Source organism: Novosphingobium sp. PC22D, assembly GCF_002556635.1.
Lineage (GTDB): Bacteria > Pseudomonadota > Alphaproteobacteria > Sphingomonadales > Sphingomonadaceae > Novosphingobium.
The window spans coordinates 227,587-284,699 of sequence record NZ_MWMO01000004.1 but is presented as its reverse complement, the minus strand read 5'-3'; the positions used below and the strand labels follow the sequence as shown (position 1 = coordinate 284,699).

Here is a 57,113-nt window from a genome sequence, read left to right as displayed (position 1 = left end):
GGAGCCGCATGTTCAGCAGGCTCGTGACCTTGTAGAGCTTGTAGGGAATGTAGTCGTCGATCCAGTGATTGCCGGTCTCCAGGTCGTCCTCCGAACCTTCCGGGTCGGACCTCGTGTCGCTCTTGCTTGGCACGCTTTTCCCCTCCTTTGAGACCCCGACCCTTTAGACCCCGCTTGCAACATTCGCAAGTATATGCAAATGCATATGTCGCTGAAGGAGTTTCCATGACCGACGCCACCGCATCGCAAGCCCCGCCCAGCGCCGAATCGGGTGAAGTCTGGACGTCCCGGCTGGGTTTCGTCCTGGCGACCGCCGCCGCGGCGATCGGACTGGGGAGCCTTTGGCGCTTTCCCTACGTCGCGGGAATGAACGGTGGCGGCGCCTTCGTGCTCATCTACACAGCCTTCGTCGTCGCCTTGTGCATTCCGCTGATGATCGCCGAGATGGTAATGGGCAAGCGCGGGCACGGCAGCGTGGTGGCGACACTGCGGCGGCTCGTGACCGAGGAGGGCGCTTCGCCTGCGTGGCGCGTGATCGGCTGGCTGAGCGTCGCCGTGCCGTTCTTCGGTCTGAGCTACTACAGCGTCGTTGCCGGCTGGTGCGTCGACTATGCGCGCGAGGCCGTGTTCTCGGGCTTTGCCGGCACCGACGCGGACAGCTCCACGGCGCTGTTCGAGACCCTGATCGCGGGCGCGGGGCGGCAGGCGCTGATCCAGTTCGGCTTTATCTTCTTCGTGGCGATCGTCGTGGCGATCGGCGTCCAGCGCGGCATCGAGGCGATCTCGCGCATCAAGATGATCGCGCTCGCGGTCGTCCTTGTCGGACTGGTGATCTACAATGCGATCACGTTCGACATCGGCGAAACGTTCGTCTTCCTGCTGCGCCCCAACTTCGGCGCGGTGACGGGCGCGAGCGTGCTCACCGCGTTCGGTCAGGCGCTGTTCTCCACCGCGATCGGGGCGGGCGTGCTGATGACGTACAGCGCCTATCTCCCGCGCGGCGTCTCGATCGCCCAATCGGCCGGCATCGTGTCGCTCTCGGTCATCGTCGTCGCCATGTTCGCGGGGCTCGCGATCTTCCCCATCGCACTGTCGAGCGGGCTGGGGCTCGCGGAAGGGCCGAACCTGATCTTCGTGACCCTGCCCGTCGCTTTCGGCGACATGCCGGGCGGTCGCCTCGTCGCCATCGTGTTCTTCGCGCTCATCTCGCTCGGCGCCTTCACCACCGCGGTCGGCATGCTCGAGCCGGTCGTCGCCTGGTTGCGCGAACTGACCGGCTGGAGGCGCGCGCCCGTGGCGTTCGCCACCGCGCTCGCCACCTGGGTGATCGGCCTGCCCTCGCTGCTCTCGTTCGGCCCGCTGGCGGACGTCTATCCCCTGGCGATAATACCGGGTTTCGAGACCAAGACGTTCTTCGACACGCTCGATTTCGGGATCGCCGAAATGCTGCTGCCGATCAATGCCCTGCTGATCGCGCTCTTTGCCGGCTGGGCCATGAAGTCGCTCTCGCGCCCGAGCGAGGACTTCTCTGCTGCGGGGCTGGCGATCTGGCGCGCGGCCATACGCTTTCTCGTCCCCGCGGCGATCATCATCCTGCTTCTCAACTCCCTTATCAGCTGAGCCGGCCCCGGCCGTCGCAGCATTCATCATCCACCGGAGCCATGCGTGCCAACACCTTTTGACGTCGAAGCCTTTCGCGCGAATTTCCCGTCGATCCCCAAGCTCGCCTATCTCAACAGCGGGTCCTACGGCCTGCTATCCCATGGCGTCAGGGACGCTTTCGAACGCTACATGCAGGCACGCATCGCGGTCGGGGCGGACTGGGGCGGCTGGATCGGCGAGCTCGAGGCGCTGCGCACGAAGATGGCGACGCTGCTCTCGTGCGACAGCGACGAGATCGCGATCACCGGCTCGGCCTCTTCGGGCCTGAATTCGCTCGCCGGTGCGCTCGATTTCCGGGGCGCGCGCAACAAGGTCGTGGTCTCGAACTTCGAATTTCCGACGAGCGCGCAGATATGGCATGCGCAGGAAAGGGTCGGCGCGCGCGTCGTCCATGTGCGGGAGGGTCGCGAAGCGGTCATCCCGCTCGCGCACTTCGAGGAAGCCATCGACGACGAGACCGCGATCGTCGCGATATCGCAGGTCTGCTATCGCCACGGCGGACGGATTCCCGACGACGAGATCCGCGCGATCGCGGCCATGGCGCATCGTCACGGCGCCTTGCTCGTGCTCGATACCTACCAGATCGTCGGCTCGGCGCCGATCAGCCCCCGCGAGCTCGACGTCGACGTGTGCATCGGCGGAATGCTGAAGTATCTGCTCGGAACCGCGGGCATCGGCTTCATGTACGTGCGCAAGGACCTGATCGAGACGCTGGTGCCGCGCGCGACGGGCTGGTTCGCCCAGACCGATGTCGATGCCATGGACATCTTCAAGAGCGATCCGAGCCCGACGGCCCGGCGCTTCGAAGCGGGGACGCCGCCGGTCGCGCCGTGCATCGCGTCGTCCGCCGGGCTCTCGCTGCTGCTCGACGCGGGCATCGAGGCTATTTCCGGCCAGGTCGCGACGATGACGCGCCACGCCATGGAGGCCTTGAAGGAGGCCGGAATCCCGTTCTGCAATCCCGACGCGGACGAGCGTCGCGGCCCGCTGGTTTCGATCCCCTCGCTCGACGACAATGCGCTGGTGAACCGGCTGGCCGAACGCGACATCATCACCTCGTGCCGGGACGGCAAGTTGCGCGCGGGCTTCCACGCCTACAACGATGAAGGCGACGTGGCGCGGTTCATCGAGGCGCTGCAGGCGCATCGCGACCTGCTCGACCTCGTGCCGGACAAGAAGGACCCGCAGTTCTGACGGGCGGCAGAGTCCGGACCGGACGTGCTCCGGCCCGGGCTCGGGTCAGTAATTGATGCCGGGGTTGGTTCCGGGATGGATGAACCCGACGACGTCCATCCCTTCCGCGCAGGTGCATTCGAGCGAATGCAGCACCTTGCGGGGAAAGAAGATCACGTCGCCCGCGCCGACCCGCGCGCGGCGCGTCTGGTTCCAGATCGTACCTTCGCCCGAGACGATGATGAGCGCTTCTTCGTACAAGTGGCGATGCATCTCGGCCTTCGAGCGCGGGATATGGCCGATGAACTGCGCCGAGTTCGCCAGGCCCTGCGCGTCGTCCATGAGGACCTGGAAGTAGCGCGGCCCCATCGCGACGCGCGCGGCCTCGTCGATCAGGCCGAGCCGTTCGCCGCCCGCGTCGGCCGCTTGCGTCGGGCCGTCCGTGACGATCCGCAACTGGCCGACCGCCGGGCACACCGAAATGTAGGCGACGATGTTCCGGCCGGTGAAGGCGAAGGTCTCGCCCGCGAGGATATGGAGGCCGCCCGCTTGCGGCAGGTCGATCGACGCGCCGTCCACCGTTGCCGTGCCCGGGCCCGACGCGATCCACACGACGACGTCGCCGTCGGCCTGGAGCGCGGGCGAGGTTCCCTCGTCCAGCTCGATCAGGAACTGCGACTGGTGGGTCGCGCCGAGCCCGGTGGTGACGAGGTCGCGGATGCGGAACCGGTCCGTCGCGTGGCTGGGCGGCACGAGCCGAGGCGAGACGACGTAGCACTCGCCGTCGAGGTGCGCGAAGCCTTGCGCATCGGGCTGGACGAACGCGGGCGGCTCGCCGACCGTGTGCTCCACCGCATCGGTGTAGCCGCCCTTCAGGTTGCTGTGGGTGCCATCGCAGAACGGCGGCGTCGCGGTCTGTTTGCATTCGCAGAACAGCACTTCCTCGTCCGTCCGCGCGCGATAGCGGATCGGTCTGATCCCCGTGGGTACGTGCGAATTTCCGTCGCAGAACGGCGGCGTCGCGGATCGACCGCAAGCGCACCACAGGCATGTCTGACCGGCCTTCAACTCGCAATAGGCGGGCTTCAGATTTGCGATTTCAGGCTGCTGTTCGGACATGCTTCTACACTCCGGAAGATCGGATTACATGTATTTGCATATATGTTTGAATGCAAGCGCTCGAGCGAGCCTCAGGACCCCGTCGCGCGATCGAGGGCCGGGGCGCGGGCCTCCACCACTTCGGGCAGCGATGCGTCCTCGCCCGAAAGCGCCAGTTCACGCAGTTGTCGGATATCGGCGGGCGAGAGCGGCGCCTGGCGATGCAGGGCGACGATGCGATTGAAGTTCCCCAGCCCGCGCTCGAAGGTATCGCCGTATCCCTTGATGAGCCGTTGGCAGAGCACCAATTCCAGCGCGAGCGCCCGGTCGCCGCTCGAAGCGGCATCGCGGACCAGTTCGAGCCAGCTTTCGATCCGCGCCTGCTCCTCGATGTATCGCAGCGACCGTCGGCGCAATGCGCGCATCGCCGCGACGGCGCGCAGCATCAGGAACCAGCGCAAGCTCGTGGTTTCGACATGGCGGCCCTTCGCGAAGGCCTTGCCGAGCAGGCGCGACAACGTCTCGCTGCCCAGTATCCCGCGGCCCAGCGAGGCCGGCAACATCTCGCAGATCTCCTGGAGGCGGGGATGCATGAACTCGGTGACGGTCAGGATCTGGTCGTCCTGCATCTTCACTTCGCCGCGCACGCGCGCCAGACGGCTGCCCCGGGTCTTGAGATCGGCGACGCGAACCGTGTCCTCGTAGCTCATCCACAAGGCGAGATGGCGCGCCGCTTCGCTGGTCAGCGAGTACGGCGCTCCATCAAGCGCGGCAAGCGCCTCCAGCCTGTCGAGATAGAGCCGGGCATAATCGGCATCCTGCCAGTCCATGAGCCGGGCGACGCCGTGCAGCGCATGGGCCCGCGCCGCTTCGGGCAGGATCGCCGCAATCCGCGCCGCCAGCGCGCGGCCCTGCTCGCTCGTCGGCTGCGGCACGGGCGCCGGCTCCTCCTCGGGAAGCGCCACCGGCCTGCGCGCCTGCGCGAAGCCTTCGTCGAAGCCGCGGAAGTTGCTCGCCACCGCGATCCCGCTTTCCTCGATCGCGGCACGGAAGGCTTCGGTCGGCAGCGGCAGCGCGTCGCTCCCGGCGAGCGCGCCGAACAGGATCGCGCTGATGACCGAGCCCGATCGCTCGGTCGCCGCTTCCATGTCGAAGCCTATGAACTTGCGCGAGCGCTGGTGCGCGGCCTCGATGATGCGATCGCCGTTGCCGCGCCCGTCGCCCATCGAAGCCTTCTCGCCGATCGCGTAGATGCGGTGAGTGGACCCGATCAGCGTGGTTCGCCCGGCGGTGGAAAAGCCGCGCAGCAGCGCGCGCCCCGTCTCCATCAGTTCGGACGCCATGACGACGTCGACGTCGCCGGGGATCGGCATTTGCGCCATGACCGGCAATTGCCCGGCAACGCCGGGGCGGGTCAGCTCGACGTAGTAGACCGTCGAGCCGGTGCGCTGCGCGACGCCCGCCACCGAGGTGCCTTGCGCCAGCCAGCCTTCACGCCGCGCCGAGACCTGAATCCAGTCGGCCAGCACGCCGCCGCCCTGGCCGCCGAGCGCCAGGATCGCGATGGTGTAGCGGTCCTTCGGGCTGTTCATCGTGCGTCTCCAGGCTCGCCGATCAGAACGCGCGCGCGAGGCGGCGGCGCTGCGCGCGGCTCTGCAGGAAGCCGATCAGCGACTGCCTGATCTTCTCGCCCAGCCGCTCCAGCCAGGTGGGGTGGGCGACGATCCGCGCGCGATAGAAGCTGGGGCACAGCACCGCCGCGTGGCTCACTTCGCCGCACAGGCCGCAGCCGACGCACGAATTCTCGACATGCGCGACGGGGTCCCGCCGCAAGGGATCGGGATTGGGCTTGATCGTCAGCGACGGGCAGCCCGAAAGCCGGATGCAGCTATGATCGCCGGTGCAGGTATCGGAATCGACCCCGAACCGCTCGCGCACGACGCGTTCGCCCGCCTTGAGCGCGGCCGCCTTCTGCTTCTTCTCGCGGCGCTGGCGATTGAGCATGCATTCGGACTGCGCGACGATGATCTTCGGACCCTTCTCGGGGCTCGTCAGCGCCTCGCGCAGCGTGTCGCGCATACGGGCGACGTCGTAGGTGCGGGTCAGCTCGCGCACCCAGGTCGCGCCGACGCCCCGCACCGCGCGCGCGATCGGATTCTTGGTGACGCGCTGCTTGTTCTCCGCGCGCGAGGAGGGGATATCCTGCCCGCCGGTCGCCGCCGAATAGCCGTTGTCGATGATGATGGTGACGGTGTCGTCCTTGTTGAACACCGCGTTGCCGACGCCCGAGGTCAGGCCGTTGTGCCAGAACCCGCCGTCGCCCATGATCGCGATCGCGCGCTTGTCCTTGGGCTTGAAGGCGGAGGCGCCCGCGCTGCCCAGGCCATAGCCCATCGTCGTGTTGCCGATGTTGAAGGGCGGCAGGATCGAGAACAGATGGCAGCCGATATCGGCGGACACGTGGCTCGGGCCCAGTTCGCGCTCCACCAGCTTCATCGCGGTGAAGATCGGCCGCTCGGGGCAGCCGGTGCAGAAACCGGCCGGCCGTGCCGGAATCTGCGACGCGGCAGGTTCCGGCAACGGCGCGACCGTCACAGCCTCGGGTGCGACCCTCGGGGCTTCGTTGTGAAGGAATTCGGCCAGGCCTTCGCGGATGACCTGACCCGAATATTCGCCCGCTCGGGGCAACACGCCCTTGCCGACGATGCGCGTGTCGAGGCCCGCGCGGCGAACCAGCGTGTTCAACTCGTGCTCGATGAATTCGGGCTGGCCTTCCTCGAGAACGAGCACCGCGTGCTTGCCCCGGCAGAACCCGGCCACTTCCTCGGGCACGAGCGGATAGGTCACGTTGAGGCAGTAGATCGGCAGCTTGCTGTCGCCGAAGGCATCGGCGAGGCTGAGCAGTTCCATCGCGCGCGACAGGTTGTTGTAGAGCCCGCCCTGCACGATGATGCCCAAGCCCTCGGCCTGCTCGGGGCCGAACCACTCGTTGAGCCGGTTCTCGCGGATATAGGCCTGCGCCGCGGGCCAGCGCTTCTCGATCTTCTCGACTTCGTGGAGGAAGTTGGCGGGCGGCAGCACGATCCGGGCGGTGTCGCGCACGGGCGCGGCGGCGGCCTCGGCCACGGTCATGGCGGGGCGCTTGTTGTCCCTGGCGACGAACGAGCCGGTCATGTGGCACGAGCGCACGCGCATCTCGAGCATGACAGGCGTGTTCGAAGCCTCGGAAAGACGGAACGCCTGTTCGACCGAATCGACGATCGAGGGCAGGTTGGGGCGCGGATCGTAGAGCCACATCTGCGATTTCATCGCGAAGGCGTGGGTGCGCTCCTGCATGATCGACGAGCCTTCGCCGTAGTCCTCGCCGACGATGATCAGCGCGCCGCCGGTGACGCCGCCCGAGGCGACGTTGGACAAGGCGTCGGACGCGACATTGGTGCCGACCACGGACTTCCACGTCACGGCGCCGCGCAGCGGATAGTTGACCGATGCCGCCAGCATCGCCGCCGCGCTCGCTTCGGAGGCGCTGGTCTCGAAGTGGACGCCCAGGCTTTCGAGCAGGTCGCTGGCATCGGCGAAGACGTCCATCAAGTGGCTGATCGGCGAGCCCTGATAACCGCCGACGTAGGCGACGCCTGACTGGAGCAGCGCCTTGGTCACGGCAAGGATGCCCTCGCCGGTGAAGACGTCGCCCTCGCCGGCGGTGAGCTTCCTGACCTCGGACTTGAAGGAGCGTTCCGCCATCTTGCGCTCAGGCTCCGACGAAGGCCAGCACGCGCATCGGGCTGCCCGAGCCGTCGCGGATCTTGAGCGGGGCGGCGACCACGATCGCGCCCGTCGGCGGCAGCTTGTCGAGGTTTTCGAGGCACTGGAGGCCATACTTGCCCGCGCCGTGGAGCAGGGTGTGCGCCGGGTAGGCCGGTTCGAGCAGGTGCGCCTGTCCCGGGTCGGTGCCGATCGTCTCGACGCCGAAGCCGAGCACGTCGCGCTCCTTGATCATGAACTCGATCGCGCTGGTGTTCGGACCCGGCGTGTGCGCGCCGTCCTCGCGGCGGTTGGTATAGGCGTCGCCCTCGCGCTTCGACCAGTCGCTGCGCATCAGCAGCCAGGACCCGGCGGGAATCTCGCCGTGCTCGGCTTCCCATTCGCGGATATGGCTTTCCTCCAACAGGAAGTCGGCATCCTCGGCGCACTGCGCGGACACGTCGATCACGCAGGCGGGCGCGACCAGCTTCGCGGGCGGCACCTTGTCGACGGTGTTGTCGGGAACGTCCTTGCCCGACACCCAGTGGATCGGCGCATCGAAATGCGTGCCGGTGTGCTCGCCGACGGTGAAGTTGTGCCAGTGCCAGGCGACGCCGCGCTCGTCGTAGCGCGATATCTCCTCGCGCGAAAACGGGGCGGTCTGGCCGAACTGTTCGGGCAGAACCAGCAGCGGCGTGTCTTCGGAGAGTTCCTGCGTCAGATCAACGACAGTGATGCCGCCGCTCGCGAGACCTTGCGCGAAGTCTTGGAGAATCTGGGTGGTGGACATGCGATCTCCTCTGGACCAAGAGGGCAAAGTGTACCCAAAGAAGTTGCATATGCAACAAAAAATGGAGTTCGAGGGGATAGCATGGCGAGCAGTGAGGATTTGCGGCCCTACGGCAACCCGGGATCGGACGCGTTTCGGCTCGAAGCCTATCCGTTCTATCTGCTGAATCGGGTCGCCAACCGCTACAATCTGGCGATCGAGGCGGAACTGCGTAAGATCGGGATCGACATCCCGACCTGGCGCGTGCTGATGATCCTCGGCGAGCGCCAGCCGCTCGCCATCGGCCAGATCGCGAAGTCGGCGGTGATCAACCTCTCGACGACGATGCGCATCATCGAACGCATGAGCGACGCGGGCCTCGTGACGACCGCGCCGAGCGCGCAGGACGGCCGCGTCACCGAGGTGAGCCTGACCGCGAAGGGCGAGGACACGCTGGCGGAGGCACGGCAGGTAACCGCTCCGCTCTACGAAAAGATCATTCGCGGGTTTTCGGCACGCGATTTCGCGCGTACGCTCGAACTCCTCAATCGCCTTTACGACAACCTGGTCTGACGACGCGGACGCGCGCGCGTCCGCGAAGCCCCCGTCCGGCGTGCGACGGAGGGCCAAACCACTTGCATATGCAATCAATATAATTTAGGTCTAAACTAAATTAGGAGATTGCAGATGCGGATCGCATGTCTCGGCGGCGGCCCCGCCGGCCTCTATTTCGGCATATCGATGAAGCTGCGCGATCCGTTGCACGACGTGCATGTGTTCGAGCGCAATCGCGCGGGCGACACGTTCGGCTGGGGCGTGGTCTTCTCTGACCAGACGCTGGGCAATCTCGTCGCCAACGATTCCGTCAGCGCCGCGACCATTCGGGAAAGCTTCGCCTACTGGGACGACATCGATGTCGCGGTCGGCGGCGAGACGATCAACTCGTCCGGGCACGGCTTTATCGGCATCGGCCGCAGGCGCCTGCTGCAGATCCTCCAGGCGCGCGCCGCCGAGCTGGGCGTGGTCATGCATTTCGAGCGCGAGTTCGACGCCGATCTCGCCGCCTTCGCCGATTTCGACCTGATCGTCGCCGCCGACGGCATCAACAGCAAGGTGCGCACCGCCCATGCCGACAAGTTCGACGTCGATATCGAGGTGCGGCGCAACAAGTTCTGCTGGCTCGGCACCACCCGCCTGTTCGACGCCTTCGCCTTCCTGTTCGACAAGACCGAGGCGGGCTGGATCTGGGCCCACGCCTATCGCTTCGACGAGACGCACTCGACCTTCATCGTCGAATGCTCGCCCGAAACCTGGGAAGGCCTGGGGTTCGACACGATGGATCAGGCCGAATCGATCGCCTTGTGCGAGAAGATCTTCGCGCGCCATCTCGACGGGCATCCGCTCATCACCAACGCCACCCACTTGCGCGGATCGGCGGCGTGGATCAACTTTCGCCGCGTGATCTGTCACCAGTGGTCGTTCGACAACGTCGTGCTGCTGGGCGACGCGGCGCACACCGCGCACTTCTCGATCGGATCGGGCACCAAGCTCGCGCTCGAAGATGCGATCAAGCTCGCCGAAGTGCTCGACCGGCCCGGGCTCGACGACCAGTCCGCGTTGCGCGACGTGCTGGCCGAATACCAGCGCGAACGCCACGTCGAGGTGCTCAAGATCCAGAACAGCGCGCGCAATTCGACCGAATGGTTCGAGACGCTCGACCGCTACATGGGCTTCGACCTGCCGCAGTTCGCCTATTCGCTGATGACGCGGTCGCAGCGGGTGAGCCACGAAAACCTGCGCCTGCGCGACCGTGCCTGGCTCGAGGGGCTCGAGCGCTGGTTCTGGAAGGGCAATGCGCAGCGCAACGTGCCGGTGCAGCCCGTCTTCACGCCCTTTGAACTGCGCGGCCTCACGCTGGCGAACCGCGTGGTCATGCCCGCCATGCTGACCTACTCGGCCGACGGGCAGGGGCGTATCGGCGAATTCCATCGTGTGCACTACGGCGCGCGGGCGCTCGGCGGCGCGGGGCTCATCATCAGCGAGATGCTCGCGGTGGCGCCCGAGGGGCGCGCGACGGCCGCCTGTCCGGGGCTGTGGAACGACGAACAGGCGCAAGGGTGGCGCGAGATCAACCGCTTCGTTCACGCCCATTCGGCGACGAAGACCTGCGCCCAGATCGGCCATGCTGGCGCCAAGGCATCGTGCGTGGTGCCCGATGGTCCGGAGAGCTTCGACGTTCCCGCCGACGATCCCTGGCCGATCGTTTCGGCGAGCGCCAGGCCCTGGCGCGAGGGCGGGCTGGTGCCGCGGGCATTGGCGGTGGATGCCATGCCCGACGTCGTCTCCGCCTTCGTCGCCGCGGCGCGCAGGGCCGATGCCGCGGGTTTCGACATGCTCGAGATCCAGGCGGGCCACGGCACGCTCTTGTCGAGTTTCATCACGCCGGTGATGAACGCGCGCGACGACGAATTCGGCGGCGATCTCGAAGGCCGCATGCGCTTCCCGCTCATGGTCGTCGACGCGGTTCGCGCCGCCTGGCCGCAGGACAAGCCGCTGGCCGTGCGGATATCGGCCAACGACTGGGTCGGCGAGGCCGGCGTCACGCCGGGCGAAGCGGTCGAGATCGCCCGCATCCTCAAGGCCCACGCGGTCGATCTGATCGACGTTTCGGCGGGCGAGACGAGCCCGGACGCAAGGCCCGTTTACGGCCGCATGTTCCAGACCCCGTTCGCCGACCGGATCCGCAACGAGGCCGGCGTGCCGACGCTGGCGGTGGGCAACATCGTCGATGCCGACCAGATCAACTCGATCCTGACGGCCGGACGGGCCGATCTCGTCGCCATGGGACGGCCTCACCTGTTCGATCCGCACTGGACGTTGCGGGCGGCGGCGGCGGCCGGATATGATGAGCAGTTCGTGCCCGGACCCTATGTCGCGGGGCAGGTGCAGGCGTCGCGCGCGGCCAGGACCGGCATGGAGAATGCCCGGGCCTGACCGGCCCTGCGGGATGTCGCCTCGACTTCCGGCGATCTGACGCTATGCGGTTGCCCAGCGGAGGCCGCGCAGGGCCGTGATCGCAAGGAATGTCGGATTGAGGAACGTGACATGATGGCGGAGGCGGAAACGGCCGAGACCCGCAACGGACCTCTCGATCTTCGGGCGTGGATACGCTTGCTCGAATGCGCCAAGATCATCGAGAAGCGCCTGCGTCGCAATTTCGAGGAACAGTTCGACACGACCTTGCCGCGTTTCGACGTGCTGGCGACCCTCGGTCGGTCGCACGAGGGAATGCGCATGGGCGAGCTTTCGCGCGCGCTGCTTGTTTCCAACGGCAACGTGACGGCAGTGGTCCGCCAGCTCCAGGAAGAAGGGCTGGTCGCGTCAGCCCCGGCGCCCGACGACCGGCGGTCGGCGATCGTCTCGCTGACGGCGGCGGGCCGGCACCGCTTCGAGGAACTGGCCCGCGCGCATCACGGCTGGGTGCGCGAAGCGCTCGCCGAGTTTCCGCCCGACAAGCAGAAAGCGCTTCTGCGACTTCTCACAGAACTCAAGACCTCCCTCGTCTGACCGGAGCCCGTCCATGTCCTTCGTCACCAGCGCGCTGGTCCGTTTCGCCGATGTCGATCCCGCCGGCATCGTCTTCTATCCCCGCTACTTCGAGATGCTCAACGGCGCCGTCGAGGACTGGTTCGCACGCCGGCTCGGCGTCGATTTCGCCACCATGCACCTCGACCGCAAGATCGGCGTGCCGACAGTGAAGCTGGAATGCGAATTCACCGCGCCAAGCCGTCTGGGCGAGCAACTCACGATCACGATCTCACCGCGCCGGCTCGGCCGGAGCAGTTGCGCCATCGCGGTCGATTTCTCATGCAAGGGCGAGCCGCGGCTTCATGCGGAGGTTGCGCTGGTGTGCATGGACCTGACGTCCCACAAGGCCTGCGAGTGGCCGCAGGACTTGCGCGCCGCGATCGGCGAAGGGCTCGTTCCCGCCGCCTGACCGCCTCGCCCGCGCGCCCCGCGGTCTCGCCGGGCAAAAAGAAGGGGGAAGCACGGTGTGCTCCCCCCTTTGCCAGTCAAAGGGACAAGTTCAGGCTTTTACGACAGGGTGCGTGAGCGAGCCAATTCCTTCCACGGTGGCGACGATGGTGTCGCCGGGCCAGAGCCATTCCTGCGGGTCCATGCCCGCGCCGACGCCGGCGGGGGTGCCGGTGGCGATGATGTCGCCCGGCTCCAGGGTTATGCCCTTGCTGATGTCGGCGACGAGCTCGTCGACCTTGAACAGCATGTATGCGGTGTTGCTCGCCTGCTTGGTCACGCCGTTGACGGTGAGGCTGAGGTCGAGCGTCTGCGGATCGGGGATCTCGTCGGCGGTGACGATGCACGGGCCCAGCGGCGCGTAGCTGTCCTGGCCCTTGGAGTAGATCCACTGGCCGGCGCGGCGGCAGTCGCGCGCGCTCATGTCGATGCACACGGTATAGCCGAACACGTAACCCAGCGCGTTCTCGCGGCTCACCCCCTTGGCGCGGCGGCCGATCACGGCGGCGAGTTCGACTTCCCAGTCGAGCTGCCGGGTGATCTCGGCGTTGTGACGGATCGGTTCGTCCGGACCGATCACGGTCGTCGGCGGCTTCGAGAAGATCACCGGCTGGCGCGGCAGGTCGGCCGAGGTGTCGAGCGACTTGGCGCTCTCGGCGACGTGCTCGGTGTAGTTGAGGCCGATGCCGAACAGGTTCTTGCGCGGGCGCGGGATCGGCGCGAGCAGCTTGACGTTGGCGAGCGGGATCGCGGTTCCCAGCGGGAACATGCCGTCGGCTTCGGCGATCGCCTTCGTGGCGATGGCCACGGCCTGCGGACCGAGGTCGATGAACTCGAGCATCGTCGCGGGGAAGGGCACGCCGACGCGCTCGCCGAAGCGGGCGAGGTCGACGACCAGATCGTCGGCGATGGCGCCGAGGCGCGCTTCGGCCTCGACATTGGCGCGGTAGGTTACGAGACGCATGGGGATTCCTTGATTGTCAGCTCAGCACGGGTTGATGGCCGTCGTTCTCGGCGAGGGCTTCCTCGCGGTAGAGACCGAGCGCACGCATCACCGGCAGGTCGTTGAAGGTGAACAGGCATGCATCCTCGGTGTCCGAGGCGTTGCAGTGTTCGTGGTACATCCACGTCGGCACCACGAAGATGTCGCGTTCCCGCCAGTCGAAACGCTGGCCGTTGATGATCGAGTAGCCGCTGCCCTTGGCGCACTGGTAGACGAACGAGCCGGTCTGCCGGTGCGCCTTGGTGCGTTCGCCGGGGCGCAGCATCTGCATCGAGGCGCCGATCGTCTGCATCACGGGGCCGCCGGTATGCGGATTGACGTACTCCATCAGCACGCCGTCGTAGGGCGATCCGTCGGTCACGCGCGCGTACTTGGAAAGCGCCTCGTACGTCGGTGCCCATTCGTACTTGAACAGGGGCGAATAGGCCTTGGCCCAGGCCATGCCCGCCGGGCGCAGCCCGGTGCCGGCCCAGCTCGCGGTCGAATCGTCGACCGGAAACGAGACCGCCTGCTGCAGATCGGGATGAACCTCGTAGAAGTTCGCCTCGAGCGCGTTCATCAGCGGGATGTCGAGCCCGTCCTGCCAGATGCAGGGCGTCCCGTCCTCGGAGACGCCGTGCTCGTGCCAGGTGCCGTTGGGCGTGAGCACGAAGTCGTTGGCGCCCAGCGTCATCTTGTGGCCATCGACATTGGTGAAGGCGCCCTCGCCTTCCATGATGAAGCGCAGCGCCGAGGCCGAGTGGCGATGGCTCGACGCCAGCTCGCCCGGCCCCATCACCTGCAGGCCCGAATAGAGCCAGCCGACCGCCGCCACCACGTCGCCGCGGCCGGGGTTCTCGAGATAGACGACGCGCCGGCCCGCCTGCTCGGGCGTCACCAGGTCGAGCGCGCGCATCACGTCGTCGCGCAGGTCCTTGTAGCGCCAGATATAAGGCACCGAGCTGGATGTCGGCTCCCATGGCTCGATCTTGTTGGCCACGGTCCACAGTGCGCCGGTGCCGAGCTCTTCGAGCCGCTTGTAGTACGCCACAAGCGCGGGCGTGTCGGCCACGTTGGCGCGTCCGATCATGTCTTCCCGGTACTGGTCGTAGCTGGAGGAAGCCACCGTCGTCTCCCCTCGAGTGCGAAAGATATTACAAGCCTAAAACAGTTTGAAAAAACTGTCAAATGCAACTATTGCGGATCTGCGCGCCAGCCGCATCATGGCGCCCATGTCCAGCGAAAGGAGCATCATGCCCGCCCCGTTCAAGGCCGCAGTCGTCCAGGCCTCCTCCGTCCCCTACGATACTCTGGCCGCCGCCGAGAAGGCGGCCGGACTGATTCGCGAGGCCGCGCGCGGCGGCGCGTCGCTCGCCGTCTTCCCCGAGGCCTTTCTGGGCGGCTATCCCAAGGGCGCCTCGTTCGGCGCGCCGATCGGCATGCGCAAGCCGCAGGGCCGCGAGGACTTTCGCGCTTATCACGAAGCCGCGATCGCGCTCGACGGTCCCGAGGTCGAACTGGTGGCCGAGGCCGTCGCCGAGACGGGCATCTTCCTGGTCATCGGCGTGATCGAGCGCGACGGCGGCACCGTCTATTGCACCGCGCTGTTCTTCGACGGCGAGAACGGCCTCGTCGCCAAGCACCGCAAGCTGATGCCGACCGGCGCGGAACGCCTCATCTGGGGCTTCGGCGACGGCTCGACGATGCCCGTGATCGACACGCCGATGGGCCGCGTGGGCGCGGTGATCTGCTGGGAAAACTACATGCCGGCGCTGCGCCTCGCGATGTACGATCAGGGCATCACGCTCTATTGCGCGCCGACCGCCGACGATCGCGACGGCTGGGCCGCGACGATGCGGCACATCGCGCTCGAAGGCCGCTGCTTCGTGCTCTCGGCCTGCCAGCACATCACCCGCGGGGCGTTTCCCGACGACTTCGACTGCGCGCTCGGCGATGCGCCCGATACCGTGCTCATGCGCGGCGGCTCGATGATCGTCGATCCGCTCGGCAACGTGCTCGCGGGCCCCTATTTCGAGGGCGAGGACATTCTCTACGCGCAGATCGACCCGGCCGAGGTCGTGCGCGGCAAGTTCGATTTCGATGTCGTCGGCCACTATGCCCGGCCCGACGTCTTCAACCTTTCGGTCAATGTCGCGCCGATGAAAGCCGTGACCCGCAGCGGAGACTAGGCACGATGGAATTCGACTTCTCTGCCATGGCCGGGCCCCAGCGCTACAAGCTGATGAGCGCCAGCGTCACCCCGCGCCCGATCGCCTGGGTCACCACGAAATCGGCGAGCGGCGTGCTCAACGCCGCGCCCTACAGCTTTTTCAACATGATGAGCGCCGAGCCGCCGCTGCTGGTGATCGGCATGATGCGCCGGCCCGACGGCACCCACAAGGACACGGCGGCCAACATCCTCGAAACCGGCGAATTCGTGGTCAACCTGGTGAGCGAGGCGGATTCGGCCGCGATGAACTTCACGTGCATCGACGCGCCGCCCGAATTCGACGAGATCGCCGAGACCGGCCTCATGACCGCGCCGTCCAGCGTCGTTGCGCCGCCGCGTATCGCGTCCGCGCCGGTCGCGATGGAATGCAGGCTCTACCAGAGCATCGAGGCGGGGCAGACGACGATCGCGTTGGGCGAAGTGCTGCGCTTCCACATCGACGACGCCTTCGTCGATGCCGACAGGCTCCATGTCGATACGCTCGCCATGGGCCTCGTCGCGCGCATGCACGGCGCCGGCTGGTACACACGCGCGACGGACCTTTTCCAGATGGAGCGGCCCAACTACGCGGCCTGGTCCGGGGCGTCCGCCGAGGCCGATCGGCGCTAGCGGCCGTCCGGCACGGCGACGCGCCATGATCGCCGCCGGCCTCCGCCGAGCACTTTCGTGAAACGCTTGTCGCAAGTTCGATGGGCCGTATGCGTCGCGCCGGCGCGCTCCTCGCGTCGAAACGGAATGTTGCTCTGAAGTGTCACGACGATGTCGTCGTCTTACGAAAGCGCGAAGTCGTCCCAGACTACTCCCGATAGCTAAAACATCGCTGGATGCTCGCGCGAAAATCGGGCCTTTTGTTGGACCGCGATTTCGTTATCATCCGCCGTCACCGGCAATTGGAACCGGGGGGGTGAAGTTGTTGAGCAAAGGCGAGTTGTCGGCTTCGGTGGCTTTGCGCCGCGCGACCGTCACCAAGACAAGCCCGGCCGGACGCGATACGACGCTGTTCGGCTTCTCCCGCGCCTCTGTTGGGGCGATGCCGTTTCCGCGTTTCGCGCCGGATTTCGCGCGCGATGGCGCGCGGCCGGTGACGCGCTTGGCGGGGCTCGCGCGCCCCTTGGGGGAAGGCAAGGCATGAGCGACGACGAACGCAAGGACGCGCGCGCCGCGCAGTTCAAGACGGTGTTCCGGCCTTCGCCGCTGCAGGACGGCGAGGGCGAGGCCGCGCCGCTGTTCGGCAATCTCGCCGATCCCCAGTCCGCAGCCCCGAAGGCGCCGCCGCCGGTCTCCACCGCACCGCCCGCCGCGCCGGTGGCGCCGATGTTCGAGCAGCCCGCCGGCTACGAGCGGAGCGGCGGCAGCATCTTTCCCTGGATTCTTTCGGCGCTGCTGCTGATCGCGCTGGGCTTCATGGTGGTGCGCTACGTGATCCTCGCCCCGGGCGGCGAGAGCGAGGCCGCGCCCGGGCCCGCGGCGCCCGCGATGGGCGCGCAGGCCGAGCGGCTGAGCACTTTCCTCGCGCCCGAGATCGCCGGCGATGGGGTCGAGATCGTGGAGGACGACGCCACCGTGCGCGCACGCGTCGTATCGCAAGGGCTGTTCAAGTCGGGCTCCTCGGAGTTCGAGGACGGCAAGATCGAGGTCATTGAGCGGATCGGCAAGGCGCTCGAGCAGGAAAACGCCAAGTTCATCACCGTCGAGGGCTACTCTTCGGGCGAGGGCGGGGCGCTCGGGCAGGCGCGGGCGGAGGCCGTCGCGGCGGTTCTGCGCGATGCCATTGCCGACAACCGCCGCATCGCGGCCAAGGGGATCGACCTCGCCGAAGGCGCGGGTGAGGATCGTATCGAGGTGGTGATCGCCCGGCGGGCCGAGGGAGCCGGGTCGTGAGCTCGCGGCGCCCCGAAGCGGCGCCGGCGCAAGACATGGGGCGCAATCCCGCGCCGTCCGCACGGACTACGGAGGCGCACGATGCCGTTCAAGCTGGATAGCGCAGCAGTCACTCACGAAGGGTGCGTACGCGAACGGAACGAGGACACCTACTGCGAGCGGACCTCCGAGAACCTCTGGGCGGTCGCGGACGGCATGGGCGGCCACGACCACGGTGACTGGGCGTCCGAAGTCGTGACACAGACGCTGATGCACGTGACCGTGCCCGAGGACTTCGAAGAAGCATGCTACGCGATCGCCAATTCGATCCACGTCAGCAATCAGATCGTCTACACCGAGTCGGTGAAGCGATCGAAGCAAATGGGCACGACAGTCGTCGCGCTCTATTTCGCGGGACCGTACTTTGGTGTGTGCTGGGTGGGTGACAGTCGCGCCTATGTACTTCGGGACAACCGGCTAATCCGGTTGACGAAGGATCACACCCCGGTACAGGAACTGCTTGATCGGGGCGCCATCTCGGAGGAAGAGGCGGAAACGCATCCCATGCGTCACATGCTTGGCCGCGCGGTCGGGGTAAGGGAAACGGTGGAGGTCGATATCGTAGCCGACAGGACGCGGGCCGGAGATATCTTCCTCCTTTGCAGCGACGGACTGCATGGCCAGGTAAGCGACAGTGAGATCGAAGCCGTGATGAAAAGCGAACCGCTCGACAAGTCGGTGGACATGCTGCTCGAGATGACGATCTCGAGAGGGGCGCCCGACAACGTGACGATGGTGGCGGTGAGCGTCGATGAAGAGACCGCGCTCTCCCTTCAGAATACCGACGAGGGATCCGCTGCATGAACGAGCCCGACGACCCCAAGGACCGCGGTGAGGGCACCGGGAATGGCGGCGCATCCGATGCGGTGCCGGTTCCTGACGTCAATGCCGGCAAGGGCGCGCAGCAACCGCCGCCGTCTTCCGCCGTGCCGCCGCCTCCGGCCGAGGAGCCCGCGCCGCCCCAGATGCCGCCGCCCACGGTCCAGCCGATCGCGCCCGGTCAGGCGATGGGCCGGCAGATCGCGATCGGTGACGTTCTCAACTACATCTACGAAGTCACCCGCTTCATCGCCCGCGGCGGCATGGGCGAAGTCTTCGAGGGCGTGAACGTCAACCACACCGACGAGAAGGTGGCGATCAAGGTGATCCTGCCGCAGCTCGCCGCCGATCCCAACGTGGTCGGGCTGTTCCGCAAGGAGGCCCGGATCCTTACCCAGCTCAACCACGAAGCGCTCGTCGCCTACCGCGTGCTCGCCTCGGACCCGACGCTGGGCGTGCTCTATATCGTCACCGACTACATCGAGGGCGACAATCTGCTCGACGTGCTCGGCGAGCTGAAGCCGTCGACCGACGATCTGCTCGCGTTCCTCAAGCGGCTGGCCTCGGGCCTCAAGGTCGCGCACGAGCGCGGGGCGATCCACCGCGACATGTCGCCCGACAACGTGCTGCTGCCCGACGGCGAGCTGCTCAAGGCCAAGATCATCGATTTCGGCATCGCCAAGGATCTCGATCCCGGGCAGAAGACGATCATTGGCCAGGGTTTTGCCGGCAAGCTCGGCTACGTCGCGCCTGAACAGCTCGGGTCATACAACAGCAACGTCGGGCCCTGGACCGACGTCTACAGCCTTGGGCTGGTGGTGCTGGCCGTGGCGCGCGGCGCCGACGTCAACATGGGCGGATCGCTGGCCGACGCGGTCGTGCGGCGCAAGGAAGGGCCCGATCTCGAGGGTATCGACCCGCGGCTGCGCTCGATCCTCGAGGAAATGCTCCCGGCCGATCCCGCCGATCGCCTGCAGTCGATGGACGAAGTGCTCGAGCGGCTCGAGCCGAGGGCCGCTCCGTCTCCGCCCGCCGCGCCGCCGCCTCCACCGCCGGGCAGCGGCGCGCAGAGCGGCAACGTCATCACGCCGATGGCCGGGGCGAAGAAAAAGACGAACGCCGGGCCGATCATCTTCATCGCGCTGATCGCGCTCGCGGTGCTCGCCGGGCTCGCCTGGTGGCTGATGAGTGGTTCGGACGACGAGGCTCCGGCGGGCGGCGAGCCGACCGAGGCGGTCGCCGGCGCGGACTTGTCCGCCGCCGAAAAGGCGACGCGCGTGGTGAACTCGGCGCTGCCCTCGGTCGGGTGTAGCTGGCTTTCCATCGTCAACGCGGAGGACGCAGGGGATGCGGTGAAAGTTAATTTCACCGGCGTCGCGGGCAATCCCAACCAGGCCAAGGGCGACATCGCGCGTGCCTTGACGAACGGCGGCGTCGATGGCGCGGAACTCGATTTCGCCGAAGTGGCGCCGATCACCCAGGCGGGCTGCTCCGCGCTCGACACCTATCGCCAGGTGCGCGACTTGTCCGATGATCGCCTGACGCTGCCGACCCGCCAGTTCAAGATGGCGATGCGCCCGCAGGACGACCCCTACTACCCCGGCAAGGTCGCGGCGGTCGCGCCGATCGGCATCGACGCCGACATCGGCGACAAGGACCTCACGGTGGTCGGCCTCGAGCCTTCGGGCGAATTCACCACGATCGTCAGCAAGAAGTCGGACTTCACAGATGCCCTGGCGGCGGGCAGCCCGATGATCGAGCGCGAGGAGGGGGCGAACGCCTACCGCCTCAACATCGGTCTCGATCACGAAGGCTGGTCGGGCATCCTGCTGCTGACCGGCGAGGGCCCGTTCGATCCGGCAGTGGTCGTCCCGCCCGTCGGCCAGCGGGGCTCCGACTGGCAGAGCAAGTTTCTTTCCGAAGCGGCCAACAAGGGCTGGCGCACCGAGATGGTCTGGTTCAAGTCGGTCTCCTGACCGGGATACCACCCTCGCAGAAGTTGAACGAAGACGGCCGCACGCCATCGGCCGCAAGAGCACGCGAACAGCGTCCGCGCTCGCGTCGGCGTGCGCTCGCCGGGCAAGTCAGAGCGCGAAGCGTCGGCGGATTTCGCCCCTTGCCGCATCGGCGCCAAGTCGCGCTCAAGGTTCAATTCGGGCAAGTGCCCGCTCAAATGGCATCGTGAGCCGAAGATTACTCATTTCGTCGGACGATTGACTGCTCTTCCTGTCGGCAACAACGCCAATTATAGAGATGATCTCGAATAGGGGCGACGCATTGTTCTGCGTTTTGTCTCTTTTGAAAAGAGTCCTGCAATCCCTCACACTATTGCTGTGGCTTTTATCACGACTTATCGACCTTTACGGCAGCCTGGGCTTTTGGCATTTTACAAGCGTCGCAGGAAAGCGGGATCGAGATGATCCGAAAACGACTTTGCTGCATAAGTCTTCACGCCGCCGGTCGGAACCGGAGGCAAGCGAACGAGGTAGTGCTATGACCAAGAAGCTGATCATTGCCGGCATGGCCGGGCTCATGCTTTCGACCGCGGCCTGGGCCGACACCAAGCCGCTCACCAAGGACGACTACGTCAACGGCCTGCTCGGTGAAGAGGCCGCGGCGGCCGAAGGCGACGGCGCGGCGACCGATGCCGCTGCGGACGAGAACCTTCCGCCCCGCGTCCGCCAGGGCAAGACCCGCGGTTTCACCAGCCTGACCTCGCGTCCGGCGCCGACGAACACGCCGGCACCCGCCAACGTCACGCCGATCCGTCGCCCCGCCGCCTCCGTTGGCGCGACCAAGCCGGCGGGCATCACCACGCCCAAGGCCAAGCCGGCGATGGCGCAAGGCACGACGGCCGATGCCCCCCAGACCGGCCGCATGTTCGACATCCGGATGAACTTCGACATCAACTCGGCGAATCTCACCGCCGAATCGCGTGCCCAGGCCGTGGCGCTCGCCGAAGCGCTCAAGGACCCGAAAATGGCGGGCAAGACCTTCCTCATCGGCGGCCACACCGACCGGTCGGGCTCGGCGGCCTACAACCGCAAGCTTTCCGAGCGCCGCGCCAAGGCCGTGGCCGACTATCTCGTCAGCCAGGGCGTCGACCCCACGATGCTCCAGACCTACGGCTTCGGCTATGAAAAGCCGCTCGACGATGTCGCGCCGACCGACGGCGCGAACCGCCGGGTCGAGGCCGGCCTCATCCTCTGATCGCTTCCCGGCGATGGAGCCGGAACCCGGCGGCCCGCGTGCCGCCGGGTTTTGCGTTTTTCGGACCTCTGTCCCGAGAGCCCGGCCCCCCGGGAACGCCCGCTCGCTCAGGTCACCACGCGGCCGCCGTTAACGCCGATAGTCTGGCCGGTGACGTACTGGCTGCGCTCGTCGCACAGCCACGCGCAGGCGTTGGCGATGTCGTCGGGCTCGCCCATGCGGCGCACCGGGATGGTCTGCAGCAGCACCTCGGTCGGGATCTGGAAGCGCTCGCGGTTCGCCTCGGACATGATCGTGCCCATCACCGAACCGGGCGGAATGTTGTTCACCGTGATCCCGAGCGGCCCGAACTCCTGCGCCATCGAGCGCGTCATCGTCACAACCGCGCCCTTCGAGGACGAATAGGTGATCATGTTGACCGCGCCGGTCTGCGCGCTCGAGGACGAGATGTTGACGATGCGGCCCCAGCCTGCGTCCTTCATGTCGCCATGGACGAGCTGTGCCATGATCATCGGGCCGCGCACGTTGATCGCGTAGACGCGGTCCCACAATTCGTCGGTGATCTGCTCGAAGGGGGTGAAATCGGTGACGCCCGCGTTGTTCACCAGGATCGTGATCGGGCCGAGCGCGTCGCGGCATTTTTCGATGGCGGCAGCGGCGCTGGCGCGGTTCGAAACGTCCGCGCCGAGCGCGATCGCGCTGCCGCCCGCGTCCTTGATCGCCGCCACCGTATCGGCGCAGCGCGCCTCGTCGAGATCGAGCACGCCGACGGCGACGCCTTCGCTGGCGAGCCTCTTCGCGCAGGCGGCGCCTATGCCCGCGGCGGCTCCGGTAATGACGGCGACTTTGTAGGACATCGGCTTCTCCCTTTCGCTGGCCTCTCCGGGTCATCCGCTAGGCGAAAGCGCGCGTTTGCGAAAGCCTTGATTTGAACAGGTGTTCAGCTTTTTCGCCACGGCGTTGGAAAGGAAGCGCGCGCCGGGCCTAGATGCCGATGCGATAGAGTTTCGCAGCGTTGCGCGAGAGCACCTTGTCGCGTTCCTCGAAGGTCAGATCGCCGAGCCGGTCTTCCAGGCGCTCGATCGGATAGAGCCCGGTCGGATGCGGGAAATCGGTTTCGAACAAGCAGTTGTCGATCCCGACGCGGCGCAGTGTATGCGCGATGTCGTCCTGCTCGAACCAGAAGCATGCGTAGAAATTCTGCTTGAAGTATTCGGACGGCTTCATCGCGAACTTGCGGCCCTCGGCGATCTCGACGAGCTGGTAATCGATCGCCTCCATCATGAACGGCACCCAGCCCACGCCGCTTTCGACCGAGACGAACCTGATCCGCGGAAAGCGGTCGAGCAGCCCCGAATAGATGATGTTGGCGACGACGCGGCCGTTGTTGAAGAACAGCATCGCCCCGCCGAGCCCCGAGCGCAGGTCACGCGTGAGCGAGGGCCAGCCCTGCTGTCCGATCCAGTCCATCGACTGTTCCGAGGCGCCGATGTGGAAGTTCACCGGCATCCCGAGCGAGGAACAGGCGTCCCACAAGGGGTCCCAGTGCGGGCTCGCGAGGTCGGGGATGAGCCGTCCGTCCGCGTCCTCGTGGTAGTGGGGGTCGGAGTTGATGTTGATCCCGCGCAGCCCCATCGCCCGGGTGCGCTCGGTCTCCTTCACCGCGGCTTTCACGTCCCACCAGGGCAGCAGCGCCATCGGGAAGAAGCGTCCGCCCGATGCCTCCTGCATTTCGGCCATGGCGTCGTTGTAGATCTCGACGCAGACCTGGCGCAGGTCCGGGTCGACCTTGGCGGCCGCCTGCCCGCCGAAGCCGAGGATATTGGGATAGACGATCTGCGCGTGGATTCCGGTCTCGTCCATGACCCTGAGCCGCGCGGCGAGATCGGACGAGCCGATATGCACGTCGTCGAACTCGAGAGCGAGGAACTCGTCGAGCTTTCGCACCTTGGACCCGTCCGCGCGGATCGCGGAGTTGGGGTGCGCCTTGAGGCCGATCACCTTGTCGCCGTCGATCACCCAGCTCATCGCGCCGTCGTGCATCTTCACTTGCGGGACGCGGTCCCGCCATTTCGCGGGAGCGCGGCTGGTCCACAAGTCCCACGGCTCGGTGAGGTGGGTGTCGGCATCGATGACCTTGATGGTCGATTGAGCCTGGGGCCTGTCGGGCGCGATCGTTGCCATGGTTTCTCTCCCTCGGACGGTTCTCCCACGCGGCGTCGCGCAGGACGCGCACGGCAACAAGTGCCGCGCCTCCAGCGGGCATGTCCGATCGTCCGGGGCTAGTCGGACCAGCCCGGAACGATGAAGGCGCGCTTGCCGTGCGGCGCGTCGGCACCGCGGGTGCGCGGCTCGCGCACCGCCGGCTCGGCCTGCCTGCGGTCCAGGGCGGCCGCCGTCCCGCGCAGCAGCGAGCGGAAGCCGGGGCGCTCCTGCGTCACGAGCGAAGCGGCGCGCGCGCTCTCGCGCATCCGGCTCGGCGTCATCCCGAAGTGGCGGGTGAAGCGGCGCGAGAACGCGGCTTCCGAACCGTAGCCCGCCAGCTCACTGATCTCCGCGACCTTGAGGCGGCCTTCGCGCAGCAATCGCGCGGCATGCTCCATGCGGTATTCGGCGACGACTTCCATCGGCGCGCGGCCGATCGTCTCGGCAAAGCGTGCGGCGAAATTGGAGCGGCCCATGCCGACCGCGCGCGCCAGGGAGGCGACCGTCCAGGCGGCTGCCGGATCGGCCGCGACCAGCGCCAGGGCATCGGCGATCGGATTAGGGTCCGCCGCCGCGAAGATGGAACGCGCCACGGCGCCCTCGCGCAGCGCGGCGATCAGGAGTAATTCGGCGAGGCAGGTCAGGACAGCGCTCGATCCGGCGCCGACGCCGGCGCGCGCGAAGGCATCGGGCGCCACGAGCCGCGCCGATTCGGGACGGCCGGTGCCCGCGAGCGCAAGCAGCGCCGGCAGGGACCGCCGCGAGATTCCTTCGGGCCAGCTCGCGTCGAGCCGGGCGCTGAGGACACGGGCGACCGGTCGGCCCGGCGGGCCGAACGCGCAGGATGACGGCGCCGTGGCCGCGCTCCTTTCGCGCAGCAGCACGTGGCTGGGCGCGGCAGCGCCTTCGGCGGTGCGCAGGGCATGGGCCTCGCCGGACAGGACCATCATCGCGTCGCCGCCGCGCAGCACGATGTGCGCGCCGCCCGCGCAGGCGAGGCGCAGCTCGCCATGGATCATGCAGTGCAGATAGACGCCGTCGGTGGGCGCAACCGAAAAGCCCGAGGCGCTCGAAAGATCGGCATAGCTCCAGGTGCCGCGCGCGAGCCGCAGCTTTTCGAGGCCGTCCGGGCGGCTTGCGCTGGTTGCGGCTCCCTCGATCACGGCTCCGTGCCGATCCTTCCTTTTGACATCTCGCTCGCACGACAGGATATGCCCAAGTTCGCGCCGGTCAATGCGCCCGCGCAGGGGACGAGGATGACGCGATTGCAGCAGGTTGAACTCCGGCTCGATGTTTCGCACGCGATCGGGCTCGACGGGCCGGCGACGGTGTTCGCCAGCGTGGTCCTGCCCGCGCCCGAAGCGCTGGCCGATCCCGCGGTGGTGTGCTTCGCGCGGCCGAGCAGCAGCTATTCGCGCGCCTACTACACGCATGCCCTGCCGGGCCCCGGAAGCGACGCGCAGGCGCGTTGGCACGCCGGGCGCGGGTGGATCTTCGTCGCCGTCGATACGCTCGGCTGCGCGGGCGACGCGAATCTCGATCCCGAGGCGCTGACCTTCGCGGTGCTGGCCGCGGCGGCGGACGCGGCGGAGCGGGAGATTCTGGCGCGGCTTGCCAACGGCGTGCTCGTCGACGGCTATCCTCCGGTGGGCGGGGCCACGGTGATCGGGCTTGGCCATTCGCTCGGCGGCGCGCTGGCGATCTACCAGCAGGCGCGGCATCGCAGTTACCACGGCGTCGGGGTGCTCGGCTTCAGCGCGATCCATAGCCATCCGGCGACCGCGCCGGGCGCGCCGCCGGTGGTCGTCGCGTGGTATCCGCGCGATGCCTCCGCCGGCGAGACCGAGCCGCTCAACGCCGAGGCGCTCGATGCGGCGGGGACGGCCGAACTGCAGGGGCAGGCGGCGTGGAGTTCGCTTGCCTGGGGCTTCCACTACGACGATGTTCCGGCAGAAATCGTCGAGGCGGACCTGCGCCACTATGCGCGGATCGGCCTCGCCGAGGAGGAAGCCGGGTCCGAGCGCGAGCCCTGGCACGCCCGGCGCACGCCGCAGCGTGCCGCGCGCGCGACGCTCACGCCCGGGATCGTCGCGGCGGAGGCGGCCTGCCTGACCGTGCCGGTGCTCTGCGCGACGGGCGCGCGCGATCTCGTGCCCGATCCGCATGCCGAGCCGCGCGCCTATCGCTCCGCGCGCAGCATCGACGTCTTCGCCTGCCCGCGCATGGGGCACGTGCACAATTTCGCGGGAACGCGCGAACTGCTGTGGCGGCGGATCGAGGCCTTCGGCGCCTGGTGCGCCGGGTTCCGGGCATTTGCCTGAGGGCTGATACGGCGAAGGAGACGGCGGACGAAGATTTGCCGTCAGGCCTTCTCGACGATCGCCATGGTCAGTCCCCCCGGAAGCTGGCGGAAGCCGGTCAGGCGATAGCCCTGGCGGCCGCGGGTATTCTCGAAATCGGCCTTCCATGCGGCGATGTGGTCCATGCTGGGCTGGACGCCGATGACGATCTCCTCGCGCTCGGCGTCGTCCTCGTCCATCGCCGGCGAGGGCGTTTGCAGGATGATCCTGCCGACCATCGAGCGTTCGAGCGGCTCGACGAATTCGCAGCCGCAGGATTGGCCCTGCTTCCACACGACCCGCGCCTCCACCCGGCCCGCGGCGGGCAGGTCGATGGCAATGGTCTCGCCGCGGCTGAGTTCGAGGCTGGTGACGATGCGCAGCCCGGCTTCGGACAAGTCGTGGACCTCGACGGAATCGGTCCCGGCGGCGGCGGTGCCGCCCGTGGCGAACTGCAGTCGCCAGCGCTGCTCGCCGCGCCGGTCGCCCAGCGGGATGCTGGTGATCGCGGCGCGCAGGACCTTGGAAGCTGTCGTCATGCCTGTCGCCAACCCTTTGTGCATCCCTCGGCGGGACCGACTCGCGGCGCGCACCGTTTTCACCGGTTTTCCCCAATGCGCCAGCACTGATTACTTCTGAATGAGCAAACGGCGTTAATCCCGAAATTTCGGCGGGCGTCCCGCGAACGAAACACGCGATTCAGCGGTAGGCGCGATGTAACGGCAAATTAACTTTCGCTGCGCGAGATAGGTCCCGCACACGGATGGGCGGGTTTCATGGCTCTCGCAGGTCACCTCGAAGACGATACCGGCGACGCGGATCAGCCGCGCGCGCCGCGTCGCGTGCTGCGCCTGGAATCGACCGGAGCCTTGCCCTCCGGTGAAATCGCGCCGGTGCTGATCCACAACGTCTCGACCACGGGTTTGCTGTTCGAGGCGAGCATCGCGCTCGATATCGACACCGTGATCGCGGTCGATCTGCCCGAAGCGGGCGCGGTGGGAGCACGAATCGTGTGGCGCAGCGCGAACCTGTTCGGTTGCCGGTTCGAACAGCCGATTTCCGATGCGGTGCTCAGCGCGGCGCAATTGCGCGGTGTGACCGGCGACGGCGTCGGCCGCGGCCCCGAGGAACAGCTCCGCGTGCCGGGCCAGTCGCTGCAGACCTCGCTGCGCGATCTGCGCCGCGAGCGCGGGCTGACGCTCGGCCAGCTCGCGACGCGGCTCGGCGTGAGCAAGCCCACCGTCTGGGCGTGGGAGCAGGGCAAGTCCCGCCCCGTGCCCGAGCGGATCGACGCCATTGCCGAGGCGTTGGGGGTGGATGTCGAGACGTTCGTGCCCGAGCGCGGGGGCCAGGAATTGCCCCGGCTGCTCGCACGATGCCGCGAGGAAATCGGCAGGGCGGTCGGCACCGACCCGGCGCGCATCCGCATCTCGATCGATCTGTGACTCCGCGCGGCCCGGTCGGGCGCCGCCCACCGGAACAATTTCACGCGCCGCATCTTTTCAAATATGAAAAGACTATTAAAAGAATTTAAGAAGAATCATTCTCAGTTAGCCTTGTTAGTCGATTTTAATTAACACAATTGACGGGTCTCATGCCCAAGAAATAGTCCGAATGGGCGCATTTCTTAGAGGATTGGTGCTGATAATATTGATTGAGATCCGAAGATAAGCGCTCGTGAAGGGCACCGTAAGTGTCGAAAAAGGGCGCGGATGCCGAGGGATTCGTGGTCGCATGCTGTTGAACTTCACGCTCGAGGAATCGTGTGTCCTCTATGGACTGATGGCGGAAAACAGTTCCGACGTCATTCTGAAGATCGATTGCGACGGCTTCATTCTCCACGCGTCTCCCGCTTTCGAGCGGCTCGGCTACAAACTCCCCTCGATGCTCATCGGCCCGCATGTCGCCGATCTCGCGCAGGCCGGGCACGCGCCGGTCGTGCGCGGCATGATCGACGCCGTGCTGGGCGGGCGGGCGAGCGCCGAGCAGGTCGAGATCGCGCTCGAGACCCCCGCCGCCGGCGCGCGGCGCTTCGCGATGCAGATGCGCGTGCTCACCGACGAGGGCGGCGCGGTCTACGGCGCGCTGGTCGTGCTGCGCAGCGTCGAGGAACTGCGCGCGCTCGAAGAGGAACTCTTCGTGGTCTCGATGACCGACCCGCTCACCGGCCTCACCAACCGCAAGGCCTTCGTCTCGATGCTGCAGCACCTCCTCGACGCGGATCGGGGCGGGTGCCTCGGGCTTTTCGCGATCGATCACTTGCGGGCGATCAACATGAAGCACGGCATCGCCGTGGGCGACAAGGTGTTGTGCGCCTTCGCCGACCATCTGCGCACGCTGATGCCCGACGATGCGATCGTTTCGCGGATCGGCAGCGAGACCTTCGCGGCGCTGCTTCCCGCGATGAGCGCGGGCGACGGCGAGCAGGCGTGCCGCGATGTCGTCGATACGCTCGCCGAAGTCGCGTCGACCGGCGGCGGCGATGGCGTGAAGCTCACCGCGAGCGCCGGTCTCGGCTCGATCGCGGGGGGGATCGACCGGGCCTTGTGGCGCGCCGAGCTTGCGCTGTTCAAGGCGCGCGCACGCGGCCCGTCCGGTTTCGAGGCCGATATCGACGGTCATCCCGTCAAACTGAGACTGCGCGCCTAGGGGAGCGCCCTCAGGCCTCCTGCGGCTCGGTCTCCATGCCCTCGAGCGGGGTCTTGCGTCCCGGACCGCCGCTGACCGCGACCGTCATCGCCCCCAGGCCTTCCATCTCCACGGCCATCGTATCGCCGGGCGCAACCGGGCCGACGCTCATCGGCGGCGTGCCCGAAAAGATCACGTCGCCCGGGTGCAGCGTCATCACCGACGCCGCGTGCTCGACGAGCTCGGCTACCCCAAGCACGAGGTTCGCGGTGGTGTCGGCCGTCCGCTCCTCGCCGTTGACGGTAAGGCGATAGGCGAGCGCGTCGGGATCGGCGATCTCGTCACGCGTGGTCAGCCAGGGACCCATCATGCCGTATGTGTCGAAGCTCTTGCCGAAGCTGGGGAACTCGCTGCCCTGCATGGTCATGTCGAGGCCGATGCAATAGCCCGCCACGACATCGAGCGCGCGCGCGGCGGGCACTTCGGTGCAGGTCTTGCCGATCACGATCGCGATCTCGGCTTCGTGGAAGGTGGTCCGCTCGGGCCAGCGCAGGATGACGCCATCGGCGGGGCCGGCATTGGCGCTGGTCATCTTGAACAGGAAGCCGAGCCGGCGCGGATGCGCGCCCGCGGCGAGCACGACCTTGTGATTGCCCGCGCCGCACACGAACTTGCCCGGATTGGCGACGGGCGCGCGCAGCAGCACTTGCGCCAGGGGGACCGGCTCTGCGGCATCGGCGAGTGCTTCCATGCCCGGGCGCAGCGCCTCGAGATGGGCGATGAACAGGTCGCCCGGCGGATAGGGCCAGCGCACCGCGGGCAGCTCGCGCGTGATCGCGGTGACGTCATGAACCATGTCGCCGCGCACGAGGCCGAGGCGGACCTCGTCCTGCGGCGAGGTCTGATAGCGGCAGATCTTCATCGGCATCCTCGTTGCGGCGTTTGCCCCCGAGCATCGCAGCCGCGAGGCACGGGGCAAGCCACCGCAAGTCCGGCGCGCCTGTCAGCGCGTCCGCCCGAGGAATCAGCCGAGGCTCAAGACGCGCCCGGTCGGCCCGCCCGAACGGCTCAGGCCGAGGGCTCGATGCCCATGCACAGGTACTTCACTTCCATGAAGTCCTCGAGGCCGTACTTCGAGCCCTCGCGGCCGAGACCCGACTGCTTGACGCCGCCGAAGGGCGCGACCGCGGTGGAGATGAGGCCGGTGTTGATCCCCACCATGCCCGCCTCGATCGCTTCCGCGACGCGCCACACGCGGCTGAGGTCGCGCGAATAGAAGTAGCTGGCGAGGCCGAATTCGGTGTCGTTGGCCATCGCGATCGCCTCGGCCTCGGTGGTGAAGCGGATGATCCCGGCGAGAGGCCCGAAGGTCTCCTCGTGCGCGATCTTCATGTCGGGCTTCACCCCGGCGAGCACGGTCGGGCAGAAGTAGGTGCCGCCCTGTTCGGCGCGCTTGCCCCCCGCGATCACGGTGGCGCCGCCGTCGAGCGCGTCCTTGAGGTGCTCCTCGACCTTCTCGACCGCCTTCTCGTCGATCATCGCGCCGATGTCGGTGCCCTCGTCCATCGAGTAGCCGACCTTCATCTTCGAGACGCGGTCGGCGAGCTTCTTCGTGAACTCGTCGTAGACGCCGTCCTGCACGTAGAAGCGGTTGGTGCACACGCAGGTCTGGCCGCCGTTGCGGAACTTGGAGATCATCGCACCGTCGATCGCGGCATCGACGTCGGCATCGTCGAACACGAGGAACGGCGCGTTGCCGCCCAGCTCCATCGAGCACTTCTTGACCGTGTCGGCGCATTCGCGCAGCAGGTCGCGGCCGATCTCGGTCGAGCCGGTGAAGGTGATCTTGGCGACCTTGGGATTGCCGGTCAGCTCGCTGCCGATCTGGCCCGCGCTGCCGGTGACGACGTTGACCACGCCCTTGGGAATACCCGCCATCTCGCACAGCAGCGCGATCGCCAGCGCCGAGTAAGGCGTCGCCGACGCGGGCTTGATCACCATGGTGCAGCCGGCGGCCAGCGCCGGGCCGAGCTTGCGGGTGATCATCGCATTGGGAAAGTTCCACGGCGTGATCGCGCCGACGACGCCGACGCCCTGCTTGAGCACGACGATGCGCTTGTCGGCCTGGTGGCTGGGGATGACGTCGCCATAGGCGCGCTTGCCCTCTTCGGCGAACCATTCGATGAAGCTCGCGCCATAGGCGATCTCGCCCTTGCCTTCGGCGAAGGGCTTGCCCTGCTCGCGGCTGAGCAGTTCGCCGAGCGGGGCCTGGTGCTCCATCATCAGGTCGAACAGCTTGCGCATCAGCGCGGAGCGCTCGCCCGCGGTCTTGGCGCGCCAGGCGGGAAGCGCGGCTTCGGCGGCGTCGATCGCGCGCGCGGTCTCGGCCTTGCCCATCTTCGGCACGGTGCCGAGCACCTTGCCCGAACCCGGATCGGTGACGTCGAACGTCGCGCCGCCATCGGCGTCGCACCACTGGCCGTCGATATAGCACTGCTGCTTCAGGAAATCGGTGTACTGCATCGCGGCCGGTTCCTCCCGTTCTGGCGTTGCGCGAACCTCGTGCGCATTCGCGAGGCTGGCATAGGGTCGGCCCTCGCGCGGCGCAACCGCGCATATCTCATGACCCTGTCGCCCGCCCCAAAGCAACGATCGATTGACGTGTGCGGGTGATCGGGCTAGTCTCCAAATCCGAATAATAATTCACCATATAGAACTAAGGGAGAGGGTCTCTGGAGACCGCCGGCTATGTCGATGGTGCCTTCGTCAAAGGCGAAGGCGCGCGCTTTATCGTCGAGAACCCTTCGGACGAGACGATCGTCGCCGAAGTCGCGGGGCTTTCCGCCGCGCAATCGGGGGCCGCTATCGCGGCGGCGCGTCGTGCGTTCGATTCCGGCGTGTGGTCGGGCCTGACGATGAAGCAGCGGGCCGAGCCGATGCGGCACTATGCCGAAGCGCTGCGCAAGCGCGCCGACCGGCTTGCCGAACTCGCGGTCGCCGAGGCGGGCTGTCCGGTTTCCTCGACGGTGATGGGCGCGCAAGTCCACGCGCCGCTGCGCATGGCCGACGAGATCGTCGATATGTTCCTGGCGCTTCCCGAGATCGAGGACAACGGCCTGCCGCTGCACGAACGGGTCAATCCCCACTTCGTCGTCCAGAGTCTCAAGCGCTGGACGCCGCTCGGCGTCGTCGCGGCGATCTCGGCCTACAACGTGCCGTTCTACACCGCCTTCTGGAAAGTCGTTCCCGCGCTGATGGCGGGCGATTCGGTGATCCTGCGGCCCAACCCGCTGACGCCGCTTTCCGCGATGGTCTTCGCCGAAGCCGCCGACGAGGCTGGGCTTCCCGCCGGCGTGCTCAACGTGATCGTCGAAGCGGGTCTCGACGGCGGCCAGCTCATGACCACCGACGAGCGGGTCGATCTCGTCAGCTTCACCGGCTCGTGCGCGGTCGGGGTGAAAGTGGCGCAGCAGGCCGCGCCGACGCTAAAGCGGCTGGTGCTCGAACTGGGCGGCAAGTCGGCGCAGATCTACCTGCCCGACGCGGTGGAGCGCGCGGTGAGCGCGGCGGCCTCGGTCTGCCTGAGCCATGCGGGGCAGGGCTGCGTGCTGGGCACCCGCGTCTTCGTGCCCGAGGCGGCCAAGGCGAAAGTGCTCGAGGGCATGAAGGCCGCGTTGGCGCCCACGAAGATCGGCCCCGCCAGTGATCCGGCGACCCAGCTCGGCCCGGTCATCAGCGCCGCGCAGCGCGACCGCTGCGAGCACTTCACGCGGGCCGCCGTCGCGGCGGGCGGCACGGTGGTGTGCGGCGGCAAGCGGCCCGAGGGGCTCGACAAGGGCTATTACTACGAGCCGACCGTGCTCGACCTGCCCGACAACACGAATCCCGCCGCGCAGGAGGAGATCTTCGGGCCGGTGATCGGCGTGATCGGCTACCGCGATCTCGATCACGCGGTCGAGATGGCCAACGATTCCAAGTTCGGCCTCTCCGGCTGGGTCCACGGGCTCGACAAGGTCCAGTCGCTCGAAGTCGGCAAGAAGATCCGCTCGGGCGCGGTCAACATCAACGGCGCGGTCATGTCGAGCCACGCTTCGGGCGGCGGCGTCAAGATGAGCGGCCTGGGCCGCGAGCGCGGGGTCGAGGGCCTGCGCGAGTTCCAGATGCTCACCACGTTCAACATCGGAGGCTGAGGCGATGGACGGACTTCTTTCAGGCAAGGTCGCGGTGATCACCGGCGCCGGCTCGGGCGTGGGCCGCGCGGCGGTGAAGCTGTGGACCGGGCACGGCGCGCGAGTGATCGCCGCCGACATCAACCTCGCCACCGCAGAGGAGACGGTCGCGCTGTCGGGCGCGCCGCAAGGCGCGGCGAGGGCGGTGCGGTGCGACGTTTCCGATCCCGATTCGGTCGGCTCGGCGGTGGCGTTCGCGGTCGAGACCTTCGGGCGGCTCGACGTCATGTACAACAATGCCGGGATCACGGTGATGCCGGTGCCGGGCAAGGGCCTGCGCAAGCTCGTCGACGCGCCGCTCGACGAGATGAAGCGGGTCGAGGATGTCAACATCAACGGCGTGATCTACGGCTGCCAGGCCGCGATCCGGCGGTTCGCCGCGCAAGGGCGAGGCGGCGCGATCGTCAACACCGCCTCGGTCGCCGGGCTGATCGGTTATGGCGGCGTGCTCTACGGCGCGACCAAGGGCGCGGTCGTCAACCTGACGCGCAGCCTCGCGCTGGAGGTGGCCGAGGACGGTATCCGCGTGAACTCGGTCTGCCCGGCGGGCATGCTGACGCACTATTCGGGCATGGACCCCGACAGCGAGCACAAGGACCGCATTCTCGAGGGCATGGGCAAGGCCCATCCGCTGGGCCGGGCGATCGAGCCGGCGGACACGGCGGCGGCGGCGATGTTCCTCGCCAGCGAGCTTGCATCGAACATCACCGGCGTGAACCTGCCTGTCGATGGCGGGCTCTCGGCCGGCAAGAAAGTGGGAGGCTGACATCATGGCCACGTGCCCCGTTTCCGGAAAGTCGAACGCGCTGGCCTCGCTGATGAGCGACAATCCGCGCTATGCTGAGATGTTCGACGTCAACAGCCAGAGCGCCAACGCGGGTGTCGACGGCAATCGCGACTATACCGCCGACATGAACGCGCTGCGCGACCGCGGCGCCGTCCAGAAGGGATCGCTGCGCAGCCTGCTGGGCGTCCCCGAATTGCCCATGGCGATGGGACCGGAGCGCGAGGAGATGACCTTTTTCTCCTATCGCGCCTGCGAGATCGGTTTTCGCGAGAACCTGGTGTTCTCCTCCGAGGGCTACAACGAAAGCCCCGGCGTGCGCACGATCGGGCCGACGATCCTGTCGATGGTCGGCAAGCCGCACAAGCGGCTGCGCAGCGCCGCGCAGCCCTTGTTCAAGCGGCCCAAGGTGATCGACTGGTGGAACAAGCGCTGGATCGAGGAAACGGTCGACGCGCTGCTCGACCGGCTGCTCGACCGGGAGACCGCCGACCTCAACTTCGAGCTTTGCGCGCGCCTGCCGATGGCGACCGTGACGCGCGCGATCGGGCTCGAGGGCGAGGACGTGATCGAGTTCCGCTACCAGCTCGAGCGCGCGACCTTCGGCGCGGCCAAGCTGCCGCCCGAGGAATCGGCCGCCTCGCGCCAGTGGGTCGACCAGACGCTGCGCGCCCTGATTGCCGAGAACACGCGCGATCCGGGGGACAACCTCATCACCGGCTTGCTCAATGCCGAGATCGTCGACGAGGAAGACGGGATCAAGCGCAAGCTCTCCGAGGACGAGATCTTCGGGTACTGCAAGCTCGCGATCTTCGCGGGCGGGGGCACGACCTGGCGCCAGCTCGGCATCACCATCGACGCACTGATGAACCACTACCATTTCTGGGACGCCTGCCGGGAGGACCGCTCGCTCGTCGAGGCGGCGGTGGAGGAATCGCTGCGCTGGCGCTGCACCGATCCGATGATGCCGCGCCTGTGCACCGAGGATACCGAGGTCGAGGGCGTGATGGTCCCCGCCGGCACGCGCGTCTATTTGTGCTTCGGTGCGGCGAACCACGATCCGGAGATCTACGAGCGGCCCACCGAATACGACATCCTGCGCGGCAAGGTCCCTGCCAACATGGGCTTCGGTTTCGGGCCGCACCGCTGCCTCGGCATCGAAGTCGCGCGCCAGGAGATGATCGTCGCCATCAACGGCCTGCTCGATCGCTTCCCGGCGATGACACGAGACCCGGCCAGGCCCAGGCCCGAGTATCGCGGGCTGGAACATCGGGGCATGACCGCGGTGCCGGTGAAGCTGAAATGAGCGGCATGCAGCGGCAGGTGGTCCTCAGGGCTTACGCCAAGGGCAACCCCAGGGCCACGGACTTCGCCATCGAGGGCGCGCCGGTTCCCGAGCCGGGCGAGCGCGAGATCCTGCTGCGCACGATCTACATCGCGCTCGATCCGCTGATCCGCTTCTCGCTCGACGAGACGTTGATCTCGGGCGCGAGCCGGATGGTGCCGGGCGAGGTCATGGTCGGGCCGACGGTTTCGCAGGTCGCGGCCTCGAACCACCCGGACTATGCGGTGGGCGACTACGTCGAGGGGCGCTCGGGCTGGCGCGAGTACAACGTCGTGGCGCCCGACCGGAGCGACTATCGCGGCCCGCCGCGCAAGCTCGACCCCGCGCTCGCGCCGGTCTCCACCGCGCTCGGCGCGCTCGGCGGGCCGGGGCAGACCGCCTACGAAGGCGTGGTGAACGTCGGCCGGCTGCAGGCGGGCGAGACGATCGTGATATCCGCCGCGGCAGGCGCGGTGGGCTCGATCGCGGGCCAGATCGCCAAGGCGCTCGGCGCGCGCGCGGTCGGCATCGCGGGCGGGGCGGACAAGTGCCGCGCCCTGCGCGATCTCGGCTTCGACGCTACGGTCGACTACAAGGCGCCCGACTTCGCCGACCAGCTCAAGGCGGCGCTGCCCGAGGGCGCGGACGTCTATTTCGAGAACGTCGGCGGCGACGTCACGCTCGCGGTCCTGCCGTTGCTCAATCGCGGCGCGCGCATGCCGATGTGCGGTTTCATCGCCTACTACGGCGTCGGCATGGAGGGGCCGGGCCCCGACCACCTGCCCGGCTTCTACCGCATGATCATGAACAAGGGACTCGAGATCAAGGGTTTCGCCGGGATCTTCGCCGGACAGAAGGGCCTCGACGCCATCGCCGGCTGGATGAATGAAGGCAAGGTCCGCTTTCCCGAATCGATCGTCGAGGGCCTGGAAGCCGCGCCGGAAGCGTTTTCCAGCGTGTTTTCGGGGCACGAGCACATCGGCAAGCTGCTGGTGCGGGTCGCGCCGGAGACTTGCTAAGCACTCGCAAGCGCGACACGGTGGATCGTATGGCAAGCACCGACCTTCCGCCGCCGCCGCGCTGCACCGCCAATCCGGCCCCGATCCGGCCCGCCGATTCGATCCGCCGCACGACCAGCATCGACGTGTCCTGGCCCGACGGACCCGAAGCCGAGCGCAAGATGGTGGGCCGCGCCCGCGACGTGCTCACACCGGCGCAGGGCGGGGCGCCGCACGTCCTCGCGCAAGGCGAGTTCCGTCTGCGGATGAAGGAAGACAAGACGATCACCGCGATCGCGGCCGATCCCGATCCGGGCGGCGTCGCGACCCTCGTCGGCGAGCGCGGCGGCGGCCACTTGCGGATGATCCTCGCCGAACGGGTCCCGAGCCTGATCGAGACCGGCGCGCCGCTTTACCTCGTGCTCGACGACATTTCGGGCACCGCGCTCGTCTCCGCCTTCGCCTGGTCGCAGTGGTATCCCGACTGGGCCGCCAAGTTTCGCGAGCGGATGGGCGAGGGCGAGATGGCGAAGATGATGGAGCAGCGGGTCAACGTCTGCTGGGGCTTGCAGGAGGGCAACAGCGGCGTTCGCCCCGAGGGGCCGCCCGACAACGTCGCCGACGCCGACGCGGGCGAACTTCGCAATCCCGCCGATCCCGAAGGCTGGCACCACTTTCACGAAGAGGAAGGCCCCGGCTTCCGCCGCGCGCGCCGGATCGATGTCACCCGTGACGAGGCGGCGGGCGTGCTGCGCATCGACTCCGCCTTCCAGGACAGCGCCAAGCAGCGAAGCGGCGGGCGTGTCGCGATCCACGAATACCTGTTGCGCGCCACCGTCGACATGACGACGCGTGAAATCCTCGCGCTCGAACCCGAAGCGCGGATTTTGCCGTTCTCCGAATGCCCGGGCGCGGTGCACAACGTTTCGCGCCTGCTCGGCCGTCGCATCGACGAGATCCGCGACGACGTGCTCGCGCAGCTTCGCGGCCCCGAGGGCTGCACGCACCTCAACGATGCGCTGCGCGCGCTGGCCGAAGTGCCGCGCCTCGCCAGCGACTTGCGCGAACCGGCCTAGAATCCGGTCTGGCCCTGGGAGAGGCATGTGGAGAAACCTTCGGTACTCATCGTCGGCGCGGGCGCGCTCGGCATCGTCACGGGATATCATCTTCATCTGGCGGGGGCCGAGATCGCGTTCCTGGTTCGGCCGAACCGGACCGAGGCGCTGAGCGAGCCGCAGCGGCTCTACTGCTACGACGACCACGAACTGAAGACGTTCGGCGCCTACAAGGTATTCACCTCGGTTACCGACGCCATGGCGCGCGAGCACGATTTCGTCATCGTGACCATGGACGGCGCGACATGTCGCGGCGCGGAAGCCACCGCGCTGCTGCGCGAGATCGGGCAGGCCATGCAGGGCCGGCGGAGCGTCGCGGTGATCAGCGGTATGGGCGTGCGCGACTATTGCCGCGACGTCATGCAGCTACCCGAAGCGCGTATCGTCACCGGCACGATGGGCCTGCTCAGCTATCAGACCGACCGGGTCACATTGCCGCCCAACCCGCCCACCGATCAGGCGAAGCTCGCCAGCGCCTCGATCGCATACAACCACATGGGCAAGAATCCGGGGTTCCTGATCGTTGCCAAGCCCGCGGCAGCGGCCAAGGCCTTCGCGGCGCTCTACGATCGCTCGGGCGTCTCCCGCTGCGCCGTGATCGGTCCCCGGCTGTTCGACATGTTCTCCGCCTCCGCATTCGTGACCATGGCGATCTTCGATCTCGCCGGCTGGCCGGATGCGGGGGAACTCGCCAGAAACACGGCGCTGATGGACCTCGCCAGCCGCGCCACGAAGGAAATCATGCGGCTGCCCGAACACGGCGTGCCGGGTAAGATCGCCGGCCTGCTTGTTTCGCCCCGGCAACTGGCGAAGACCAACCGCAAGATGGAGCGCGACTGCCTGCCGGTCGACTATTCGGCGTTCAACCGGTTCCACCACGGCGGCAAGGTGCGCGATCAGGATATCGGCGTGCTGCGTTCCTGTCTGCAGGCGGGCCGTGCGCACGGCAGGTCCATGCCGGCGCTGACCGAACTGGTGGAGCGCTACGAACGCCACATCGCCGAAGCGGCGGGCTAGCGGTCGGTTCGCGCGTTCGCCGCGATCGCCTCGAGGAGGCTTTCGGCGAGCCGGTCGGGGTCGAAGCGGCTCGAGGTGGCGAGGGCGCCCTGCGAAAGCTGCGCGAACCGCTGCGGGTCGGCGAGCAAGTCGCCGATCGCCTCGCCGAGCGCGGTGAAGTCACCGAAGGGCGCGAGGCGTCCCGAAACACCGTCCTCGACGATCTCGGGAATGCCGCCCGTCGCGAACGCGACCACCGGGCTGCCCGACAGGATCGCCTGAACCGCCACGCCGGGAAAGTTCTCCGGCCAGAGCGAGGGCAGGACGAGGATGTCGATGGCATCGTAGACCTCTGCCATTCGCTCCGGATCGACGAACCCGCGCAGGTCACACCAGGGTCGCGTTCGCGCGAAGGCGCGCAACTCGTCTTCGAGCGCGCCGGTCCCCGCGACCAGGAAGGTGACGGGATGCTCCTGCGCGATGTGGTCGATCACCGGCAGCAGCCCGGCGATGCCCTTTTCGTGGTCGAGCCTGCCGACGTAGCCGATCGTCACCGGCTCCGAACCGCTACGCCGCGGCCGCGGCACGATGGGATAGCGGTTCGGATTGGGGATGTGCGCGGTCTTCAGCCGAGGCAGTCCGATCGCGCCGTGGACGCGCTCGACAATCTGGCGCGAGGGGCCGATCAGCATCGCCCGGTCCATGCGGGACAGCGCCTCGCGGCTCCGGGCCGTCACGAACCGGCACGGCAGGCATGGCTCCACGCACAGCTTTCCGGCGCGAACCATGCATTTGTTGAGGCAGACCAGCGCGAAATCGTGAAGAAAGAACACGGTCGGCAGATCGAGGTCGGCCAGCGCGTCCATCAGATCGTAGCCGATCCCGCGCATCGAATGGACGATCACGGTGTCGATCCCGGCGTCCTCGACCGCGGCCCGCAACTGCTTGCGATCGATCCGGACCGCGAATTCCATCGCATAATAGACCGCCTTGGCGCCAAGGCCGCCCTGGTCGATCGGTGCCATCGGACGCCAGCTTTCCAGCCGCCATTCCTCCGGCCCGTCCCGCGACAGCCGGGTCCGCGCCGAAACCGGCCCTATCGCGCTTCGCAGGCGTACCACCGTGTGCCCCGCCGCCGTGAGGATGCCATGGACATTGTGCGCGGAAATCTCCGCGCCGCCCACCAGATCGGGGTAGAGATAGCTGCCGATCTGTAGAATCCTCATGGGGTTTTACAGCCCGTTAACCTTGATTTCCGACAGTGGCCGCGGGTTTTCACCGGCCGCCGATCATGGATAGTGAGCATAGCAGTGCCGTGAAAGTCATAGCGTTCTCACTTCTCTTCTCCATCGCGCAGCTCGCGTTCCTGCTGGTTCTGGCGCGCGCGCTCGGCAATGCGGGCTATGCGGCATTCTCGGTCAACATGGCAATCGCCGTGACGGTGAGCGCGCTGTCTTCCGAGTGGCTGCGCCTCGTCATGGCGCGTTATTCGGGTGTTCGCGGGCTGCGGCTGAGGGCAAGCCTGCTGCGCACTTCGCTCGTCTGGGTTCTGGGCCTCGCAAGCCTGCCGATCGCGCTTGGCCTGATCCTTGCCGCGACCGCGCCGGCGGCGCTGGTCTCGCCGCTCGACATCCTGGCCATCGCGATGCTCGCCGGGGGCGCGACCCTCGCTGAATGCACGGCGACCTATCTGCGCTTCAACGCTCGTACGGACACGTTCCTGCGGTTCTCCGGCTCGCGCATCGCGGCGAGCGGGCTCGCCATGGTTGCCGCCGCGCTGGCCGACCGCAGCGCCTCGAGCGCCGGGATCGCCTTCGCCGTCGCATCGGCCGGCGTCAGCGCGATCTGGATCGTGAGATACTGGGTGCCAGAAAAAGGGCGCGTCGATCACCGCCGGCTGCTGCGCTTCGTGAGCATCGGCTTCGGGCTCGCCTCCAGCTCGATATTCACGAGCTTTCTGCTCACCGCGACCCGCCTTGGCCTGCGGAACAGTCTGGGCGCGACGCAATCGGCCGCGACGCTGCTGGCGATCGATCTCGCCTCGCGCGGGCAGAGCGTGCTCGGAAACGCCTTCACCACGTGGTCGGCGAAGTCGATCTACGACGCGGCGCATGCCCGCCGGAGCAACCGTGCCGACCCGGCGATGTGGCGCGCGACGATCGTCTTCATGGCGCTGTGGTCGTGCCTCGGGGTCGGCGGCACGCTCGTGGCCATGCTGGCTCCGCTGCTGGTGCTCGGCCGCGACGCCTACGGCGGCACCGGCTGGGTGGTCGCCCTCAATCTCGCCGGGCTCGTGGTCCTGATGGCGCGGATCTACAGCATCGACCTGCTGCTTTCGGCCTTCGCGAGGTTCCGGACGATCGCGCTCGCCTCGCTGCCGCTCGCGCTCGCCATTCCCGCCTTCTGGGTGTTCCCCGGCGCGGCCGCGTGGGTCCTGCCAAGCGGCGTCGCGGCATCGATCCTCGTGATCCTCGCGGCGACCTGGCGCGAGCGGCTGGTACGCCGCGGCCTGCTTCTCATCATCGCCAGCGCGGCCACCGTCGGCGGCCTGTACCAGGCGGCGGCGATGCTGATCGAGGCGATTGCGCCCGCCGCCGCGTGGTTCGCGCTCGCGGCGCTCGCGGCGCACCTCGTCTATGTCGCCGCCACGAGCCTGAGCGCGCGCAAGCAGCTTCGCGGATAGGCGCTCGACCGTAGTCAGGCCATGGCGGCCACGGCCTTGCGGAACCGGGCCAGGGCGATCGCGAAGAACACCGCGCCGATCACGGCGACGGCGGCGAAGTTCGGCCAGACGACGCCGAAGCCCGCCCCGCGGAACAGGATCGCCTGTCCCAGCTCGACGAAGTGGGTCGTCGGCGCGAATTGCATGATGTCCTGAACCGCTTTGGGCATGCTCTCGCGCGGAGTGGTTCCCCCCGAGAGCATCTGCAGCGGCAAGAGCACCAGCACCGTCAGCATGCCGAACTGCGGCATGTTGCGCGCGATGGTGGCCATGAAGATGCCGAGCGAGGTCGTGGCGAACAGCACCAGCGCCGCGCCGGCGAAGAAGAGCGGAAGAGAGCCCGCAACCGGAACCGAGAGCAGCCCGCGCACGACGACGTTGAGCGAGACGAAAGCCGCCACCAGCACGACGAGGCCCATCGACCAGACTTTGCTGACCATGATCTCCAGCGGCGTTACCGGCATGACCAGCAAGTGTTCGATCGTGCCGTGTTCGCGCTCGCGGATCAGCGCCGCGCCCGTGAGGATGATCGAGAGCATGGTGATCTGGTTGATGATCTGCGAGAGACCGCCGAACCATGTCTTGTTCAGCGCGGGGTTGAACCGGGCGCGCAGTTCCAGTTCCACGGGGGATGTGGCCTGCGCCCGGTAATGGGAGAGGAACTGGTTCACTTCCCCCATCGCGATCTGCTGGATGTAGCCGCTGCCGGAAAAGGCCTGCGTCATGCGCGTGGCATCGGTATTGAGCTGTATCTCCGCCGGGCGCCCCGCCAGCACGTCGCGCTGGAAACCCACGGGGATGTGCAGCACGAAGGTATAGGTTCCCGCATCAAGGCCCGGGTCGATCTGCGACGGGGCGATGAGCTCAGGCGTCTGGAACTGCGGCGGATAGAAGGCGGATACGATCTGGCGCGAGAGCGGAGAATTGTCCTCGTCGACCACGGCAATCGCCGCGCGGTTCATCGTTTCGGGCATCGAGGCGGCGGACGAATAGACCGCGAACGTGAAGGTGAAGACGATCAGCACGAGCATGATGGGATCGCGCAGAAGGCTCCAAAGCTCCTTGATGCCCAGGCGATAGATGTTCGAGATCTTCTGCCGCACCCCTAGCGCTCCTGCTTGCGGAGAAACGCGATCGCCAGTCCGACGATGACGGGCGCGGTCACGATCAGCGGCCAGAAGGAACCCATCAGATCGGAAAAGCCCAGCGCCTTGCTGAACACGCCGCGGCTGATCGTGAACATGTGGCTCGCGGGGTAGATGCTGCCGATGGTGCGAGCGGACCCCTCGAGCGACGAGACAGGATCGATCATCCCGCCATAAGTCACGGCAGGGATCATCGTGCCGACCATGGCGAGGAACAGCGCGGCGATCTGGCTCTTGGTGATCGCCGAGGCGAGCAGGCCCATGCCGGTCGAGATCACCGAGAAGATGAGCACCGCGGCCGTCAGCGCCAGAACGTTGCCCGTCGGTGGAACATCGAACAGGAACACCGACATCAGCAGCATCACCACGAAATTGACCAGGGCAAGCGCCACATAGGGAAGCTGCTTGCCCAGCAGAAATTCGGAACGGGTCACGGGCGTCACGTAGAGGTTGATGATCGAACCTTTCTCCTTCTCCCGCACCACCGCGAGCGCGGTCAGCATCGCCGGCAGCATCAGCAGCAGCAAGGGGATCACGGTGGGCACCATCGCGGGCAGGCTCTCCACTTCGGGATTGTAGCGGAACCGGTTCTCGACCGAGACGTTGCTGCTCGCCGCGGGACTGCCCGCCATGCGCATCTGGTCCATCAGCCAGTGCTGGTGCATGCCCTGGATGTAGCCCTGCACGGTTTCGGCCCGCTGCGGCATGGCGCCGTCGAACCACGCGCCGATCGAGACCGGTCGGCCGCGCATCAGGTCCCGGCCGAAGCCGGGCGGGATCTCGATGGCCAGCGCCAGTTCGCCGCTGCGCATGCGCCGGTCGAGATCGTCGTAGTCGGTGATCGGCCGCTGCTCGACGAAGTAGCGCGATCCGGCGATATCGAGCTTGTAGCGCTCGCTCACCGTGCTTTGGTCGCGATCGAGCACGGCATAGCGCAGGGCGTTGACGTCCAGGCTGATGCCATAGCCAATCACCAGCAGCAGGATCACCGATCCGGCCAGCGCCAGCGTGCCGCGCACCGGATCGCGCTGCAGCTCGAGCGCTTCGCGCCAGACGTAGCTCAGCATGCGCTGCAGGCTGAACCGGGTGGAGACCTTTGCCGGTTCGCGGGACGGCGCCTGTTCGAGCGGCAGCTGACCTTTCCGATCCTGATCCTCGCAGCTCGCCTCATCTGGGGTGCGGCCGCTTTTCTCGGCGTCGACAAGATAGCCGATGAAGGCCTCTTCGAGCGTCTTCGCACCGCGCTTTTCGACGAGCCTTGCGGGCGCGTCGCTGTCGAGCACTTGGCCCGCGTGCATCATCGACATGCGGTCGCAGCGCTCGGCCTCGTTCATGAAATGGGTCGAGATGAAGATCGTCACCTTGTCGCGGCGCGAGAGTTCGACGAGCAGCCGCCAGAACGAATCGCGCGCCACCGGATCGACGCCCGAGGTCGGCTCGTCGAGGATCAGCAGTTCGGGCTTGTGCACCATGGCGACCGCCAGCGACAGGCGCTGGCGCATGCCGAGCGGGATGCGTTCGGGCAGCTCGTCGAGCACCGGGCCCAGCGCGAAGCGTTCGACCATCTCGCTCACGCGCCCGGGTATCGCGTCATCGGGGACGTGGAACAGCCGCGCGTGAAGCTCAAGGTTCTGCCGCACGGTCAATTCGCCGTAGAGCGAGAAGGCCTGGCTCATGTAGCCGACTCGCCGCCGCGTCGAGATGTCACGCGGGTCGACCGGATTGCCGAACAGCCAGGCTTCGCCCTCGCTTGCCGGCAGCAGCCCGGTGAGCATCTTCATCGTCGTCGTCTTGCCGCAGCCGTTCGAGCCGAGGAAGCCGAAGATCTCGCCGCGCCGAATCCGGAAGCTGACATGATCGACCGCGACGAAATCGCCGAAGCGCATGGTGAGATCCTTCGCCTCGATGGCGATGTCGTCCTGGCCGGCCTCGAGCGGCGGGATGACCACCGGCGCGTGGCCGCGCTTGCGCTCCTCGGGCAGGAGTTCGGCGAAAGCGGCTTCGAGCGAGGCGCTGCCGGTGCGGGCGAGCAGTTCGGCCGGAGTCCCGGTGGCGAGCACGGCGCCGTCGTCCATCGCCACCAGCCAGTCGAAGCGCTGGGCCTCGTCCATGTAGGCGGTCGCGACGATCACGCTCATCTCCGGCCGCTGTTCGCGGATGCTCCCGATCAGGTCCCAGAACTGCGCGCGCGCCAGCGGATCGACGCCGGTGGTCGGCTCGTCGAGGATCAGCAGGTCGGGATCGTGGACCAGCGCGCAGCACAGGCCGAGCTTCTGCTTCATGCCGCCCGAAAGCTTGCCCGCCGGGCGCGACAGGAAGCGGTGGAGCCCGGTCGAGAGGGTCAGAGTGTCGATGCGCCGTCGCCGTTCGGCGGCGTCGTGGCCGAACAGCCGCGCGAAGAACTGCAGGTTTTCCTCGACCGACAGCGTCGGATAGAGGTTCTTGCCCAGCCCTTGCGGCATATAGGCGATGCGCGGGCACACCGCCTCGCGATGGCGACGCGCGCGCATGTCGCCGCCCAGCACCGTCACTTCGCCGTCCTGCATCGCGCGTGCGCCGGACAGCAGCGCCAGGAGGCTCGACTTGCCGACGCCGTCCGGTCCGATCAGACCGATCATCCGGCCTTGCTGCACGGTCAGTTCGAGATCGCGCAGCGCCGTCTTCTTGCCGTAGTGCAACGAAACCCCGGCAATGCGGACGACCGGCCCCGGATCTCCGGGCGGCTGCGCGGATGCCATCGCCTCAGTCCTTCACCACCGGCGAGAGGTCCTCGGGCCAGGCCGCATCGGGATCGATGCGCAGGTAGGCCATGCCCGGCAGGCCGGTCTTGACGATCGAGATGTGGCGCTCGAGCAGCGCGGGGTCGATCCGCGCGCGCACACGGAACATCAGCTTCTGCCGCTCGCTTTCGGTCTCGACCGTCTTCGGCGTGAACTGGGCGACGTCGGCCACGAAGCTGACCTTGGCCGGTATCACTCGGCCCGGCAGGGCGTCGAGCACGAGACGCGCCTCGCTGCCGATGCGCACGCGTCCGGCCACGGTCTCGGGCAGGAAGAAGGTCATGTAGACGTCGGTGAGGTCGACGAGGTTCATTACCCGGCCGCCGGCCGCGACCACTTCGCCCGGCTGGGCGATGCGGTACTGGATGCGGCCGCCGCGCGGGGCGCGCAGGGCCGCGTCGGCGATGTCCACCTTGATCCGCGCGATCGTCGCGCGCGCGGCATCGGCGTTGGACCGCGCCCCGATCACCTGGCTGCGCGCCGCGGCGATGCCGGCGTTGGCGGAGGCATGTTGCGCGCGCGCCGCCTCGAGCGCGGCCTGCGCGCCTTCGACCGAGGCCTCGTTGTCGTCGCGCTCCTGCACCGCGGTCGCGCCTTCCTTCGCGAGTGTCGCCGACCGGCGGAAACGCTTGCGCGCGGCGCTCAGCTCGGCTTCGCGCTGGCGCACGACGGCTTGCGCGGCGGACTGTTCGCTCTGCCGCTGGCTGACCTGGGCCTCGGCGATCTCGATCGCGTTGGTCGCTTGCGCGAGCTGCGCCTCGGCCTCGGCGAGCTGTGCGCGAAGCGTGTCGGTGTCCATGTGCGCCACGACATCGCCCGCTTTGACGAGCTGGCCTTCCTCGGCGACGATGTCCTTGATGCGCCCGGGCGTCTTGGCCGAGATGTCGATCTCGGTCGCCTCGATGCGGCCGTTGCCGCTGACGATCCCGTCGGGCAGGCCGTCGGGCCTGAGCAACGACCACAAGGCGAGCGCGAGCACCACGATCGCCGCGAGGATCGCGCCCCTGACGAGCCAAGTCCTGCTGTCCGCCTGCGTCATTGCGTCTGTTCCTCGTCGTTTCCGGTTGCGGCGGTATCGAACGCCGGGGTCCCGGCAAAGCCGCCGCCGAGCGCGGCATAGAGCGCGACGATGCTGGCCAGCTCGGCGCGGCGGAGCTGGACCAGCGACTGTTCGGCCTCGAACAGGTCGCGCTGGGCGTCGAGCACTTCGAGATAGGCGGAGCGCCCGTTGTCGAAGCGGAGCTGGGCGAGCCGTGCGCGCTCGCGCTGCGCGTCCAGCAAGTCCTTCGTGGTGTCGATCTGGAGCTGGAGCTGGCGGCGGCGCACGAGTGCGTCGGAGACGTCGCGAAACGCGGTCTGGATCGTCTGCTCGTACTCGGCGACCGCGATCTCGCGCCGCGCCTTCACGACATCGAGATTGCCCTTCAGCCTGCCGGCGTTGAACAGCGGCATGCTGATGGTCGGGGAAAAGCTCCAGGCCTCGCTGCCATCGGCGAACAGCCCGTCGAGCGCGTCGCTCATCGTGCCGTAGGCGCCGGTCAGGCTGATGTTGGGCAGGAACGCCGCGCGCGCCGCGCCGATGTTGGCATTGGCGGCGCGGAGCCGGTTTTCGGCCGCGACCACGTCCGGCCGGTTGACCAGCAGTTGCGAAGGCAGACCGACGGGAAGCGGTATGCCCTCGGGCGCGTCGCGCAGCGTGAGCGTGCCGGGCGCGATGGTCACCGGATGGCCGACCAGCAGGGCGAGCGCGTTGCGGTTGACCGCCCGATCCTGCTCGAGCGCCTGCAGTGTCGTGCGCGCCTGCGCCAGCAGGATCTGCGCCTGCGCCATGTCGAGCCTGGAACCCGATCCGACTTCGTAGCGGCGCCGCATGATCCGCAGCGATTCCTCGCGCGTTTCTATCGAGCGGCGGGCCAGCGCCGCGCGCTCTTCGTATTCGCGCTCCAGCAGGTAGCCGTTGGCCACTTGCGCGACGAGGCTGGTCGCCACCGCGCGGCGCGCCTCCTCGGTCGCGAGGTATTGCCAGCGCGCGGCATCGCGCAGGTTGCGCAGCCTGCCCCAGAAGTCGATTTCCCAACTGGCGTTCAACTGCGCGCTGATCTGCCTGACCTCGACCGGTGTCGCGCCCGTGGTCGGCAGGTTGAACAACGAGCGCCCGCGCGTGCCGGTCGCGACCGCGTCGAGTTGCGGATAGAGCGGCGCGCCCTCGATCCGCCACGCGCCGCGCGCTTCGTCCACGCGCGCGCTGGCGATGCGGATGTCGCGGTTGTTGGCCAGCGCCTCCGCGATCAGCCGCTGCAGTTCGGGTTGGCGGAAGAAGTCCTGCCAGCCCAGGTCCGCGATCGAGGAAGCGCCGGCCGGCGCGGGCGCCGGATAGCTCTCGGGCACCGGCTGCGGCGGGCGGACGTAGTCCGGCGCGAAGGAACATGCCGAGACACCGAGCGCGAGCGCCACGGCGGCGATCCGGTCGCCGCGGCGGCTGGGCGAGTTCCGGTGTGCGGCCTTATCGCCGGCCATTCCGTCACTGCACACGTCCCACGCCTCGTCGCTCAAAAGTGGCTTCCCTTTCGCCGCTGTCCCGGCGGACGGGAGTCGGCCCGCTCCTAGGAACGCAGCGCCCTCATATCATATCCTTTGATACCAATCATTGACGAATTGCAGGTTTTTACACTCTGATACAATGCGCGCCCGGAGCCTGCTCGCCTCAGGACATCGCCGCGAGCGCGACGGCATCGACCCTGATCGTCTGGTCCCCGAGCTGGATCTGGCCCTCGATGAAGGCGAGAACCGGCGGGACGCGACCGAAGCGCCGTGAGCCGCAAGGGAGACCGCATGACCATCCGTATCCCTGTCTTGACGGCCATGATGCTTGCGGGCTGTGGTCCGGCGCCGGTGCCCGAACCCTCGTCGCCGCCCGCGCAGGCCGAGGCCCGGGCGCTGAAGGCGGCACCCGCCCGAGCGCGTGCATCCTCCGCGATCGGCGATTTCCTGATCCAGAATGTCTGCGTCGAGGCGGGGGCCGTGGTTCCGGGCGACCCCGCCTCGTGCCCCACCAGCCGCGACATTCGCGCCGGCGAGACCCCGCCCTACCGCCTGACCGATTCCGACGAGGCCCACGGCGGCAAGCGCTACCAGGCGGTCAGCAGCATACCCGACGCGGCCGGGCGCGTCCGCATAGCCAAGCAGATGGACGACGGCAGCGGCTTTCACGACGGCTTCGTCAAGACCCGCGACGGCTACGACCTCATCGAACACGAGGGCGCCTTCGTCTCGATCATCGCGACCTCCGATCAGCAATGCTGGGAACAGCGCTTCTCCGGCGCGGGCGAGGGCGACGGCTGGGTGCTGTTTCCCAACGCCTTCCCGCTGGCATCGGGCAGCCGCCGCCATGACATGACAGTGCGGCGCCTGGACGCTCCCGAAGGCTGCCCGGCCCGGGAGGCCGAAAGCCGCGTCGGCGGGCGGCGGATCGACGCGGTCTGGCACGCGGCCGCACCGTTCACCTTCGAAAGCGGCAAGACGCTCGAGGCGATCCGGTCCGAGCACATCGCCCATCACGACCTTTCGCGCACCAACAACGCGATCGAGACCTTCATCTTCACCCGCGAGTACGGCTGGTCGCGCTGGGAGGCCTGGATTCCGCGGAAGCGATGCCGGCAGGAGCGCGGCCAAAGCGATCCCGCCTGCCGATCCGGACGATCCCGCCAACATCCTCAAGGGACGCTGCGACCCGGCCGGCGGCAAGGCGCGGCGCGGCGGCCAGGTCTGGGTCCGGGTCGATTGCCGCGACACCACCTTCGTGAGCCCCGCCGACTGAAGCCCCGGCGGCGGCCGGCGCGCTCGCGGGCTTAACACCTTTGCGCCGACCGCCTAGGCATGGGCGCTTCAGGCGAAGGAAACACATGACGGGTGCGGAACGCAAACCCCGGCGGCGCATGGGTCCGGCCGGCTCGGAGAACTGGCACGCCATGCTCGACGGCGCGGAAGACGTGCTTCGCGAGGAAGGCCACGCGGCCCTGACGTCACGCAGGGTGGCGGAGCGCGTCGGCGTCAAGCAGCGGCTGATCTATTACTACTTCAGCACCATGGACGAGCTTGTCGTGGCGATGTTCCGCCGCTTGTCCGAGCGCGAGCTGGCGCGACTCGCGCAGGCGGCCGGGTCGGACCTTCCGATGCGGCATATCTGGGACATCTGCATCCATACCGCCGATGCGCGGCTTACCGCCGAATTCATGGCGCTCGCCGCACGGATCGACGGTCTGCGCAAGGAAGTGATCCGCTTCATCGAGGAATCGCGGCGCATCCAGATCGCGGCGATCGAGCGGGCGGCGGCGCGCAGCGGGGCCGCACAGGTCATGCCCGCCGATTGCCTGGCGCTGATCGCGACCAGCCTCTCGCTCACGCTGATCCGCGAAGAGCAGCTCGGCGTCGAAATCGGGCACCAGCCGGCGCGCGCGCTCGTCGAGGCGATCTTCGAGCGCTACGAGCCATCGTGAGGCGCGCGCGATTCGGGTTCAAGGAACCGCTTCGGCGGGACAGTGGAGAGAGGGAATGAGCGAATCAAACAAGCAGGTGGCGCTGGACTTCCTGGCGGCAATGGATGCAGGCGACGGTGCGGCGATGGACCGCTGCCTCACGCGCGATGCCGTGACCAACACGCGCGGCTTCGCTGGCGTTTCGGGCCGCAGGAGCCGTGAGATGATGGTGGCGACCGCCAGCGCCTTCAAGGCGATCGTTCCCACCGGCTTTCGTCCGACGATGCACAAGATCGTCGCGGAAGGCGATACCGTCGTGCTCGAGTTCGAGGCCGATGCGGTGCTCAGCAGCGGCGAGCCCTACTGCAACCAGTACGTCTTCATCTTCACCTTTCGCGACGGCAGGATCTGCCAGCTCAACGAGTATTTCTGCACGGTGCTGGCCGACAAGGTGATGCTGCCGCTGCTCGCGCAGGAGGGCGAAAGCTACGCAACCGGCGACGCCAACTGAGCATGCCGCGCGCCGATTCCGACGGGCGCGCTTGTTACGCCGGAAACAGCGAGGCTATCGCATGGAGCGCTACGGCTCCGCCGATAAGCGTGACCAGCGAGTGCAGCAGGCCCCACTTGCGCTTGGGCTTTTTCGGCTTCTTGGGACCGTCCGGACCGGGCGAGGGCCTGTAGCCCTTGAACTGGCCCTGATTGCGCGGAGGGCGCTTGAAGCGGACGACGTTTCCCATGTGCGGCCTTCTGTCATTGCGAACGGGGTTCCGACGCGTGCTTCGTCGATCGGACTTGCAGGCATCCTAACGCCGATTTCGCCGCTTTGCAGCCTTGACCGCCCGTTCTTTTGCGCGGGCGGCCGCGACGATCGCCGCAAAGGGCCGGCGCTCGCTCGATTGTGCGGCGCGGGGGATGCGCTGGCCGCGAATGGCTAGCCCTCCACGCCCGGCGCGCCGGCGTCGAGCTGGTGGGCGATCAGCACCGCCTGGGTGCGGTTGATCACGCCGAGGCGGCGGAAGATCGCGGTCATGTGCGCCTTCACCGTCGCTTCGGTGATGTCCATTTCGTGCGCGATCTGCTTGTTGAGCTTGCCCTCGGCGACGAGCGCGAGGATGCGCCGCTGCGCCGGAGTGAGCCGCGCGAGCCGCGCGACGGCGTCACCGCCCTCGTCCTCGGGCTCCTCCTCGGCGATCTCGGGGAACCACAAGTCGCCCGCGGCGACGGCGGCGAGCGCCTCGCGCATGACGTCGAGCGGCGCGCTCTTGGGAATGAAGCCCGAGGCGCCGATCTCGCGGGCGTTGCGCACGATCCGACGGTCCTCGCTGGCCGAGACGACCACGATCGGCATCGCCGGAAAATCCTGCCGGAACGCCATGAGCGTCTGCAACCCGGTGCTGTCCGCCATGTGGAGGTCGAGCGTCATCAGCTCGACTCCGCCCGCTTCGGCCGCGGCGCGCGCCTCAGCGCAATCGGCGGCTTCGACGATCTCGTGACCGGGCCAGACCTTCTCGACCGAGGCGCGCACGGCCGCGCGCAGAAGCGGATGGTCGTCGGCGATGACGATGCGGTGCGCCATGACGGTCGGGGACCTAGCGGTTGAGCCTCCCCTCGATCAAGCCGTCGACGAGCGAGGGATCGGCGAGGGTGGAAGTGTCTCCCAGCGCCCCGTAGTCGTTCTCGGCGATCTTGCGCAGGATGCGGCGCATGATCTTGCCCGAACGGGTCTTGGGCAGCCCCGGGGTGAAGTGCAGGTGATCGGGCGAGGCGATCGGGCCGATCTCGGTGCGCACCCACTGGCGCAGCTCCTTGGCGAGATCGTCGCTGGGCGCGATCCCGGCATTGAGCGTGACGTAGCAGTAGATGCCCTGGCCCTTGATGTCGTGCGGATATCCGACGACGGCGGCCTCGGCGACCTTCTCGTGCAGCACCAGCGCGCTCTCGATCTCGGCGGTGCCCATCCGGTGGCCCGAGACGTTGAGCACGTCGTCGACGCGGCCGGTGATCCAGTAGTAGCCGTCGGCGTCGCGGCGGCAGCCGTCGCCAGTGAAGTACTTGCCCTTGTAGCTGGCGAAGTAGGTCTGCACGAAGCGCTCGTGATCGCCGTAGACGGTGCGCGACTGGCCCGGCCAGCTCGCGGTGAGGCACAAGTTGCCCTCGGCCGCGCCGCCGGTGGTCTCGTCGGCGAGCACCTTGCCTTCATTGTCAACGAGCTGGGGGCACACGCCGAAGAACGGGCGGCCGGCGCTGCCCGGCTTCATGTCGTGCGCGCCGGGCAGGGTGGTGATCATGATGCCGCCGGTCTCGGTCTGCCACCAGGTGTCGACCACCGGAATCCGGCCCTTGCCGACGAGCCCCTGATACCAGCGCCACGCCTCCGGATTGATCGGCTCGCCGACCGAGCCGAGCATGCGCAGGCTCGAGAGATCGTGGCGGGTGACGTATTCGTCGCCCTCGCGCATCAGCGCGCGGATCGCGGTCGGCGCGGTGTAGAGGATGTTGACCTTGTGCTTGTCGACCACTTGCCAGAAGCGGTCGTGGTCGGGATAGTTGGGCACGCCCTCGAACATCAGCGCGGTCGCGCCGTTCATCAGCGGGCCGTAGACGATGTAGCTGTGCCCGGTGATCCAGCCGATGTCGGCGGTGCACCAGTAGATCTCGCCGGGGCGGTAGTCGAACACGTAGCGGAAGGTCGTCTCGGTCCACACGGCATAGCCGCCGGTGGTGTGCACGACGCCCTTGGGCTTGCCGGTCGATCCCGAGGTATAGAGGATGAACAGCGGGTCTTCCGCCTTCATCTCCTCGCAGGGGCATTCCTCGGCAAGGCCGGTGAAGTCGTGATACCAGCGGTCGCGGCCCTCGGTCATCGCGACATCACCGCCGGTGTGCTTGACGACGAGCACGCCCTTGACCGAGACCTTGGCGAGCGCGGCGTCGATATTGGCCTTGAGCGGGATGTGCTTCGAGCCGCGCAGGCCCTCGTCGGCGCAGATCACCCAGTCGGACCGGCAGTCCTCGATGCGGCCGGCGATGGCGTCGGGCGAGAAGCCGCCGAACACCACCGAGTGCACCGCGCCGATCCGCGCGCAGGCGAGCATCGCCACCGCGCCCTCGATCACCATCGGCATGTAGAGCGTGACGCGGTCGCCCTTGCTTACGCCCATCTGCTTGAGCGCGTTGGCCATGCGGATCACTTCGGCGCGCAGCTCGGCGTAAGTCAGCGTGCGGACCTCGCCCTGCGGATCGTCGGGCTCGAAGATCAGCGCGGGCTCGTCGCCGCGCCCGGCCGCGACGTGGCGGTCGACCGCGTTGTGGCAGATGTTGAGCGTGCCGTCTTCGAACCAGCGGATGTCCACGGGGTCGAACGACCAGGCCGCGACCTTGGTCGGAGCGGTCATCCAGTCGATCCGCTTCGCCTGTTCGGCCCAGAATCCGTCGCTGTCCTCGATCGAGGCCCGGTACATCTGCTGGTACTGCGCGAGCGTGCAAGCCGTGCCCTGGGTCGCCTGCGCGGGAACCGGGACGATGTCTGCCCTGGCGTCGATGGTGTCCTGCATGATCTCTCCCGGTGTGTGGACGCAAGATAAGCGCAACTTGGCTGCATTCCTAGCGCGAGCGGCACGAGCGGGTCATTGCGACCTAAGTCTTATAGACCATTTGCCGACTGGCGGCAGGCGGAGCACCCTGCAAGATCCCTCCTCCAAGCGAACCACGTCAGATGGGGGAGGAACGATCATGGACTATTGCCGGATGAGGGCCGGTCTGCGCAAGTCGCTTGCCGCGGGCCTGTTGAGCGCCAGCGCGCTGGCGCCGGTGGCGGCGCTGGCTCAGGAGACGCTCGAGCAGCGGCTCGACCGGCTCGAGGCGATGATCATGCAGATGCAGGCGCGCATGGACGCGGCGCAGGGCACGGCCGCCGCCGCCAGCCCCGCCGACGCGGCGATGGCGCGGGAAATGCGCGCCGCCGTCGCCGAGACCCGCGCGGTCGCCGCCGAGCAGGGCGAGATCAGGGAGCGCGTCGCCAGGATCGAGGCGGACGACAAGAAGGGCTTCCGCGTCGGCGCGACGCAGTTCACCATCGGCGGCTATGTCAAGATGGACGCGATCTCGCAGCGCACCAGCGGCGGCGAAGTGCCCGGCGATTCGATCAACCGCGACTTCCTCATCCCCAGCCTGATCCCGGTCGGCGGTTCCGCCTCGGGCTGGGACACGCATTTCCACGCGCGCCAGAGCCGCGTCATCCTCAAGGCCGAGACTCCGGTCGGCGGCAAGACCCTGGGCGGGCACCTCGAACTCGACTTCCTCGTCACCTCGGGCGGCGACCAGCGGGTCTCGAACAGCTATACCCCGCGCATGCGCCAGGCGTTCCTCACTTACGACGGCTGGACCTTCGGCCAGGCCTGGTCGACCTTCCAGAACGTCTCCGCGCTGCCCGACAGCGTCGACTTCGTGGGCACCATGCCGGGCACCGTGTTCGTGCGGCAGCCGATGATCCGCTATCAGGCGAAGAGCGGTCTGTCCTTCGCGGTCGAGCAGCCCGAAACGACGATCACCAATGCGAGCGGCGGCCGCATCCTGCCCGCCGACGACAAGCTGCCCGACATCATCGTGCGCTACGACGTGAAGGGCTTCGCGCTCGCCGGGATCGTGCGCCAGCTCCATGCCTCGGCCGCCGACCTCGGCGCCGCCTCGGGCGACAGCGCCTTCGGCTACGGCGTCAGCCTGAGCGGCAAGGTGCCGGTCGGCGACAAGGACGACGTGCGCTTCATGGGCACCGTCGGCCAGGGGCTCGGCCGCTACATGGGCGCCAACATCGTCAACGACGCGGCGATCGACCTCGACGGCGAGCTCGATCCGATCACCACCTACTCGGGCTTCGCCGCGTTCCGGCACGTGTGGAACGACAAGCTGCGTTCGAACGTCGCCGGCAGTTATTTCAAGGCTGACAATCCGGTGGCGCTGACCGGAGCCGGCGCGACCGACAGCGTGTGGAACGCGCTCGCCAACGTGATCTATTCGCCGGTGCCCAAGCTCGATCTCGGACTTGAATACATGTATGCCGAGCGCGAGAACGAGGGCGGCGCCAGCGGCAACCTGCAAAAGGTGCAGGTCACCGCGAAGTACAGCTTCTGACAGAGCCATGGCGATGAACGCGACCTTGGCTTCGCCTTGCGCAAGGGGAAACGAACCGATGAATTACGCGGATGTCTATGCCAGGGCCGAGCGTGACCCCGAAGGGTTCTGGCTGGATGCCGCCGAGGCGATCGAATGGGATCGCTTCCCCAGCGTCGCGCATTCGGCCGGTTCGGACGCCTGGTTCCCGGACGGCATGCTCAACACATGCGCCAACGCGGTCGACCGGCACGTCGCTGCCGGGCGCGGCGACCAGGCGGCGCTGATCTATGAAAGCCCGGTGACGGGCGGCTTCGCGCGCTACACGTACGCCGATCTGCTCGACCGCGTCGCGCGCACCGCCGGAATGCTGCGCGTCGCCGGGGTGCAGCGCGGCGACCGGGTGATCATCTACATGCCGATGGTGCCCGAAGCGGTCTTCGCGATGCTGGCCTGCGCGCGGATCGGCGCGGTGCACTCCGTCGTCTTCGGCGGCTTCGCCGCGCCCGAACTCGCCAAGCGGATCGAGCATTGCACGCCCAAGGTCGTGCTCAGCGCCTCGTGCGGGATCGAGCCCAACCGGACGATCGCCTACAAGCCGCTGCTCGACAAGGCGATCGAGCTTTCGGTGCACAAGCCCGATTGCGCGATCATCCTCCAGCGCGAGCAGCTTCGCGCCGATCTGGTTCCCAATCGCGACATCGACTGGGCCGCGGCCTATGCCGTCGCGCGACCGGTCGGCCCGGTTCCGGTGGACGCGACCGACCCGCTCTACATCCTCTACACGTCGGGCACGACCGGCACGCCCAAGGGGGTGGTCCGCGACAATGGCGGCCATGCGGTCGCGCTCGCCTGGTCGATGCGGCACATCTACGGCGTCGGGGCCGGCGACGTCTACTGGGCGGCGTCGGACATCGGCTGGGTCGTTGGCCACAGCTACATCGTCTACGGCCCGCTGCTCGCCGGGTGCACCACAGTGCTGTTCGAAGGCAAGCCGGTGGGCACGCCCGACGCGGGCACCTTCTGGCGCCTGGTCGACCGTCACAAGGTCAAGGTGCTCTTCACCGCGCCCACCGCCATTCGCGCGATCCGGCGCGCGGACCCGGATGGCGCGTTCATTCGCGAGGCCAGTCTCTCTTCTCTCTCCTCGCTGTTCCTCGCGGGCGAACGCGCCGACCCCGACACGCTTCAGTGGATCGCCGAGGCGCTCGGCAAGCCGGTGATCGACCACTGGTGGCAGACCGAGATCGGCTGGCCGGCGATCGCCACCTGCTTCGGGCTCGGCGAGACGCAGGTACGCGTCGGCAGCGCGGGGCGGGCGGTTCCCGGCTTCCGCTTCAAGGTCAAGGACGACGAGCACCGCGACGTCGCCCCGGGCAAGGTCGGCAGCCTGCTGGTCGAGCAGCCGTTGCCGCCCGGTGTGTTCCGCGCGTTGTGGAACGATCCCGAGCGCTTCGCGGCGGGCTTCGTCGACTTTCCGGGGCATTACACCTCGGGCGATGCGGGCATGATCGACGAGGACGGCTTCATCCACATCATGGGGCGCACCGACGACATCATCAACGTCGCCGGGCATCGCCTCTCGACCGGGCAGATGGAGGAAGTGATCGCCAACCACCCGATGGTGGTGGAATGCGCGGTCGTCGGCGCGGCGGACCAGCTCAAGGGCGAAATGCCCGTGGCCTTCGCGGTGACGCGTCCCGGCGCGGAAGACCTCGGCGCGGTGGAAAAGGACCTCGTTCGCATGATCCGCGAGGATATCGGTCCGATCGCGAGCCCGCGCGCGGTGATCTTCGTCGACGGCCTGCCCAAGACGCGTTCGGGCAAGATCCTGCGCAATCTCCTGCGCACGCTGGTCAACGGCGAGGACGTGGTGGTGCCGCAGACGATCGAGGACCCCTCGATCATCGATGCCCTGCAACGATCGATCGAGCACGTCTGACCGGAACCTTGCGGCGGCCCGTCTCGTTCGTTCGCAATAGAGACGGGAGATCCGCAATGACCCGAACCATGTTCTGGCTCGCCCCGGTCGCGGCCTTTGGCGCCGCGGCATCCATTTCCGCCTGCGCCGGCACCGCCGCGCCCGAACCGGCCACCGCGGCGGCCGAAGGGCGATCGTGCTTCTTTCTCAGCCAGGTGAACGGCTTCAACGACGTGCCCGACACCAGGCGCGGCAGCGACAGCGTCGTGGTCAGCGTCGGCGTTCGCGACAAGTACCTGTTCGAGACCTTCGGCCCGTGCCCCGATCTCGACTGGTCCGAGGCGATCGCCTTCGACCAGCGCGGTCCCGGCCAGATCTGCGACGGGCTCGACGTCGACCTGATCGTACCGGGTCCGACCGGTCCGAAGCGCTGCGCGGTGCGCATGGTGCGCAAGATCTCCGAAGCAGAATACAAGGCGATGCGGGCCAGACCGAAGACATAGCCCGCCCGCCTCGCGGCGGACGCTTTTTTCGGGATTTGCTCTTTCGGGGACGGCGCGACCCGCGCCCACCGGCAGCCACGCGGCGGGGAACGCGACCGCCCGTTCGCCGCGCTTCGGCCTCCACCGCCGGGCGCGGCAAGCGGGGATTGCCGTTATCTTGTAAGGCGAGGGTCGACAGTTGCGGCCGCGCTCGTT

The 57,113-nt window shown here is 67.7% G+C and carries 50 protein-coding genes (1 of these 50 running past the window's edge); 29 read left to right on the top strand and 21 right to left on the bottom strand.

Going from position 1 to position 57,113, the window contains the following annotated elements:
• Positions 1-133: the beginning of a MarR family winged helix-turn-helix transcriptional regulator gene (locus tag B2G71_RS09620; protein WP_098105536.1), read on the bottom strand. The gene continues 362 nt to the left of window position 1, outside the view; only the first 133 of its 495 coding nucleotides appear in the window; its start codon is at positions 131-133; the stop codon falls past the left edge of the window.
• A 92-nt stretch (positions 134-225) separates the two neighbouring features.
• Here B2G71_RS09620 and B2G71_RS09615 point away from each other — a divergent pair, with 92 nt between their 5' ends.
• Together B2G71_RS09615 and B2G71_RS09610 are read left to right on the top strand one after the other, a co-directional pair.
• The gene (locus B2G71_RS09615; protein ID WP_098105535.1) at positions 226-1,620 is read left to right on the top strand and encodes a sodium-dependent transporter; all 1,395 of its coding nucleotides are present in this window, start codon (positions 226-228) and stop codon (positions 1,618-1,620) included.
• Positions 1,621-1,665: 45 nt separating this feature from the next.
• Positions 1,666-2,856: an aminotransferase class V-fold PLP-dependent enzyme gene (locus B2G71_RS09610; RefSeq protein WP_098105534.1), complete on the top strand. Its 1,191-nt coding sequence runs from the start codon at positions 1,666-1,668 to the stop codon at positions 2,854-2,856.
• A 45-nt stretch (positions 2,857-2,901) separates the two neighbouring features.
• On the opposite strand, the gene B2G71_RS09605 is transcribed toward B2G71_RS09610, so the two are convergent.
• The 4 genes from B2G71_RS09605 to B2G71_RS09590 form a co-directional block, all read right to left on the bottom strand.
• The gene (locus B2G71_RS09605) at positions 2,902-3,954 is read right to left on the bottom strand and encodes a cupin domain-containing protein (RefSeq protein ID WP_098105533.1); all 1,053 of its coding nucleotides are present in this window, start codon (positions 3,952-3,954) and stop codon (positions 2,902-2,904) included.
• Between the two features lie 71 nt (positions 3,955-4,025).
• Positions 4,026-5,525, bottom strand: coding sequence for an indolepyruvate oxidoreductase subunit beta family protein (locus B2G71_RS09600; protein ID WP_098105532.1), 1,500 nt, complete (start codon positions 5,523-5,525; stop codon positions 4,026-4,028).
• A gap of 22 nt (positions 5,526-5,547) precedes the next feature.
• Complete coding sequence (locus tag B2G71_RS09595; protein ID WP_098105531.1) at positions 5,548-7,677, bottom strand: indolepyruvate ferredoxin oxidoreductase subunit alpha; 2,130 nt, start codon at positions 7,675-7,677, stop codon at positions 5,548-5,550.
• A gap of 7 nt (positions 7,678-7,684) precedes the next feature.
• Positions 7,685-8,467, bottom strand: a complete 783-nt coding sequence (locus B2G71_RS09590) for a cyclase family protein (protein ID WP_098105530.1) — start codon at positions 8,465-8,467, stop codon at positions 7,685-7,687.
• 81 nt (positions 8,468-8,548) lie between these two features.
• Between B2G71_RS09590 and B2G71_RS09585 the strand changes: the two genes are divergently transcribed.
• From B2G71_RS09585 to B2G71_RS09570, 4 genes are all read left to right on the top strand, one after another.
• The gene (locus B2G71_RS09585) at positions 8,549-9,019 is read left to right on the top strand and encodes a MarR family transcriptional regulator (protein WP_098105529.1); all 471 of its coding nucleotides are present in this window, start codon (positions 8,549-8,551) and stop codon (positions 9,017-9,019) included.
• A 114-nt stretch (positions 9,020-9,133) separates the two neighbouring features.
• The gene (locus tag B2G71_RS09580) at positions 9,134-11,440 is read left to right on the top strand and encodes a bifunctional salicylyl-CoA 5-hydroxylase/oxidoreductase (RefSeq protein ID WP_098105528.1); all 2,307 of its coding nucleotides are present in this window, start codon (positions 9,134-9,136) and stop codon (positions 11,438-11,440) included.
• 114 nt (positions 11,441-11,554) lie between these two features.
• On the top strand, positions 11,555-12,013 hold the full coding sequence (locus tag B2G71_RS09575; protein ID WP_240530080.1) for a MarR family transcriptional regulator: 459 nt from the start codon (positions 11,555-11,557) through the stop codon (positions 12,011-12,013).
• 13 nt (positions 12,014-12,026) lie between these two features.
• The gene (locus B2G71_RS09570; RefSeq protein ID WP_098105526.1) at positions 12,027-12,443 is read left to right on the top strand and encodes a thioesterase family protein; all 417 of its coding nucleotides are present in this window, start codon (positions 12,027-12,029) and stop codon (positions 12,441-12,443) included.
• Positions 12,444-12,533: 90 nt separating this feature from the next.
• Here B2G71_RS09570 and B2G71_RS09565 read toward each other — a convergent pair whose 3' ends face one another.
• Both B2G71_RS09565 and B2G71_RS09560 read right to left on the bottom strand, forming a co-directional pair.
• Positions 12,534-13,445, bottom strand: a complete 912-nt coding sequence (locus tag B2G71_RS09565) for a fumarylacetoacetate hydrolase family protein (protein WP_098105525.1) — start codon at positions 13,443-13,445, stop codon at positions 12,534-12,536.
• A gap of 16 nt (positions 13,446-13,461) precedes the next feature.
• The gene (locus B2G71_RS09560; RefSeq protein WP_098105524.1) at positions 13,462-14,589 is read right to left on the bottom strand and encodes a cupin domain-containing protein; all 1,128 of its coding nucleotides are present in this window, start codon (positions 14,587-14,589) and stop codon (positions 13,462-13,464) included.
• Positions 14,590-14,716: 127 nt separating this feature from the next.
• Here B2G71_RS09560 and B2G71_RS09555 point away from each other — a divergent pair, with 127 nt between their 5' ends.
• From B2G71_RS09555 to B2G71_RS09525, 7 genes are all read left to right on the top strand, one after another.
• Positions 14,717-15,652, top strand: a complete 936-nt coding sequence (locus B2G71_RS09555; protein WP_206049361.1) for a carbon-nitrogen hydrolase family protein — start codon at positions 14,717-14,719, stop codon at positions 15,650-15,652.
• A 5-nt stretch (positions 15,653-15,657) separates the two neighbouring features.
• Entirely contained in the window at positions 15,658-16,302 is a 645-nt protein-coding gene (locus B2G71_RS09550) for a flavin reductase family protein (protein WP_098105523.1), read from the top strand.
• 295 nt (positions 16,303-16,597) lie between these two features.
• Complete coding sequence (locus B2G71_RS09545; RefSeq protein ID WP_168176318.1) at positions 16,598-16,825, top strand: hypothetical protein; 228 nt, start codon at positions 16,598-16,600, stop codon at positions 16,823-16,825.
• Positions 16,822-17,574: an OmpA family protein gene (locus tag B2G71_RS09540; RefSeq protein ID WP_098105521.1), complete on the top strand. Its 753-nt coding sequence runs from the start codon at positions 16,822-16,824 to the stop codon at positions 17,572-17,574. The genes B2G71_RS09545 and B2G71_RS09540 overlap by 4 nt, the downstream gene beginning before the upstream one ends.
• Positions 17,575-17,655: 81 nt before the next feature.
• Entirely contained in the window at positions 17,656-18,417 is a 762-nt protein-coding gene (locus B2G71_RS09535; protein WP_098105520.1) for a protein phosphatase 2C domain-containing protein, read from the top strand.
• Positions 18,414-20,408, top strand: a complete 1,995-nt coding sequence (locus B2G71_RS09530; protein ID WP_098105519.1) for a protein kinase — start codon at positions 18,414-18,416, stop codon at positions 20,406-20,408. Before B2G71_RS09535 ends, B2G71_RS09530 begins: the two co-directional genes overlap by 4 nt.
• Before the next feature lie 517 nt (positions 20,409-20,925).
• The gene (locus tag B2G71_RS09525) at positions 20,926-21,642 is read left to right on the top strand and encodes an OmpA family protein (protein ID WP_206049360.1); all 717 of its coding nucleotides are present in this window, start codon (positions 20,926-20,928) and stop codon (positions 21,640-21,642) included.
• Between the two features lie 107 nt (positions 21,643-21,749).
• On the opposite strand, the gene B2G71_RS09520 is transcribed toward B2G71_RS09525, so the two are convergent.
• From B2G71_RS09520 to B2G71_RS24070, 3 genes are all read right to left on the bottom strand, one after another.
• Positions 21,750-22,499 (bottom strand): glucose 1-dehydrogenase, encoded by a 750-nt coding sequence (locus B2G71_RS09520; protein WP_098105517.1) that lies wholly within the window; start codon positions 22,497-22,499, stop codon positions 21,750-21,752.
• Positions 22,500-22,626: 127 nt separating this feature from the next.
• Positions 22,627-23,826, bottom strand: a complete 1,200-nt coding sequence (locus B2G71_RS09515; protein WP_098105516.1) for an amidohydrolase family protein — start codon at positions 23,824-23,826, stop codon at positions 22,627-22,629.
• Between the two features lie 98 nt (positions 23,827-23,924).
• Complete coding sequence (locus B2G71_RS24070) at positions 23,925-25,010, bottom strand: AraC family transcriptional regulator (protein WP_168176317.1); 1,086 nt, start codon at positions 25,008-25,010, stop codon at positions 23,925-23,927.
• A 93-nt stretch (positions 25,011-25,103) separates the two neighbouring features.
• Between B2G71_RS24070 and B2G71_RS24065 the strand changes: the two genes are divergently transcribed.
• Positions 25,104-26,168: a hypothetical protein gene (locus B2G71_RS24065; protein WP_168176316.1), complete on the top strand. Its 1,065-nt coding sequence runs from the start codon at positions 25,104-25,106 to the stop codon at positions 26,166-26,168.
• Positions 26,169-26,209: 41 nt separating this feature from the next.
• On the opposite strand, the gene B2G71_RS09500 is transcribed toward B2G71_RS24065, so the two are convergent.
• A complete protein-coding gene (locus B2G71_RS09500; RefSeq protein ID WP_168176315.1) occupies positions 26,210-26,725 on the bottom strand; it encodes a PilZ domain-containing protein in 516 nt (171 codons plus the stop codon).
• Positions 26,726-26,962: 237 nt separating this feature from the next.
• Between B2G71_RS09500 and B2G71_RS09495 the strand changes: the two genes are divergently transcribed.
• Both B2G71_RS09495 and B2G71_RS09490 read left to right on the top strand, forming a co-directional pair.
• The gene (locus B2G71_RS09495; RefSeq protein WP_098105514.1) at positions 26,963-27,631 is read left to right on the top strand and encodes a helix-turn-helix transcriptional regulator; all 669 of its coding nucleotides are present in this window, start codon (positions 26,963-26,965) and stop codon (positions 27,629-27,631) included.
• Between the two features lie 289 nt (positions 27,632-27,920).
• Positions 27,921-28,835: a diguanylate cyclase gene (locus B2G71_RS09490; protein WP_098105513.1), complete on the top strand. Its 915-nt coding sequence runs from the start codon at positions 27,921-27,923 to the stop codon at positions 28,833-28,835.
• A gap of 10 nt (positions 28,836-28,845) precedes the next feature.
• On the opposite strand, the gene B2G71_RS09485 is transcribed toward B2G71_RS09490, so the two are convergent.
• On the bottom strand, positions 28,846-29,736 hold the full coding sequence (locus tag B2G71_RS09485; protein ID WP_168176314.1) for a fumarylacetoacetate hydrolase family protein: 891 nt from the start codon (positions 29,734-29,736) through the stop codon (positions 28,846-28,848).
• 146 nt (positions 29,737-29,882) lie between these two features.
• Positions 29,883-31,337 carry an NAD-dependent succinate-semialdehyde dehydrogenase gene (locus B2G71_RS09480; RefSeq protein ID WP_098105511.1) on the bottom strand — a complete coding sequence of 485 codons (1,455 nt, stop codon included), beginning with the start codon at positions 31,335-31,337 and terminating at the stop codon, positions 29,883-29,885.
• A gap of 209 nt (positions 31,338-31,546) precedes the next feature.
• On the opposite strand from B2G71_RS09480, the gene B2G71_RS09475 reads away from it, so the two are divergent.
• From B2G71_RS09475 to B2G71_RS09450, 6 genes are read left to right on the top strand one after another with little or no spacing between them, the layout of a single operon-like run.
• The gene (locus B2G71_RS09475) at positions 31,547-33,004 is read left to right on the top strand and encodes an aldehyde dehydrogenase family protein (RefSeq protein ID WP_098105510.1); all 1,458 of its coding nucleotides are present in this window, start codon (positions 31,547-31,549) and stop codon (positions 33,002-33,004) included.
• A gap of 4 nt (positions 33,005-33,008) precedes the next feature.
• Positions 33,009-33,809: an SDR family oxidoreductase gene (locus tag B2G71_RS09470; RefSeq protein ID WP_098105509.1), complete on the top strand. Its 801-nt coding sequence runs from the start codon at positions 33,009-33,011 to the stop codon at positions 33,807-33,809.
• Between the two features lie 4 nt (positions 33,810-33,813).
• The gene (locus B2G71_RS09465; protein ID WP_168176313.1) at positions 33,814-35,133 is read left to right on the top strand and encodes a cytochrome P450; all 1,320 of its coding nucleotides are present in this window, start codon (positions 33,814-33,816) and stop codon (positions 35,131-35,133) included.
• Positions 35,130-36,170 carry an NADP-dependent oxidoreductase gene (locus tag B2G71_RS09460; RefSeq protein ID WP_098105507.1) on the top strand — a complete coding sequence of 347 codons (1,041 nt, stop codon included), beginning with the start codon at positions 35,130-35,132 and terminating at the stop codon, positions 36,168-36,170. The genes B2G71_RS09465 and B2G71_RS09460 overlap by 4 nt, the downstream gene beginning before the upstream one ends.
• 29 nt (positions 36,171-36,199) lie before the next feature.
• Positions 36,200-37,225 (top strand): DUF2889 domain-containing protein, encoded by a 1,026-nt coding sequence (locus B2G71_RS09455; protein ID WP_098105506.1) that lies wholly within the window; start codon positions 36,200-36,202, stop codon positions 37,223-37,225.
• A 27-nt stretch (positions 37,226-37,252) separates the two neighbouring features.
• On the top strand, positions 37,253-38,281 hold the full coding sequence (locus B2G71_RS09450) for a 2-dehydropantoate 2-reductase N-terminal domain-containing protein (RefSeq protein WP_098105505.1): 1,029 nt from the start codon (positions 37,253-37,255) through the stop codon (positions 38,279-38,281).
• Here B2G71_RS09450 and B2G71_RS09445 read toward each other — a convergent pair.
• Positions 38,278-39,486, bottom strand: coding sequence for a glycosyltransferase family 4 protein (locus B2G71_RS09445; protein ID WP_098105504.1), 1,209 nt, complete (start codon positions 39,484-39,486; stop codon positions 38,278-38,280). The two genes, B2G71_RS09450 and B2G71_RS09445, sit on opposite strands and share 4 nt — an antisense overlap.
• 89 nt (positions 39,487-39,575) lie before the next feature.
• Between B2G71_RS09445 and B2G71_RS09440 the strand changes: the two genes are divergently transcribed.
• The gene (locus B2G71_RS09440; RefSeq protein WP_141521538.1) at positions 39,576-40,943 is read left to right on the top strand and encodes a hypothetical protein; all 1,368 of its coding nucleotides are present in this window, start codon (positions 39,576-39,578) and stop codon (positions 40,941-40,943) included.
• Between the two features lie 14 nt (positions 40,944-40,957).
• Here B2G71_RS09440 and B2G71_RS09435 read toward each other — a convergent pair whose 3' ends face one another.
• From B2G71_RS09435 to B2G71_RS09420, 4 genes are read right to left on the bottom strand one after another with little or no spacing between them, the layout of a single operon-like run.
• Positions 40,958-42,085, bottom strand: coding sequence for an ABC transporter permease (locus B2G71_RS09435; RefSeq protein ID WP_098105502.1), 1,128 nt, complete (start codon positions 42,083-42,085; stop codon positions 40,958-40,960).
• Positions 42,086-42,087: 2 nt separating this feature from the next.
• Positions 42,088-44,865: a ribosome-associated ATPase/putative transporter RbbA gene (gene rbbA / locus B2G71_RS09430; RefSeq protein ID WP_098105501.1), complete on the bottom strand. Its 2,778-nt coding sequence runs from the start codon at positions 44,863-44,865 to the stop codon at positions 42,088-42,090.
• A 4-nt stretch (positions 44,866-44,869) separates the two neighbouring features.
• Positions 44,870-45,946 carry an HlyD family efflux transporter periplasmic adaptor subunit gene (locus tag B2G71_RS09425; protein ID WP_098105500.1) on the bottom strand — a complete coding sequence of 359 codons (1,077 nt, stop codon included), beginning with the start codon at positions 45,944-45,946 and terminating at the stop codon, positions 44,870-44,872.
• Positions 45,943-47,460: an efflux transporter outer membrane subunit gene (locus B2G71_RS09420; protein WP_240530079.1), complete on the bottom strand. Its 1,518-nt coding sequence runs from the start codon at positions 47,458-47,460 to the stop codon at positions 45,943-45,945. The genes B2G71_RS09425 and B2G71_RS09420 overlap by 4 nt, the downstream gene beginning before the upstream one ends.
• 279 nt (positions 47,461-47,739) lie before the next feature.
• On the opposite strand from B2G71_RS09420, the gene B2G71_RS09415 reads away from it, so the two are divergent.
• Genes B2G71_RS09415 through B2G71_RS09405 form a run of 3 tightly spaced genes read left to right on the top strand, consistent with a single transcriptional unit; the run spans position 47,740 to position 49,893 of the window.
• Positions 47,740-48,759, top strand: a complete 1,020-nt coding sequence (locus B2G71_RS09415; RefSeq protein ID WP_141521537.1) for a hypothetical protein — start codon at positions 47,740-47,742, stop codon at positions 48,757-48,759.
• Between the two features lie 50 nt (positions 48,760-48,809).
• On the top strand, positions 48,810-49,403 hold the full coding sequence (locus tag B2G71_RS09410) for a TetR/AcrR family transcriptional regulator (protein ID WP_240530078.1): 594 nt from the start codon (positions 48,810-48,812) through the stop codon (positions 49,401-49,403).
• A 55-nt stretch (positions 49,404-49,458) separates the two neighbouring features.
• A complete protein-coding gene (locus B2G71_RS09405) occupies positions 49,459-49,893 on the top strand; it encodes a nuclear transport factor 2 family protein (RefSeq protein WP_098105496.1) in 435 nt (144 codons plus the stop codon).
• 34 nt (positions 49,894-49,927) lie between these two features.
• Here B2G71_RS09405 and B2G71_RS09400 read toward each other — a convergent pair whose 3' ends face one another.
• From B2G71_RS09400 to acs, 3 genes are all read right to left on the bottom strand, one after another.
• Positions 49,928-50,122, bottom strand: coding sequence for a hypothetical protein (locus B2G71_RS09400; protein ID WP_098105495.1), 195 nt, complete (start codon positions 50,120-50,122; stop codon positions 49,928-49,930).
• 194 nt (positions 50,123-50,316) lie between these two features.
• Entirely contained in the window at positions 50,317-50,961 is a 645-nt protein-coding gene (locus B2G71_RS09395; RefSeq protein ID WP_098105494.1) for a response regulator transcription factor, read from the bottom strand.
• Between the two features lie 13 nt (positions 50,962-50,974).
• Positions 50,975-52,939, bottom strand: a complete 1,965-nt coding sequence (gene acs / locus B2G71_RS09390) for an acetate--CoA ligase (RefSeq protein ID WP_098105493.1) — start codon at positions 52,937-52,939, stop codon at positions 50,975-50,977.
• Between the two features lie 178 nt (positions 52,940-53,117).
• Between acs and B2G71_RS09385 the strand changes: the two genes are divergently transcribed.
• Genes B2G71_RS09385 through B2G71_RS09375 form a run of 3 tightly spaced genes read left to right on the top strand, consistent with a single transcriptional unit; the run spans position 53,118 to position 56,918 of the window.
• Complete coding sequence (locus B2G71_RS09385; RefSeq protein ID WP_240530077.1) at positions 53,118-54,515, top strand: DcaP family trimeric outer membrane transporter; 1,398 nt, start codon at positions 53,118-53,120, stop codon at positions 54,513-54,515.
• A gap of 58 nt (positions 54,516-54,573) precedes the next feature.
• Positions 54,574-56,436, top strand: coding sequence for an AMP-binding protein (locus tag B2G71_RS09380; protein WP_098105492.1), 1,863 nt, complete (start codon positions 54,574-54,576; stop codon positions 56,434-56,436).
• Between the two features lie 56 nt (positions 56,437-56,492).
• On the top strand, positions 56,493-56,918 hold the full coding sequence (locus tag B2G71_RS09375; protein WP_141521536.1) for a DUF6491 family protein: 426 nt from the start codon (positions 56,493-56,495) through the stop codon (positions 56,916-56,918).
• Positions 56,919-57,113 lie beyond the last annotated feature (195 nt).

Coding starts and splice junctions, on each gene's coding strand:
- B2G71_RS09515 (WP_098105516.1), bottom strand. CDS start 23,826: ATGGCAACGATCGCGCCCGACAGGCCCCAGGCTCAATCGACCATCAAG.
- B2G71_RS09500 (WP_168176315.1), bottom strand. CDS start 26,725: ATGACGACAGCTTCCAAGGTCCTGCGCGCCGCGATCACCAGCATCCCG.
- B2G71_RS09470 (WP_098105509.1), top strand. CDS start 33,009: ATGGACGGACTTCTTTCAGGCAAGGTCGCGGTGATCACCGGCGCCGGC.
- B2G71_RS09445 (WP_098105504.1), bottom strand. CDS start 39,486: ATGAGGATTCTACAGATCGGCAGCTATCTCTACCCCGATCTGGTGGGC.
- B2G71_RS09570 (WP_098105526.1), top strand. CDS start 12,027: ATGTCCTTCGTCACCAGCGCGCTGGTCCGTTTCGCCGATGTCGATCCC.
- B2G71_RS24065 (WP_168176316.1), top strand. CDS start 25,104: ATGACGCGATTGCAGCAGGTTGAACTCCGGCTCGATGTTTCGCACGCG.
- B2G71_RS09595 (WP_098105531.1), bottom strand. CDS start 7,677: ATGGCGGAACGCTCCTTCAAGTCCGAGGTCAGGAAGCTCACCGCCGGC.
- B2G71_RS09425 (WP_098105500.1), bottom strand. CDS start 45,946: ATGACGCAGGCGGACAGCAGGACTTGGCTCGTCAGGGGCGCGATCCTC.
- B2G71_RS09535 (WP_098105520.1), top strand. CDS start 17,656: ATGCCGTTCAAGCTGGATAGCGCAGCAGTCACTCACGAAGGGTGCGTA.
- B2G71_RS09465 (WP_168176313.1), top strand. CDS start 33,814: ATGGCCACGTGCCCCGTTTCCGGAAAGTCGAACGCGCTGGCCTCGCTG.
- rbbA (WP_098105501.1), bottom strand. CDS start 44,865: ATGGCATCCGCGCAGCCGCCCGGAGATCCGGGGCCGGTCGTCCGCATT.
- B2G71_RS09530 (WP_098105519.1), top strand. CDS start 18,414: ATGAACGAGCCCGACGACCCCAAGGACCGCGGTGAGGGCACCGGGAAT.
- B2G71_RS09550 (WP_098105523.1), top strand. CDS start 15,658: ATGGAATTCGACTTCTCTGCCATGGCCGGGCCCCAGCGCTACAAGCTG.
- B2G71_RS09455 (WP_098105506.1), top strand. CDS start 36,200: ATGGCAAGCACCGACCTTCCGCCGCCGCCGCGCTGCACCGCCAATCCG.
- B2G71_RS09385 (WP_240530077.1), top strand. CDS start 53,118: ATGGACTATTGCCGGATGAGGGCCGGTCTGCGCAAGTCGCTTGCCGCG.
- B2G71_RS09525 (WP_206049360.1), top strand. CDS start 20,926: ATGACCAAGAAGCTGATCATTGCCGGCATGGCCGGGCTCATGCTTTCG.
- B2G71_RS09615 (WP_098105535.1), top strand. CDS start 226: ATGACCGACGCCACCGCATCGCAAGCCCCGCCCAGCGCCGAATCGGGT.
- B2G71_RS09490 (WP_098105513.1), top strand. CDS start 27,921: ATGCTGTTGAACTTCACGCTCGAGGAATCGTGTGTCCTCTATGGACTG.
- B2G71_RS09405 (WP_098105496.1), top strand. CDS start 49,459: ATGAGCGAATCAAACAAGCAGGTGGCGCTGGACTTCCTGGCGGCAATG.
- B2G71_RS09580 (WP_098105528.1), top strand. CDS start 9,134: ATGCGGATCGCATGTCTCGGCGGCGGCCCCGCCGGCCTCTATTTCGGC.
- B2G71_RS09565 (WP_098105525.1), bottom strand. CDS start 13,445: ATGCGTCTCGTAACCTACCGCGCCAATGTCGAGGCCGAAGCGCGCCTC.
- B2G71_RS09375 (WP_141521536.1), top strand. CDS start 56,493: ATGACCCGAACCATGTTCTGGCTCGCCCCGGTCGCGGCCTTTGGCGCC.
- B2G71_RS09380 (WP_098105492.1), top strand. CDS start 54,574: ATGAATTACGCGGATGTCTATGCCAGGGCCGAGCGTGACCCCGAAGGG.
- B2G71_RS09600 (WP_098105532.1), bottom strand. CDS start 5,525: ATGAACAGCCCGAAGGACCGCTACACCATCGCGATCCTGGCGCTCGGC.
- B2G71_RS09415 (WP_141521537.1), top strand. CDS start 47,740: ATGACCATCCGTATCCCTGTCTTGACGGCCATGATGCTTGCGGGCTGT.
- B2G71_RS09540 (WP_098105521.1), top strand. CDS start 16,822: ATGAGCGACGACGAACGCAAGGACGCGCGCGCCGCGCAGTTCAAGACG.
- B2G71_RS09520 (WP_098105517.1), bottom strand. CDS start 22,499: ATGTCCTACAAAGTCGCCGTCATTACCGGAGCCGCCGCGGGCATAGGC.
- B2G71_RS09585 (WP_098105529.1), top strand. CDS start 8,549: ATGGCGAGCAGTGAGGATTTGCGGCCCTACGGCAACCCGGGATCGGAC.
- B2G71_RS09460 (WP_098105507.1), top strand. CDS start 35,130: ATGAGCGGCATGCAGCGGCAGGTGGTCCTCAGGGCTTACGCCAAGGGC.
- B2G71_RS09480 (WP_098105511.1), bottom strand. CDS start 31,337: ATGCAGTACACCGATTTCCTGAAGCAGCAGTGCTATATCGACGGCCAG.
- B2G71_RS09575 (WP_240530080.1), top strand. CDS start 11,555: ATGGCGGAGGCGGAAACGGCCGAGACCCGCAACGGACCTCTCGATCTT.
- B2G71_RS09485 (WP_168176314.1), bottom strand. CDS start 29,736: ATGAAGATCTGCCGCTATCAGACCTCGCCGCAGGACGAGGTCCGCCTC.
- B2G71_RS09605 (WP_098105533.1), bottom strand. CDS start 3,954: ATGTCCGAACAGCAGCCTGAAATCGCAAATCTGAAGCCCGCCTATTGC.
- acs (WP_098105493.1), bottom strand. CDS start 52,939: ATGCAGGACACCATCGACGCCAGGGCAGACATCGTCCCGGTTCCCGCG.
- B2G71_RS09410 (WP_240530078.1), top strand. CDS start 48,810: ATGACGGGTGCGGAACGCAAACCCCGGCGGCGCATGGGTCCGGCCGGC.
- B2G71_RS09395 (WP_098105494.1), bottom strand. CDS start 50,961: ATGGCGCACCGCATCGTCATCGCCGACGACCATCCGCTTCTGCGCGCG.
- B2G71_RS09400 (WP_098105495.1), bottom strand. CDS start 50,122: ATGGGAAACGTCGTCCGCTTCAAGCGCCCTCCGCGCAATCAGGGCCAG.
- B2G71_RS09590 (WP_098105530.1), bottom strand. CDS start 8,467: ATGTCCACCACCCAGATTCTCCAAGACTTCGCGCAAGGTCTCGCGAGC.
- B2G71_RS09555 (WP_206049361.1), top strand. CDS start 14,717: ATGCCCGCCCCGTTCAAGGCCGCAGTCGTCCAGGCCTCCTCCGTCCCC.
- B2G71_RS09495 (WP_098105514.1), top strand. CDS start 26,963: ATGGCTCTCGCAGGTCACCTCGAAGACGATACCGGCGACGCGGATCAG.